Raw genomic sequence first — 56,235 nt, forward strand, 5'->3', positions numbered from 1 at the left:
GCCCGCGAGGACGAGTGCCGTGACCAGCCCGGTCGCCCAGACCTTGCGCGTGGAACGCGGGGCGGCGGGGGCGGGGGCGGCGGCCGGGGCGTCGACGAGCTCGCCGTCGACACGGAGCTTGAGCGGGGCGGCGAGGCCGCGTGCACCGTGGACGAGGTCGGGACGCACCGCGATGACGGCACCGACGGTCAGCGCGGTGATCGCCGCCTCGCCCACGCCGATCAGGACGTGGACGCCGACCATCGCGGTGAGAACCTTGCCGATGGGTACGTCGGTGGTCCCGCCGACGGCGTAGAGCAGGGTGAAGGCGACGGCGGCTGCCGGTACGGAGACCAGCGCGGCCACGAAGGCCGCCGCGGTGGTCGAGCGTCGGCCGCCGGGCAGCACACGGACGAGCCCGCGGAAGAGGGCGTACGCGACGACGACGGTGACGACGCCCATCACGGAGATGTTCACGCCGAGCGCGGTGAGGCCGCCGTCGGCGAAGAGGATGCCCTGCATCAGCAGGACGACGGCTATGCAGAGCACCCCGGTGTAGGGCCCGACCAGGATCGCCGCCAGCGCCCCGCCCAGGAGATGGCCGCTGGTGCCGGCGGCGACCGGGAAGTTCAGCATCTGCACGGCGAAGACGAACGCGGCGACGAGACCGGCGAGCGGCGCGGTGCGCTCATCCAGTTCCCGCCTGGCACCCCGGAGGGAGACGGCGACCGCACCCGCGGCGACGACTCCTGCGACGGCGGAGACGGGTGCGTTGATGAATCCGTCGGGTACATGCATGGAGTGGCTCCGCTTCGGGGCGTTTCTGCGGGCGGTCGGCAACCGCTCAATGATAGTGCCTTGTTGCGAAGCCTTCGCAAGAGCGCAGCCAACCCAACTGCTTTCTCCTCTCAACGCGCCCAAATGTGAACATATGCGACATTGGATGGGCGGAGGAGTTCACACAGAAGGAGCCGGCCCATGCCCCTCGTGATCCAGGAACACGCCCGAGCGCGGCTCATCACGGACGGACCCGACCCGCGGCTGATCCCCGTGGAGCTGCGCCACGACCCCGGCGAACCGCAGACCGTCCACCTCGGGCTGCCCGGCGGTGTCGACTGGGCCTTCGGCCGTGACCTCCTGGAGAAGGGACTGCGCTCCCCCGTCAGCCGCGGCGACATACGGGTCTGGCCCTGCGGCCGGGCCCAGCTGGTCGTGGAGCTGCACTCACCGGACGGCGTGGCCGTGTTCCAGTTCGACATCGCGCCGCTGATCCGCTTCCTGCGCCGCGTACGGGAGGAGACCCGGACCGCCACCAGGGCGGAGCCCGCCTCGGCCGCGTCCGCCACCCGCGCATGACGAGAGCCCCCGTGCCGCGTGCACGGGGGCTCTCTGTCGCTCCGGCCCCCCGTCCCCACAGGTAACCGGCGCACCGGGGCCACGTTCCGCTCGGACGCGGAACCCGGAGCAGGCGCGGCTCGGGTCGAGCCGCGGGTCAGACGCGGCTCAGCTCGCGCTCGCCGTCCGCGGGACCGCCTGCGGCGGGCTCCGTACGCAGGCCCTCACCCTCCACGTCCACGTTGGGCAGCGCACGGTCGAGCCGGCGCGGCAGCCACCAGGCACGCTTGCCGAGCAGGGCGAGCACGGCGGGCACGATGGCCATCCGGACCACGAAGGCGTCGAAGAAGACCGCGATGGCCAGCGAGAAGCCGATCATCTTGATCATCGATTCGCCGGAGCCGATGAAGCCCGCGAAGACCGCCATCATGATCACCGCGGCGGCCGTGACCACGCGGGCCCCGTGCTCGAAGCCGGTGACGATCGCCTGGCCAGGCGTCTCCCCGTGGACGTACGCCTCACGCATCCGGGTGACCAGGAAGACCTCGTAGTCCATCGCGAGACCGAAGACCACACCGACCATGAAGATCGGCATCATGCTCATGATCGGACCGGTCTGCTCGATCCCGAAGAGCGAGGCGAGCCAGCCCCACTGGAAGACCGCGACGACCGCGCCCAGGGCCGCGGCGACCGAGAGCAGGAAGCCGAGGGCCGCCTTCAGCGGCACCAGCAGCGACCGGAAGACCACCATCAGGAGCAGGAAGGCCAGGCCGACGACGAGCGCCAGGTAGGGCAGCAGCGCGGCGTTCATCTTCTCGGAGAAGTCGATGTTCATCGCCGTGGCACCGGTGACCAGCACCTCGGCACCCGTGTCGCTCCTGATGTCGGCGCCGGCGTCACGGATCGCGTGTACGACGTCCTCCGTCTCGACGGAGCTCGGCCGGTCCTCGGGGACGACCGTGATGGTCGCGGCGTCGCCGGCCTTGTTGAAGGTGGCCGGGCTGACGGCGGCGACGTGGCCGATGCCCTCGATCTCCTGGGAGACCTGCTCGACGGCCGTCTTGCCGTCCGAGCTGCTCTTGGTGTCCACGACGACCAGCAGCGGACCGTTGAACCCGGGTCCGAAACCGTCGGACAGCAGGTCGTAGGCCTGGCGCTGCGTGGTGCTCTTCGGCTGGGAGCCGTCGTCCGGCAGACCCATCTCCAGCGAGGCGGCCGGTACGGCGATGACACCGAGGCCGATCACTCCGGCCAGCAGCACCCACACCGGCTTGCGCAGCACGAACCGTGCCCAGCGGGTGCCCATGTTCGGCTTCGCCTCGGGCTTGTTCTCCTCCTGGGCGGCCTTGCGCGCCTTGCGCCCCATGACCCGCTTGCCCGCGAAGCCCAGCAGTGCGGGGACGAGGGTGAGCGCGATGAGGACGGCGATAGCGACCGTGCCGGCCGCGGCGGCGCCCATCTTCGTCAGCATCGGGATGTTGACGACGGCGAGCCCGACGAGCGCGATGACCACGGTCAGACCGGCGAAGACGACCGCGGATCCGGCCGTGCCCACGGCCCGCCCGGCCGCTTCCTCGCGTTCCCTGCCCTCGGCCAGTTCGGCACGGTAGCGGGAGACGATGAAGAGCGCGTAGTCGATGCCGACCGCGAGGCCGATCATCATGGCGAGCGTGGAGGTGGTGGTGCCCAGGTCGAGCACGTTGGCCAGGGCCGTGATCAGTGACACGCCGATTCCGACGCCGACGATCGCGGTCAGCAGCGGCAACCCCGCGGCGATCAGCGAACCGAAGGTGATGACCAGCACGACCGCGGCGACCGCGATCCCGATGATCTCGGTGGCACCGGTCTCCGGCATCGCCTGGAGCGCGTCACCGCCGATCTCCACGGTCATCCCGCTGTCCTGCGCGGACTCGCCCGCCTCCTCCAGCGCCTGCCGCGTCCCGTCGGTCAGCTCCATCGAGCTGACCTCGTAGGAGACGGAGATGTACGCCGTCGAACCGTTCTCGCTGACGGCGTCCGCCTTGTACGGGTCGGCGACGGAGGCGATCTGGTCCGAGCCGGACTCCAGCTCGTCCACGATCTTGCCGACCTCGGCCTTGTTGCCGGCGTCGGTGACCTTCTGGCCCTCGGGGGCCTTGAAGACGACCCGGGCGGTCGCGCCGTCGGCGCTGCCTCCGGGGAAACGTTCTTCCAGCAGGTCGAAGGCCCTCTGGGCCTCCGTGCCGGGAATCGAGAAGGAGCTGGAGGTGGCGGTGGACGCGGACGCGGCGCCGAATCCGGCGAGCGCCAGCAGTGCCACCCAGACGAGGGCGACATAGCGGCGGCGCCGGAAGGCGAGTCGCCCCAGCTTGTAAAGGAATGTGGCCACGGAGGAGTACTCCCGGTCAGGTCGTGGAGTGGAAAAGGGCGTGAGGAACCAGCCCGACGACGAGAGCGGCGTGTCAGGTGGGGCGTCGGGGAGAGGTGGTGCGAAACGCGGGGCGAGCGGGGACGTCAGACGCCGAGGGCGGGGAACACCACGGCTTCCACGTAGTCGACGAGGAACGCCTGGTCGACCGGTCGGTCCTCGACCAGCTCCCGAGCGGCGAAGGCGCCGATCATCATGTGCGGTACATAGGGGAGCGCCGGATTGTCCGGACGCACCTCACCCCGGTCCACGGCCCGCTGGAGCAACGCCCCGAGACCGGTCATCTCCGGCTCGATCAGCAGCTCACGCAGCGCCTGGAACAGATCGGGGTTGTCGTGGACGGCATGGCTCAGACCCCGCAACAGCGCGGAGTTCTTCTCCATCTGGCAGTCGTCGGTGCGGGTGAGCACGGCTTGGACGTCACCGCGCAGCGAACCGGTGTCGATCTCGGCAAGGTGGACCGGCTTGTTGTTCCGGAGTGCCCTGACGACCAGCTCGGGCTTGCTCCCCCACTGGCGGTAGAGGGTGGCCTTGCTGGAACGGGTGCGGGCGGCAACGGCGTCCATGGTCAGGGCTTCGTAGCCGACCTCGCCGAGCAGGTCGAGCACAGCGGCGTACAGCTCGTTCTCACGTTCTGGCGTGAGCCGGCTGCGTGCCATGTGTCGACCTCCTGTTCCCTTGCGCCTGCTGGATCGTACGTCAGTGGTCGGCCGGCCCGGCGGGCGAGCCGATGATCCACTAAGCGAACGAAACCGTTTCGTACACTTCGAAGCTACCCCCCTCCCCCAGCGAAACGAAACTGTTTCGCTTGTGTCGTGCGACACAAGTTGCCGGAGGCCCTTCGCGCGGAAAGCATTGGAGGGTGAGTGACGACGTCGCGTATCTCCGTTTCCCGCACCTCCACAAGGACTTGCTCTGCTTCGCGGCCGAGGACGACCTCTGGGTCGCTCCTCTCGCCGCGGCGGGGCAGCGGCCCGGCCGTGCCTGGCGGGTGACTGTCGACCGGACCCGGGTCAGTCATCCGCGCTTCTCGCCCGACGGCAGCCGTATCGCCTACACGACCTGGCGCACGCTCGATCCAGAGATCCACCTGGCCCCTGTCGACGGGGGCCCCGCCCGCAGACTCACGTACTGGGGCTCGACGGACACCAGGGTCTGCGGGTGGAGCCCCGACCCCGGCGACAGCTCCCAGATCCTCGCCGTGTCCTCGCACAACCAGCCGTTCTCGTACTTCTCGTGGGCCTACAGCGTCCCCACCGACGGCAGCCCCGGCGGCAAGCTGCCCTGGGGGCCGGTCTCCGACATCGCCGTCGCGGACATCGACGGGGAGCGGCGCACCCTGCTGCTCACGGGTACGCCGCCGCACGAGCCGTCGGCGTGGAAGCGCTACCGGGGCGGGGCGACCGGGCGGCTGTGGCTGCACGGCGAGCGGCTGCTGCCGGACATCGGCGGGCATCTGGACGCGCCGATGTTCGTCGGCCGGCGCATCGCCTTCCTCTCCGACCACCAGGGCGTCGGCAACCTGTACTCGTGCCTGATGGACGGCGGCGATCTGCGCCGCCACACCGACCACGACGCGTTCTACGCCCGTAACGCGTCCAGCGACGGCGGCAGGGTCGTCTACCAGTGCGCGGGCGATCTGTGGCTGGTCGACGACCTGGAGTCGCCGGACGCCGTGCCCCGGAAGCTGGAGGTACGGCTCGGCGGACCGCGCACGGGCCGGCGCACCTACCAGGTACCGGCGTCGAGCCATGTCGACTCGCTGTCCGTGGACGAGACGGGCCGGGCGAGCGCGGTCTCCGTACGCGGCAGCCTGTACTGGCTCACGCACCGCGACGGGCCCGCCCGCACGATCACCGACACCCCGGGGGTGCGGGTCCGGCTGCCGGAGATGCTCGGCAGCAGCGGCCAGGTCGCGTACGTCACCGACGCGGACGGCGACGACGCGATCGAGATCGCCTACCTTCCCCGGGCCAGCGGCGACCGCGAGCCGCGCAGGCTGGCCTCCGGCCGGCTGGGCAGGGTCCAGGAGATCACCTCGGACCCGGAGGGCGAACGACTGGCCGTCGCGTCGAACGACGGCCGGTTGCTGCTGCTGGACACCACGCGGGGCCGGGCCCCGGACCTGGCCGCCCTCCCGGATCCGGCGGACGTCTCCGCCGCCTCCGTCGCCTCCGACGCCTCCGCCCCGACGGAGGCTCCTGCTCCCGCCTCCGCCTCCGAGCCGGACGACGTGGTCACCGAGCTGATCCGCTCGCTCAACGGCCCGGTCCGAGATCTGGCGTTCTCGCCGGACGGCGCCTGGCTGACCTGGTCGCACCCGGGCATCGGCCGGTCGCTGCGGCAGATCAAGCTGGCCAGGATCACCGGCCCCGGCGCCCCGGTGATAGTGGATGTCACCAACGGCCGCTTCGAGGACGAGAACCCCGTCTTCACCGGGGACGGCCGCTACCTGGCCTTCCTGTCCTGGCGCGGCTTCGACCCGGTGTACGACGTCCACACCGGCGACCTCTCCTTCCCCCTGGGCTGCCGCCCGTACCTGGTCCCGCTCTCCTCGGCCACCCCTTCACCGTTCGCCCTGCTCCCCGACGGCCGGCCCGCGGCGGGCGGGCTGGACCCGGTGGACATCCCCGAAGGCACCGTCGAAGGGCCGACGGTCACGGTGGAGTTCGAGGGTCTGGAGAGCCGGGTGACGCCGTTCCCCGTCTCGGCGTCGAAGTACTCGGCGCTGCAACCGGTCGGCGGCGGCGGTCTCGTCTGGCTGCGCTGGCCGATCTCCGGTGCGCTGGGCGAGACGTTCGCCAACCCGGCGGACATGTCGGGCCGGCCCACGCTGGAGCACTTCAACATCGCCAAGGCCCGGAAGACCGAACTGGTCGACCACCTCGACTGGTTCGCGGTCAGCGGGGACAGGACCCGGCTGGTCGTCATGGACGACGGCGAGCTGCGCGCCGTACCGTCCAACGAGGCCGGCGACAACGACTCCACGGTCTATCTCGACCTGCGCCGCATCCTGCACGACGTGGACCCGGCGGCCGAATGGCGCCAGGCCTACGGGGAGGCGGGGCGCATCATCCGGTCCTACTTCTGGGAACCGGACATGTGCGGCATCGACTGGGACGGCGTGCTCGCCCAGTACCGGCCCCTGGTCGAACGGGTCGCCTCACCCGACGAGTTCGCGGATCTGCTGCGCGAGGTGGTGGGCGAGCTGGGCACCTCCCACGCGTACGTCTCGCCCGCCCGCCGCAACGAGGGGCCGCCGCACTACCAGCGGGCGATCGGGCTGCTGGGCGCGAACCTGGTGTGCCGGGACGGCGACTGGACGGTACGGCGGATCCTGCCCGGTGACTCCTCGGACTCCAAGGCCCGTTCACCGCTCGCCGGTACGGGCATCCGGGAGGGCGCCGTCCTCACGCATGTCGACGGCCGGCCGGTCGACCCGGTGGCGGGGCCGTACCCGCTGCTGACGGCAGCGGGCGGCACGACGGTCGAGCTGACGTTCCGCCCGGCCGGGGGCGAGGGCGGCGGCCGTTCCCGCCGCATCGCGATCGTCCCCCTGGTCGACGAACGGCCGCTGCGCTACCAGGACTGGGTGGCCAAGCGCCGCGAGGTCGTACGGGACCTGAGCGGCGGCAAGTGCGGGTATCTGCACATCCCGGACATGGGTGGCTCGGGCTGGGCCCAGTTCAACCGCGACCTGCGGCTGGAGGTGTCGCGCCCGGCCCTGATCGTGGACGTACGGGGCAACGCGGGCGGCCACATCAGCGAACTGGTCGTCGAGAAGCTCACCCGCACGATCCTCGGCTGGGACCTGACCCGCAACGCACAGGCGGTCAGCTACGCGTCCAACGCACCCCGGGGCCCGGTGGTCGCCCTGGCGGACGAGGCCACGTCCTCCGACGGCGACATGATCACGGCCGCCTTCCGGCTGCTGAAACTGGGGCCGGTGGTGGGCCAGCGCACCTGGGGCGGCGTGGTCGGCATGACCGGACGTCACAGGCTCGGTGACGGGACGGTGATCACGGTGCCGATGAACGCGGCCTGGTTCGACACGTACGGCTGGTCCGTCGAGAACCACGGCGTCGAGCCCGACGTCGAGGCGCTGCGCACCCCCCTGGACTGGGCGGAGGGCCGCCACGCGGTCCTGGACGACGCGGTCCGGGTGGCCCTGGACCTCCTGAGGGACCACCCCGCGGCCACACCCCCCACCTACGCCACAGCCCCGACCCTCCGCCGCCCCCCGCTCCCCCCGAGGTAAACCCCGGCACAAGCCCCGCACCCGCCCACACGGGCCGCACCCCTCCAAGCCCGCCCGGCGCTTGAAAGCACCCGGCGGCCCGGCCCAGCCCATCCCCTCAAGCCCGCCCGGCGCTTGAGGGCACCCCACGGCACGGGCGACACGGGCCGCACCCCACCCAGCCCGCCCGGCGCTTGAGGGCAATCCCCAGCCCGTCCGGCGATTGAGGACCAGGCCCGGGCGGACCCGAGCCCACGCAAAGGGGGGCGCACCCGGTCCCCCGGATGCGCCCCTCACAACGCAGACGCGTCAGCGATCGAACCGCTCACGCGCACGGTCCGCCGTGTCCTGCGCCCGCTCCCGCACCCCGGCCTGCTCCGAGCGCTGCGGACGCTCCGAGCCGCGACGCTCCGAACGCTCGTCCGAGGCACCGGACGAACGCTCCCGCGCCTCGTCCCGCCGCTCACCCGGCTTCTTCTGCTTGGCCTGGTCGGCGAGCTCCTGCGCCTTGTCCTTGAACTGGTCTGCGATGCCCATGCTGTTCACTCCTATGTGGGTGCGTGGGGGCGGCCCCGTAAGGGCCTCGCTCAGACTTACACACCCGAACATTCACCGCATTTCGATCATTCGTGACGCGTCCGCTCCTCCTGGTCCGCCGCGCCGCCGGCCCCCACGAGCCCCTTGCTCACGCCTTCGAGCCGCAGCCCGAACCGCTCCATCTCGCGCTGCCCGACGGCCCCGATCAGCATCGGCAGGTAACCCCGGACCGACTGCATGCCACGCAGCCACCACTGGGCGTACACATGCGCGGACCGCCGCTCGATCCCTGCCACGATCCGGTCCACCGCCGGACCCAGCGGATACGTACGGTTCGTCGGCCACGGCAGCCGCTGCCGCAACTCCCGCATGACGGCGTCCTCGTCGGCACCGCGCACCATGTCGGTGTCGGTCCAGGACAGATAGCCGACCCCGACCTTCACCCCCCGGTAGCCGACCTCCGCGCGCAGGCTGTGCGCGAAGGCCTCCACGCCCGACTTCGACGCGCAGTACGCGCTCATCATCGGCGCCGGGGTGATCGCGGCCAGCGACGCTATCTGGAGGAAGTATCCGCGGCTCTCCATGAGCACCGGCAGGAACGCCCGCCCCGTCACCGCGCCACCGATCAGGTTGACCTCGATGACCCGCCGCCAGGCGACGGGATCGGAGTCCACGAACGGCCCGCCGGAGGCGACCCCGGCGTTGGCGACGACGACGTCGACCTTCCCGAAGCGTTCCTTGACCTCGCGGGCGACCCGGGCCATGGCCTCGTGGTCGGTGACGTCCGCGTGCCAGTGGTCGCTCTCCGCGTGCAGCCGTTCCGAGACCTTCTTCAGCTCGTCGGGTTCCAGACCGACCAGCGCGAGCTTGGCCCCGCGCGCCGACAGCTTGCGGGCCAGCAGCTCACCCACACCGCGTGCCGCGCCCGTGACGACGACGACCTGTCCTTCGAGACTCCGTCTGGCGCTCATGCGACCTCCTCCTCGCTCACGGCCTGCGCCGCGCTGTCCACAGTGACGTACGCGGCCACCAGTTCCCGGAGTTTCGCGGTGACCACCTCGGGCGCCTCGACCGGCGTCATGTGGCCTATTCCGGTCAGCTCCGTGAGCCCGAGGCTCAAGGGCAGTGCCGCCTCGATGGCGCGTGCGTGCACGGCCGGCGTCAGCCGGTCCTCCGTGCCCGCGATGACGGCGGTCGGCAGCCGCAGCTCCCGCAGCCGTGCCTCCAGGTCCAGTTCCGCGAGCACACGACTCCAGGCGACGCGAGCCCTGCGGGGGCACGCGTGCACGATCCTGGCACAGGCGTCCACCCGATCCGGGGACGAACCGCGGCCCATCGTCGCGTACTTGAGTATCGCCTTCGATATCCCGTTGACCGGCCCGAGCGGTGCCGGAGCACCGAGTATCCTCCCGGTCAGCCGCGTACGGAGGGCACCGGCCCGCATCGGCAGCACCCGCGATTCGGCGGTCAGCCGCGAACTGCCCGTGCTGCACAGCAGGACGGCCGCCCCGTGCTCGCGCACGGCGGTCCGGCCGGCCGCGGCCATCAGCGTCATCCCGCCCATGGAGTGCCCACCGAGCACCGCCTTCTGTCCCGGCGCGAGGGTGGCCCTCAGCACCGCTTCGAGGTCGTCGGCCAGCGCACGCGTGCTGTATCCGTCCGGTCCCGCGGCCTCCGGGGAGAGGCCGTGTCCCCGCTGGTCGTAGACGACGACCCGGTGGTCGACCGCCAGGTCGCGTATCTGGGCGGCCCAGAAGCGGGTGCTGCAGGTCCAGCCGTGCGCCAGGACCACGGCGGGGGCGCCGTCGGGCCCGTGCAGCTCGACGTGGACGGACGAACCGTCGGCGGACAGGACGGTCAGTTCGCGTACGGGCACGGGCGGGGTGTCCGCGCGGTGCGGCAGTCGGCTCATCCGGCGATCTCCTCGGTGAGGGACTTCTCCTGCGTGCTGACGGCGGGCGCCCGGACGACCTCGTACTCCCCGAGGTCGACGGTGCGTGTGGCCCGCCGGAATGCACCCGTGGTCCCCGGCCAGACCGTGGTGTTGCGCCCCTCGTCGTCCAGGTACCAGCTGGTGCAGCCGCCGGTGTTCCACACGGTCCGCTTCATCCGTTCCTGGACGTGCCGGTTCCACGCGCCGACGGCGGAGGGCCGGGCATCGAGCGCCGCGCGTCCGCCCAGGACGTTCAGCTGGCGCATGAAGTCGGCCATGTAGTTCAGCTGTGACTCGATCATCAGGATCATGGAGGAGTTACCGAGCCCCGTGTTGGGGCCGATGATCGTCATCCAGTTGGGGAAGCCCGCCGCCGTCGCACCGCGCAGCGCCTGCATGCCGTCCTTCCAGGACTCGGCGAGCGTGATGCCCTCCGCGCCGACGACCCGGGTCGCGATCGGCATGTCCGTCACGTGGAAGCCGGTACCGAGGACGATGACGTCGGCCTCGGTCTCCGTACCGTCCGAGGCGACCAGGGTCGAGCCCCGCACCTCCGCCAGGCCGGAGGCGACGACGTCCACATTCGGCCGGGCCAGCGTCGGGTAGTAGGTGTTGGAGAGCAGGATGCGCTTGCACCCGATGCGGTACGAGGGGGTCAGCTTGGCCCGCAGCTGCGGGTCCTTGACCGCCCGGGCCATGTTGGCCCTGGCTATCCGCTCGACGAGGCCGAGCTGGTCGGGGTGCTTGGTGAAGGCCCCGACCTGCAGCTCCCGGATGCCCCAGAGCAGTCCGCGGCGTGCGGTGCCGGTGAAGGGGAGCGTGCGGTGCAGCCACTTCTCGGCGCGGCTGATGGCACGGTCCATGCGCGGCATCACCCAGGGCGGTGTCCGCTGGAAAAGCGTGAGCGAGGCCACCCGGGGCTGGATCTCCGGCACGATCTGGATGGCGGAGGCACCGGTCCCGATCACGGCGACGCGCTTGCCGGTCAGATCGTGGTCCGGGTCCCACTGCGCCGAGTGGAAGACTTTGCCGGGGAAGTCGGCGAGCCCGGGTATGTCGGGCAGCTTCGGGTCGGAGAGCGGTCCGGTCGCGGAGACGACGACGTCGGCCGTGACCGTGGTGCCGTTCGCCGACTCGATCACCCAGTACAGCCGTTCGTTGTCCCAGCGCATGAGCGTGACCTCATGGCCGAGCCGGAGGTGCGGGCGCAGCCCGAAGGTGTCGGCCACGTGCTCCAGGTAGGCGCGGATGTGCTCCTGCCCGGAGAAGGTGCGGGGCCAGTCCGGATTGGGCGCGAACGAGAAGGAGTAGAGGTGGGACGGTACGTCGCAGGCACAGCCCGGATAGCTGTTGTCGCGCCAGGTGCCACCGACGGATCCGGCCCGTTCGAGGATCAGGAAGTCGGTGATGCCTTCGCGGCGCAACCGGACCGCGGCCCCGAGGCCCCCGAATCCGGATCCGATCACCGCCACTCGTACGTGCTCGTGCTGGGCCATGCTGCCGCCTCCCCGCGGTACGTACGCGACTCTGCCAGCAATCACTGGCGTTGTTGGGAGGGTAGAACAGCTCCGTACTGATGGGTAGGGGCCTGGGCAAGGAAAGTTACCGGCGGTACAACATAGGGTGCGGGTGTGGCCGAAGGACGCGAGCACCGCGAATACCGCATGGAGGAGCTGGCCGGGGAGGCCGGCATCACCGTGCGCACCCTGCGCTTCTACCGGGAGCGCGGGCTGATCCAGCCACCGCGCCGTGAGGGCCGCATCGCCTGGTACGACGACCACCATCTGGCGCGGCTGCGCACCATCACGGGCCTGCTGGACCGCGGCCACACGCTCAACGGCATCGCCGACCTCGCCGCCACCTTCGACAGCGGCCGCGATGTCGCCGAGGTGCTGGGCCTGGGCGAGCCGACCGAGGAGACCCCGGTCCGGCTCTCTCCCGAGCAGCTCGCGGACTACTTCGGGGACCAGGCCACGGCGGAGAATCTCGCCGCCGCCCTGGAACTGGGCTATCTCGCCGTCGACGGCGACGAGATCGTGCACATCAGCCGCCGCCTGCTGGATGTGTCGGCGGAGCTGGTGCGGGAAGGGGTGCCGCTCTCCGCGGTGCTCTCCTCCGGCCGCCTGGTCCGTGAGCACGCCGACGCCCTCGCCGGACTCTTCGTGCGCGTCCTGCACGCCCACGCCGAGGACACCGATCCGGACCAACTGCGCACGCTGGCCCACGCGGTGGTGGACGCGGAGCTGTCCATGGCCATGGACCGGAAGCTACGCGCCGAGGACACGCCCCGTCCCGCGCCGTAGCCCTGGAAACGCGCACCGGGGCACGGGCCCGCCACGCGCCTCACCACACACCTGGGGAAGGGCCGGGCCCCGCCTGCCTCAGCGCTCGTACGTGACCGTCACGGGCGCGTGGTCGCTCCACCGCTCACCATGCGTGGCGGCGCGCTCCACCCACGCCTTCACGGCCCGGCCGGCCAGTCCGGGCGTCGCGATCTGGTAGTCGATGCGCCAGCCCGCGTCGTTGTCGAAGGCCCGCCCGCGGTAGGACCACCAGGAGTACGGCCCCTCCTCGTCCGGGTGCTGCGCACGGACGACGTCCACGTACGCCGCCTCGTCGAACACCCGGCTCAGCCACTCCCGCTCCTCGGGGAGGAAGCCGGAGCTCTTCCTGTTGGCCCTCCAGTTCTTGATGTCGGCCTCCCGGTGAGCGATGTTCCAGTCACCGCAGACGACGACCTCGCGCCCCTCGGCGGCCGCCCGCTTCTTCAGCCCCTGGAGATAGGGAAGGAAGGCCGCCATGAAGCGTTCCTTCTCCTCCTGCTTCTCGGTACCGACCTCGCCGGAGGGCAGGTACAGGCTGGCGACCGTCACACCCGGCAGATCCACCTCGACGTAGCGGCCGGAGGTGTCGAATTCCTCACACCCCGGAACCTCGAATCCACCGAACCCGATCTGCACACGCTCCGGCGCGTGCCGCGTGTACACGGCGACTCCCGCGCGCCCCTTGGCCGCGGCCGGGGCGTAGGTGGTGTGCCATCCGTCGAGCTCGCGCAGCTCTTCGGGGAGCTGCTGCGCTTCGGCACGGACCTCCTGGAGGCAGACCGCGTCGGCCTCGGTCTGCTCCAGCCACTCGACGAAACCCTTCTTCGCGGCGGCACGGAGCCCGTTCACATTTACTGTGGTAACAGTCAGCATCCCCGTACAGTACCGAGACACACTAGTGCATACCTGTACCATGACTCGCATGATTATCCAGCCTCGGCCTTTCGACCACCCCGATGCCGTCAAACTCAACGACGAGGTGCAGCTCGTGTACGCCGAGCGCTACGGCGAGGGGGGCGACATGACGCCGCTCGACCCCGCCATGTTCGATCCGCCGCGCGGACTGTACCTGCTCGCCTACGACGACCGGAACCAGCCGGTGGCCACCGGCGGCTGGCGCACCCAGGACCGGAACGACGAGGGCTACTCCGACGGCGACGCCGAGATCAAGCGGATGTTCGTGATACCCGCGGGCCGCGGCCTGGGCCTGGCCCGCCGCATCCTCGCCGCCCTGGAGGCCGACGCCCGGGCCGCAGGCCGCACCCGCATGGTCCTGGAGACCGGCAACAAGCAGCCCGAGGCTATCGCGCTGTACGCCTCCAGCGGCTACACGCCCTGCACGAAGTTCGGCCATTACCGGCTGTACGAGAGCAGCATCTGCATGGCCAAGCCGCTGGGACAGCCCTCGTAGGCCGGCCCCTTCCTGTACGCGGACTCGGTCTCCGGCCGGAGCTCCGGGTGATGGTCAGCGCGATGAGCGACAGCACCACCGGTCGGCCGAAGTACAGGAACCCCGCGGCACGTTCGAGGATCGCCTCCGGCTGCCGTACGTCCGCGTGGATGTAGTCGATCGCACCCTCGGGGCTGCTGATCAGCAGAGCCTCCGCGTGACGCAGGACGGCGGGGTCGTTGTCCGCGTAGACGACCCGGGCCCCGGGTGTGACGGCCTGGACGACCTGATGGGGATTCGGCGCGGTGGGGATCCCGGTACCGATGTCCAGGAACCGGTCGCCCCACGCCCACGCCGGCCAGGCGGACGCCAGGTGCATGAGACCCCGGTTCCGTGCCGCATCGGCCCACGCCGGACCCCCACTCGGTGTGCTCGCGCGCTCCGGCCCGGACGACGGTGTAGCCGGCGTCACGCGGTTCGAGCTCATCGGCCCAGTCCTTGGCGCCGAGGTCTACCATGGTCCGTTCCTCCGCTCAGGCGCTGACGCGAAGACGGCGAGGGGCGAGGTTCATCTCGTGCTTCAGCCGGTGGCCACCCCGCAGGCAGCACGCACCCGTTGGCGTTACTCCCGCCCTTGTCAGGTACGCCTGGAAGGCGCTTCCGGCGCCACTCGGCCACCCACAGCGCGTCGCGGAGGCACCGCGAGCCCGGTCCCGGCGGCCCGGCTTTCACACAGGCAGCAGCTCGAACGACAAAATCCCGGTCAGACGGTGACCGTCTGACCGGGATCTCGCTGTGCGGTGGACCTGTGGGGATTTGAACCCCAGACCCCCTCGATGCGAACGAGGTGCGCTACCAGACTGCGCCACAGGCCCTTGCAACGAGTGAAACTTTAGCACCCTCGACGGGGTGCTCGGAAATCCGTATCCCGCAGGTCAGGCAAGTCGGCCTCCCGCAGGGATCCCACGGGTCTCACTCGTTGGCCGCGCGGGGCCGGTCCTCGTCGTCGTACTGGTCGAAGAGCGGGGTCCGGCCGCGGTCGCGGGTGCGCCGGGGCTGGTCGCCGCGGCGGCGCGGCGCGGGGTCCGCCTCGGGTACGACGGGGTGCGAGGTGCCCGTGGGTTCGGCCGTGCTGGAGCGGGCCGCGCTCCAGGTCTCCGGGTCGCCGACCTCCACCCCGCCCGTGGCACGCGGGGCGACGGGGGCGGTGACATAGGTCGGCAGCGGGACCGGGACCGGCTCCCAGCTGTCGCCCTGGGCCGGACCGCGCTCGCGCTGCTGGTCGACCCACTCCGCGTGGTCCGTCTGCTCGACGAGAGCGCGGCGCCCGGCCTCCTGCGGGGAGACCGTCGGGGTGGGTGCGGGGTGACGCGCTTCGGGCTCCTCGTCGGGCTCGGCGGGAGCCGTCGCCGCGGGCTGGTGCCGTCGGGGCCGGTTCTCGCGGAGCCGCTGCGCGGCGACCTCGGCCCTGCGCCGGTCCATGGTGAAGACGAACCGGCGGCGCTCCTGGGCGCGGAGATGCACGATGTACGAGCTCAGGAGCACGGCCGGGACGGCGGGCGCCCACAGGAAGCGGAGACCGCCGACGGCCGCGACGATCGCGCCGAGCGTGAACGCCATGAACAGGACCGTGGTCGTGCGCCGGCGGCGCGCCAGAACCTTGGTGCGCTGGGCCCGCCGCTCACGCTCACTCTCCACGCCGGCGGTGCGCGGGCGCCGGACGGGTGCCGGGCGCGCCTGCTCCGCGGCCGCACGACCGGAGGCCGGACGCTCGGGAGCGTCCTGCGCCGGGTCGTTCAACCGGGCTTCGGTGTGTGCCGGGGGCGCGGAAAAGGCCCGGACGTCGACGGAATCCAATCGGTCCGTGACGGCATCCGGGTCCACGTCGCCAGGCGCCTCCCCGGCATCGCGCTCCTGCAGCTCCTTGGCGTACCGGCGCTCCATGGCCGCCCGTCCGGACAGCAGCCGGATGGCGGTGCTGAAGCGTTCCGTCGGTCGGGCTTCATTGAGCTCGTCCTGCCTGCGGAGCCACATCGGCACCAGGTAGGCGGCCCAGGCACCGACGATGACTGCGTAGATGAGGCCGCTACTGCTCACGCTCACACCGTAGAGGGGTTTGCACGGCAGCATCCGCCAATTGGCCCGGTGTGTCGCACGATCAGGCTGATATCACGGACTTTTTTTGCGAATCTTCGGAACAGCACCCGATGCGAGTGGGTTCACCAACGGTCGCAGAGCGATCAATTTCGAACACTTATTTCATTTCCCCTGGCGTGCGCGGCGCACCCGGCCGCGCCCTGCGCCAGCGCCGGTGCAGTCCGTCGGGCACTTCCTCCGCGGTCAGGGCGAAGATCAGGTGGTCCCGCCACGCGCCGTCGATGTGGAGATAGCGTGGACGCAATCCCTCCTCGCGGAATCCGAGTTTCTCCACGACCCTTCGGCTGGGGCCGTTCTCGGGCCTGATGCACACCTCGATCCGGTGCAGCCCGACGGTACGGAAACAGTGGTCGACGGCGAGCGCCACGGCTGTGGGCATGACGCCGCGGCCCGCCACACCCTGGTCGACCCAGTAGCCGACATGCCCCGAGCACATCGAGCCCCAGGTGATCCCGGCCACCGTCAACTGCCCGACGAGACGGCCCTCGTACTCGATGGCGAAGGGCAGCATGCGGCCCGCGTTCGCCTCTGCGCGCAGGTGACGGACCATCTGGCGGTAGGTCGGACGCCGGGCCACGGGGCCGCCGGGGGCGGGCGGCGGGACGGTCGCCTCCCAGGGCCGCAGCCAGTCACGGTTGCGGCGGTTGACCTCGCGCCACACGCGCTGGTCACGCAGCTTTATCGGGCGGAGGGTGATCGCGCCGTCGGTCAGGATCACCGGCCAGGTCGGGACGTTCAGCTCGGGCTCCCCGGCCGGGGGTGGTCGCCGCCGCGCAGTTGGTCGACGGCGTGCACCAGAAGCCTGCCCAGGACCGCGAGCCCGTCGCGTACGCCGCCGGTGGAGCCGGGCAGGTTAACGATGAGGGTGCCGCCCGCGATGCCGGCGAGGCCGCGGGAGAGCGCGGCCGTGGGCACCTCGTCCCGGCCCTCGGCCCGGATCGCCTCGGCGATGCCGGGGATCTCCCGGTCGATGACACGGAGGGTGGCCTCAGGGGTCCGGTCGGTGGGCGAGACACCCGTACCTCCGGTGGTGACGATCACGTCGTAGCCGGCCGCCGCACCGGCCCGCAGAGCCGCCTCCACGGGGTCGCCGTCGGGGACGACCTGCGGGCCGTCGACGGCGAACCCGAGAGCGGCGAGCCCTTCGGCGACCAGCGGTCCGCCCCGGTCGGGGTAGACACCGGCCGAGGCGCGGTTGGAAGCGGTCACGACGAGGGCCGCGTACGGGGCGGTCAGGGCCCCGCCGGGCACCGCCTCACTGTCGGGCACGGTCATGCCTCCGCCCCCTCCGGTGCGGGGCGCAGGGGGTCGCCCTCCGGTGCGGGGCGCCGGTAGTCGCCGGACTTGCCGCCCGACTTCGCCTCGACCCGGACGTCCGTGATCACGGCGCTCTTGTCGACCGCCTTGATCATGTCGATCACCGTGAGGGCGGCGACCGAGACGGCCGTCAGGGCCTCCATCTCGACCCCGGTGCGGTCCGTCGTCTTCACCGTCGCCACGATCTCCACCGCGTCGTCGGCGACGCTCAGGTCGACCTCGACGCCGGAGACGGCCAGCGGATGGCACAACGGGATGAGGTCCGGGGTGCGCTTGGCGCCCATGATCCCGGCGATGCGCGCCGTGGCGAGGGCGTCTCCCTTGGGAACCCCTTCGCCTCTGAGGAGTTCGACGACGCGCGGGGACACGAGGACCCGGCCACTCGCCCGGGCGACGCGGGCCGTGACGTCCTTCTCCGACACATCGACCATGCGGGCCGCGCCCGCCTCGTCGATGTGCGTCAGCCTGTTCTGCGTACTCAACTCACTCCGCCTAGCGGTAGGGCGCCGGTTGCCCGCCCGGCCGCACCGGAGTACGGGCCGGGCGCCCGAGGGGCTTCCCCCCGGTAAGACACAGCGCCAGATACCGTACCGCCACCGCGCCGAAGTCAGCGGAGGAGGATCACCTGGGTCTCCGCGCCGGGCTCGGCGGAGGTGACGTCCTCGGGCAGCACGATCAGCGCGTCAGCCTGGGCGAGGGCGGCGATCAGGTGGGATCCGGGTCCGCCGACCGGGGTGACGGTGCCCGCCTCCGCGTCGTACGTCCCCCGCAGGAACTGCCGCTTGCCGGCCGGCGAGGTGAGCGCCGTGTCGATGTCCAGCGTGGCCGTGGCCGTCGGGCGGTGGACGTCGTCGAGACCCATCAGTGCCCGGATGGCCGGACGGACGAACAGCTCGAAGGAGACGTACGAGGACACCGGATTGCCGGGCAGCGCCAGCAGCGGCGTGTGGTCGGGGCCGATCGCACCGAAGCCCTGCGGCTTGCCCGGCTGCATGGCGAGCTTCCGGAAGTCGATGCCGCTGCCGGGCTCGTCCTCGTCACCCACGAAGGACAGCGCCTCCTTGACCACGTCGTACGCGCCCACGCTCACGCCGCCGGTGGTGACGACGATGTCGGCGCGGATCAGCTGGTCCTCGATCGTGGCGCGCAGTGTCTCCGCGTCGTCGGCCACCGCGGGAACGCGGTACGCGATGGCTCCGGCTTCCCGGGCGGCGGCCGTCAGGGCGAAGCTGTTGGAGTCGTAGATCCTGCCGCCGGTCAGCTCCTCGCCCGGCTGCACGAGCTCGCTGCCGGTGGAGAGCACGACGACACGCGGACGGGGCCGGACCTTCACCGTCGAGCGGCCGATCGCGGCGAGCAGCCCGATCTGCGGAGGCCCGACGACCGAGCCGGCGCGCAGCGCCAGGTCCCCGGGCTGGACATCGCTCCCCCGGGCCCGGACATGGGCCCCGGCCTCGGCGGGGCGGTGGACCCGGACCTCGCCGCTCGCCCCCTCCGGGGCGTCGCTGTGGGCACGCATGGCGTCGGCCGGGCCCTCGCCCGTGCCGCCGTCGGTCCACTCGACCGGGACGACGGCCTCGGCGCCCGCGGGCAACGGGGCTCCGGTCATGATGCGGGCGGCCTCACCGGGGCCGACCGACCGGCCGTCGGCCAGCCCGCCGTCGCCCGCCGCGACATCGCCGACGACGGTGAGGACGGCGGGGAACTCCTCGCTGGCGCCCTCGATGTCGGAGATCCGGACGGCGTATCCGTCCATCGAGCTGTTGTCGAAGGGCGGCAGGGCGACCTCGACCATGACGTCCTCGGTCAGGACACAGCCCTGGGCGTCGGGCAGCTGCAGCTCGATGGGTTCGAGCGGCCTCACCGCGGCGAGGATGTCGGACAGGTGCTCGTCCACCGACCAGATCGTGCTGCTCAAGCTGTTACAACTCCTCGGTGACGTAACTGCGCAGCCAGGTCCGGAAGTCCGGGCCCAGGTCCTCACGTTCGCACGCGAGTCTGACAATGGCACGCAGATAGTCGCCGCGGTCACCGGTGTCGTAGCGGCGGCCCTTGAAGACGACACCGTGCACCGGGCCGCCGACCTTCTCGTCCTCGGCCAGCAGCTGGAGTGCGTCGGTGAGCTGGATCTCGCCGCCCCGGCCCGGCTCGGTGTGGCGCAGTATGTCGAAGATCGCCGGGTCCAGCACGTAGCGGCCGATGATGGCGAGGTTGCTGGGGGCGTCGGCGCGGTCGGGCTTCTCCACCAGGCCGGTGACCCGTACGACGTCGCCGTCGCCGGTGGGCTCGGTGGCCGCGCAGCCGTACAGGTGGATCTGCGCCGGGTCGACCTCCATGAGGGCGACGACGCTGCCGCCCTCGCGCTCCTGGATCTCGACCATGCGGGCGAGCAGCGGGTCGCGCGGGTCGATCAGGTCGTCGCCGAGGAGGACGGCGAAGGGCTGGTCGCCGACGTGCGGTGCGGCACACAGGACTGCGTGACCGAGGCCCCGCGGGTCGCCCTGGCGGACGTAGTGCATGGTGGCCAGGTCGCTGGACTCCTGGACCTTGGAGAGCCGTTCGGCGTCTCCCTTGCGGGTCAGCGCGGACTCCAGCTCGTAGTTCCGGTCGAAGTGGTCCTCCAGGGGACGCTTGTTGCGACCGGTGATCATCAGTACGTCGGAGAGGCCTGCGGTGACCGCCTCCTCGACGACATACTGGATGGCGGGCTTGTCGACGACAGGCAGCATCTCTTTGGGAGTGGCCTTCGTGGCCGGCAGAAACCGGGTGCCGAGACCTGCAGCTGGGATGACAGCTTTGCTGATCCTGGGGCGCGACTGAGTCATGCGCAGAACTGTAACCGGTGCGTATGGGCGGAAGATGAGCGTCCGGTTAACTTCGTACTCATACAACCCCATAAAAGAGGTATGCGAGCACCCGTTGAACGATGACATGTCCCGAAAGGCACTACTACGGCGCGAACTCCTCGCTTCGCGACGGCTCCTGTCCGTTGAGGACGTCGAGAACGCCGCCGCGGTTCTCGCCGCGACGGCATACGCCCTCCCGGAGGTGGCAGGAGCCCGGACCGTGGCGGCCTACGTGTCCGTGGGGCGAGAGCCCGGGACACACGCGCTCCTGGACACGCTGCGTGCCCGGGGCGTACGGGTGTTGCTGCCGGTACTCATGCCGGACAACGACCTGGACTGGGCCGAGTACGAGGGCGCGGAACATCTCGTCCCCGCCGGACGGGGGCTGCTGGAGCCGGACGGCGTACGCCTGGGGCCCCGAGCGGTCCTCGGGGCCGACGTGGTCCTGCTGCCCGGACTCGCCGTGGACCGGCGCGGGATGCGGCTGGGCCGCGGCGGGGGCAGCTACGACCGGGTGCTGGCCCGGCTGTCGGCGGCCGGGGCGGACCCCGCGCTCGTCGTCCTGCTGTACGACGACGAGGTGGTCGCGCGGGTTCCGGAGGAACCGCACGACCACCCCGTGGACGCCGTCGTCACGCCTGCCGGGGCGCGGCACTTCACTCCCCGGAACCCTGCCTAGGGTTTCTCGAGCGTCAGGGTGTCGACCGTGGACTGCTGGACCGCGTCGGGTTCGAAGGACCAGTCGAGCAGGTCACCGTCGACCCACTTGTCGGTCTGGTCGGTGTAGTGCGCGCTGAACGCGTGCCCTGAGGCGCCGGTGAGGTTGATCCAGCGGGACTTGTCCCACTCCCCCACGTTGACGACCATCCGCATCGAGGGCACCCAGATCACGTCGTAGCCGCCCGCCGCGTTCCAGCCGGTGGCGTTGACAGCGGCTTCGCCGCCGCCGAGGTGCCACGGACCGCGGTTGAGGGCCCGCTGCAGGAGGTCGGGGCCCTCGGTGCCGAGCGTCTGGTTGCGCAGGGTCAGCTGGTGCAGCCGGCCCCAGCTCCAGGTGCTGGTGTCCTTGCCGAGCTCGGCGGTCAGCTCCCAGCGGGCGTCCTTCATGGCACGGGCGAAGAGCTGGTCCCGGTTCTCGATCGCCTCCTGGCGCCCCTGGGCGGGCACCTTCCACCACTCGTTGTCCGTGTCGTCGAGGATGGACCCGACGACCTCGTACCAGCGGTCGCCGCCGTCCGGCTGCGCCGAGTCGGGGTCACGCTGGCCGCACTCCCGTACGCGCTTGGTCTGTTCGTCCACCGGTCCGGTGCTGGTGGCGGGCAGCACGCTGAGGCAGTCGCCCTGGGCGCGGAGCTCCTTGGGGAGCTTGTTGCCGAAGGCCAGCTTGAGGATGTTGCGCCAGACACCGTTGAAGTACGCGGCGGCGGCCGAGTCGGGTTCCTGGGTGTAGTCCCAGCCCTCCAGCAGCTTCTGGGCCTCGCGGACGCTCTTGTCGGAGATGCCGATCTTCAGCAGCTTCGGGACCAGCTTCGCGGCGATCGCGCTCTCGTTGTCCATCTGCATCGTCTGCATGTCATCGGTGGAGATCTTCTCGCCGCGCTTGATCTTGTCCCCGATGAGGCTGTTGATCCGCTGGCTGCGTGCGCCGTAGCCCCAGTCCTCGGTGAGGAGGTGCTTGTACGAATCGTCGATGACGGCCTGGTTGGCGGTGACGATGTAGCCGCGGTCCGGGTTGTACTCGTAGGGCAGCTCGGCGAACGGGACCGGCTTGTCCTCCCAGCCGTACTCCGACGTCCAGCCGGGGCTCGGCGTCGTGCCGTCGCCCTTGACGCGGACCGGGATCTTGCCGGGGGCCTGGTAGCCGATGTTGCCCTCGGTGTCCGCGTAGATGAGGTTCTGCGAGGGCACCTCGAAGTGCTCGGCCGCCGCCTGGAAGGACTTGAAGTCCTTGGCCCGGTTGAGCTCGAAGACCGCGTCCATCGACTTGCCGGCGTCCAGCGCGGTCCACTTCAGCGCGACCGCGTAGCCGTCGCCCCGGTCCGGGGCGGAGTTGGTGACCGGGGCCTTCTTGCCGACCTTCACCAACTCGCTGCTGCGGTCGGAGATCAGCGGCCCGTTGTTCGTCTCCCGGACGGTGATCTTCCGGCTCTTGCCGCCCGCGACCTTGATGGTCTCCTCACGGGTGACGAAGGGCTCGGTCTTGCCGTCGTACTGGTAGCCGTCGGCCGAGACCTTCTCCAGGAAGAGGTCGGTGACGTCCGCGCCGAGGTTGGTGAAGCCCCAGGCGATGTCCTGGTTGTGGCCGATGATCACACCGGGCATCCCGGAGAACGTGTAACCGGCGGTGTCGTACCGGCAGGACTCCGAGACCTCACGGCAGTGCAGCCCCATCTGGTACCAGAGCGAGGGCAGCATGGGCGCCAGGTGCGGGTCGTTGGCCAGCAGCGGGTTGCCGGTGGTCGTGTGCTCCCCGGAGACGACCCAGGAGTTCGATCCGATGCCGTTGCCGTTGGGGCCGAGCAGGGCCGGGATCTCGTCCAGGGTGTCGGAGAGCGCGGAGAGCTGGGTGTTCAGGCCCTCGGTCGCACCCTCGGGGGTCTGCGCACCGATGTCGTCCGACGGCTCGGCGTCCGGCTCGAACGTGCCGGTGGCCGGGGAGACCGCGCCCCGGTCGACGATCGGGTCGTTCCTGTCGAACGGGTAGGCCGGGTAGAGGTCCTTGATCTGCGTCTTGCTGAGCCTGCTGGTCAGCAGCGAGCGGTCGATCTCGTCCTGCATGTTCCCGCGCAGGTCCCAGGCCATCGCCTTCAGCCACGCGACCGAGTCGACCGGGGTCCACTCGGTGGGCTTGTAGTCGTTGGTCAGGCCGAGGGCCGCGTACTCGACGGAGATGTCCTTGCCGTCCTTGCCCTCCAGATACGCGTTCACCCCCTCCGCGTACGACTGGAGGTTCTTCTTGGTGTCCTCGTCGAGCTCGGTGTCGTACTCCTCCTGCGCGACCTCGCGCCAGCCCAGTGTGCGCAGGAAGGAGTCGGTCTCCACCTGGCCGGAGCCGAACATCTCGGAGAGCCGGCCCGACGTCATGTGACGGCGGACGTCCATCTCCCAGAAGCGGTCCTGCGCCTGGACGAAGCCCTGGGCACGGAAGAGGTCGCTGTCGGAGTCCGCGTAGATCTGCGGGATCCCGTGACTGTCGCGTTTGACGTCGACGTCGCCGGTAAGACCCTTGAGCTCGATCGAACCGGTGGTCTGCGGGTACGAGGCCCGGACCGTGGATACGGACCAGAACGCGCCGTAACCGACACCCGCGACAAGCGCCAGCACCAGGACGATCACGAACAGGCGGGCGCGTCGCCCCTTCTTCCTGCCGGGCTTCTTCGCATCGGAAGAACCGGAAGGGGCGGTTGTGTTGGCGGGCATCGCTGTCCTTCGAGGGGCAGGGTGGTCCTGGGAGTGCAGGAGCAACCATAGGCGCCCCGCCGAAGCCACTCGGACGCGGTATGGGGATGCATCCATTTGCGTAGTCCTCGCACGGACACTCGAACGCGTCAAGGAAACGTTAAAGATTAGGTAAGGTAACGAAGTACTGGCCGCCGGAGGTCGATCCGGAAGGCGTACGCAGGGAAGGAACGGACCCTGACTGTCCACGCGCTCAACGAACTTCTGCTCGTCTGCTCGCTCGTCCTGCTGGTCGCCGTCGCGGCCGTACGCATCTCGTCCCGCAGCGGGCTCCCCAGCCTGCTCCTGTACCTCGGCATCGGTATCGCCATGGGGCAGGACGGCATCTTCGACGTCAAGTTCGACAATGCCGAGCTGACCCAGGTGATCGGCTACGCCGCCCTGGTCGTCATCCTGGCCGAGGGCGGGCTGGGCACGAAGTGGAAGGAAGTCAGACCCGCACTGCCGGCGGCGGCCGTGCTGTCGATTGTCGGCGTGGGCATCAGCGTGGGCATCACCGCGAGCGCGGCGCACTATCTCGTCGGCCTCGAATGGCGACAGGCCCTGATCATCGGCGCCGTCGTCTCCTCCACCGACGCGGCGGCCGTCTTCTCGGTGCTGCGCAAGGTCCCGCTCCCCTCCCGGATCACCGGCGTCCTGGAGGCCGAGTCCGGCTTCAACGACGCCCCCGTGGTCATCCTGGTGGTGGCCTTCTCCGCCGTCGGCCCCGTGGAGCACTGGTACGTACTGGTCGGGGAGATAGCCCTGGAGCTCGCCATCGGCGCGGCCATCGGCCTCGCGGTGGGCTGGCTCGGCTCCCTCGGACTGCGTCATGTGGCGCTGCCCGCGTCCGGCCTCTACCCGATCGCCGTGATGGCCATCGCCGTGTCCGCGTACGCGGCGGGCGCCATGGCCCACGGAAGCGGGTTCCTGGCCGTCTATCTGGCCGCGATGGTCCTCGGCAACTCCAAGCTGCCGCACTGGCCGGCCACCCGCGGCTTCGCGGACGGTCTCGGCTGGCTGGCGCAGATCGGCATGTTCGTCCTGCTCGGCCTGCTGGTCACCCCGCACGACCTCATCGACGACTTCTGGCCCGCCGTGGTCGTGGGGCTGGTGCTGACCGCGGTCGCACGGCCGCTGTCGGTCTTCATCAGCCTGGCGCCGTTCGGACTGCCACAGCGCGAGAAGGCCCTCATGTCCTGGGCGGGCCTGCGCGGCGCGGTCCCCATCATCCTGGCGACGATTCCCATGGTGTCCGGGATCGAGGGCAGCACCCGGGTCTTCAACATCGTCTTCGTGCTCGTCGTCGTCTACACGCTGATCCAGGGGCCCACCCTGCCCTGGCTCGCGAGGGCCCTGAAGATCTCGGAGGACCCGTCCGAGACGGCGGACCTGGGCATCGAGTCGGCGCCCCTGGAGCGGCTGCGCGGGCATCTGCTGTCCGTCGCCATCCCCGGGAAGTCGAAGATGCACGGCGTGGAGGTCGCCGAGCTGCGGCTGCCCGCAGGGGCAGCCGTCACCCTCGTCGTCCGGGACGGGAAGAGCTTCGTGCCCGCCCCGTCCACCGTGCTCCGGCGCGGGGACGAGCTCCTGGTGGTCGCGACCGACCCGGTACGCGACGCGACGGAGGCACGGCTGCGGGCGGTCGGCGAGGGCGGCAAGCTGGCCGGCTGGCTGGGGACGGGCGGGCGTCAGCAGAACGGCTCACCCGATGTGCCGCACGTGATGAAGCTGGCCAAGAAGCTCGGCAGAGGCGGCGAGGGGCGGCCGGGTGGTGGTAGGCCGAGGGGCCCGTCGGGCGGTACGTCCGGGGGCGCTTCGGGCGGTACGTCGGGCGGTACTTCGGGTGGCACGAAGGCGCACCACTGATCAGAGGTGGTGACGGGGGCCTCTGGCGCAATCAGAGGCACATCGAACCCAGGGCCTGTAGGATGAAGGACTGCTACACATGATCCACACGTATTGATCTTTATCGACCAACTCTGCCTGATGCAGAGCTGGCGCGACCGTATGGCGGTCGTGGCGTCCATTCGCCTCTGGAGCGAGCGCCCGGCATCTACCGCAGTTCCGCGCGAAGAGGACAGCTCTCGGCAGCTCCCGCCCGAGCCCGCACCCCTGTGCGGCGCCCCGCGCGGAGCCCGGCCACCAGGCGGCAGAAAGGCAAGGACCGTGGCGTCCACGGTCTCCGACCGCCCCGGTTACGGGCAGTTGCTGCGCACTCCTGGTGCGTGGACCTTCCTCCTTCCGGGCTTCGCGGCCCGGCAGCCCTTCGCGATGCTGACCATCGGCATCGTGCTCCTGGTTCAGCACACCACCGGCTCGTACGGCAGCGCGGGCGCCGTGGCGGCCGTGTCCGGGGTCTCGATGGCCCTGTTCGCGCCCCAGAGCGGCAAGCTCGCCGACCGCTTCGGCCAGCGTTCCGTCCTCGTGCCCGGAGTCCTGGTGCACGCCGCCTCCGTCGGTGTGCTCACGGCGCTCGCCCTGGCGGACGCGCCCCTGTGGGCACTGTTCCTGGCGGCGGTGCCGACCGGTGCCTCCATCCCGCAGATCGGGCCGATGGTCCGGGCCCGCTGGGCGGCCACGCTTGGCGCCGCCCCGGGGCGTCCGGCCTCCCCGCTGATGTCCACGGCCGCCGCCTTCGAGTCCGTCACGGACGAATTCACCTTCGTCGTCGGACCCGTGCTCGCGACGGCGCTGTGCACCGGCGTGCACCCGGCGGCGGGGCTGATCGCCGAGGCCGCGCTGACGCTCGTCGGGGGCCTCCTGTTCGCCGCCCGGCGCGCCACCCAGCCCGCCGTCCGGAGCGCCGCGACCGCCGCGGAGCCGCACCGCTCGGCACTCTCCGTACCGGGCGTGCGCGTGCTCGCGATCACCTTCCTGGGAATCGGCGCCGTCTTCGGCGGAATGCAGGTCTCCCTGACCGCGTTCTCCGAGGAGATCGGCCGCCCCGGCGTGAACGGTCTGCTGTACGGGGTGTTCGCTGCCGGCAACATGCTGGCCGGTATCGCCTGCGGGGCCATCGCCTGGAAGAGCAGCCCGCGCCGTCGCCTGATCGTCGGATACGTGGCCCTGACCCTGACCGCGTCAGGTCTCTGGGCTGTGCACTCCGTGCCGCTGCTGGCCGGTCTGGGCCTGCTGGTCGGGCTCTGCATCGCCCCGGCCCTGATCAGCGGCTACACGCTGGTCGAGGCCCTGGTGCCGGCGTCCGCGCGGACCGAGGCCTTCACCTGGCTGACCGGCGCGGTGGCCCTGGGCCAGGCGGCCGCCGTCACGGTGGCCGGACAGCTCGCGGACGCCCATGGTGCGAGCACCGGTTTCGTGGTGCCGCTGATCGGCACGGCGCTGGCCCTGGTGACCCTGCTGGCCCTGCGCTCGCGGCTGACACCGGCGTCCCGGGGGCGGACGGTGGCGCGTGGGATCGGTCACCGCGAGCCGGTCACGGTGGACTGATCGCTCGGAATACGTCAGTATGGACCGTCGTTAGCACTCATTGAGTGAGAGTGCCAGGAGGATCAAGTGCCGACCTATCAGTACCAGTGCACCGAGTGTGGCGAGGGCCTCGAGGCGGTGCAGAAGTTCACCGATGATGCCCTGACCGTGTGCCCGAACTGCGAAGGACGCCTCAAGAAGGTGTTCTCGGCGGTCGGCATCGTCTTCAAGGGTTCCGGTTTCTACCGGAACGACAGCCGCGGCTCCTCGTCGAGCAGCACGCCGGCCACGTCGTCCGCGAAGGCGTCCGGTTCCGCTTCCAGCACGTCGTCCTCGTCGGGATCGGACTCGAAGCCGACCGCTTCGACGTCGTCCTCGTCCTCGGCGTCCTCCGCTTCGTCGAGTTCCTCGTCGAGCGGTACGTCTGCCGCCTGAGGCCGCGCGCACACCTTCATACGCTTCACCGGGACCCCACTGATCCACTCAGCGGGGTCCCGGTCGTGCGTGCCCGGTTAGTGTGACCGCATGGTGAACGCAGAAACGGGTACAGCGGATATCGGCGTGATCGGCGGATCGGGTCTCTACTCCTTCCTGGAGGACGTGACCGAGGTCCAGGTGGACACCCCGTACGGAGCGCCGAGCGACTCCCTCTTCCTGGGAGAGATCGCGGGCCGCCGGGTGGCCTTCCTCCCGCGCCACGGCCGCGGCCACCACCTTCCGCCGCACCGCATCAACTACCGCGCCAACCTCTGGGCCCTGCGCTCCGTCGGCGTACGTCAGGTGCTCGGCCCGTGCGCCGTCGGCGGCCTGCGCCCGGAGTACGGGCCGGGCACCCTGCTCGTACCGGATCAACTGGTGGACCGCACCAAGGCCCGTACGCAGACCTACTACGACGGTGTGACCCGGACGGACGGCACCGAGCCGAACGTGGTGCACCTCGGCTTCGCCGATCCCTACTGCCCCCAGGGGCGCAAGGCGGCCCTCGCCGCGGCCCGCGGGCGCGACTGGGACCCGGTGGACGGCGGAACGCTGGTCGTGGTCGAGGGGCCTCGCTTCTCGACCCGTGCCGAATCGCGCTGGCACGCGGCGATGGGCTGGTCGGTGGTCGGGATGACGGGGCACCCCGAAGCGGTCCTGGCCCGTGAACTGGAGCTCTGCTACACGACGCTGACACTCGTGACGGACCTCGACGCGGGCGCCGAGGCCGGCGAGGGCGTCAACCACAGCGATGTGCTGAAGGTGTTCTCCGCCAATGTGGACCGGCTGCGGTCGGTGCTGTTCGACGCGGTGGCCGCACTGCCGGCGAACGCGGACCGTGACTGCGTCTGCATGCACGCCCTGGACGGCATCCACACGGGGGTGGAACTGCCTTGACGGGCCCACACCGTCCAGCACCTCGGTGTCACGGTAGCCCGGCATGCCGGTAGCTCCGTAGCCCGGCCTCTTGTACCGGGGCTGCTTCTCGTACGGGTGACCGAGTTGTCCACAACGCGCGCCCTGTCCACAGGGCTGTGCGGGCTTCGCGCGGAGAGTGGATCGTGAGGGGGAGTTCGGCGGGAGGTCCCGCGGGACTCCCCCTCACGCGATTCGTCGCGTGTTCCCCGTGGACTTCCCTCACGACAGGTGGTGTTGGTCATGTTCCCGTCGGTGCCCGATACGCGTCCCGCGCCTCCCCCGCCTTGCGGGGTCCCGCTCTTCGGTCCCCTGCGCGTGCGCGGCGGTGGTGGACGACGACTGCGGCGGGCGTTGCGGGGGCGGCGCCGCGCCATGGCTGCGGGCTTCGCCCTCGCTTCCGCGGTGCTCGCCGCTTCGGGCCTGGCCGATGCCGGCTCGGGCACACCTGGGCCCGACGACGGGAGGGGGGCCGCCGTCACGGGCGTCGGCGCGCCGCCGGGCCCGGAGCGGCGGCCGGTGCGGTTGCTGTCCGCGCCGGTTCGGATCGCGGACGCGGCGACGGTCCGGCTGTTGCGGCCGGGGGACCGTGTCGACGTGATCGCCGCGCACGACGGGGAGGCCGGTGCCCGGGTGGTGGCGAAGGACGTACGGGTGACGGAGGTACCGCGTGACGCGACGGGCGCGGGTGGGGCCTTCCCGGGGCCGGACGGCGGTGCCGGGCCGGAAGCCGGCGCCCTGGTGGTGCTGTCCGTGGAGCGGGAGACCGCTGCGGCCCTCGCGGGAGCCGGCGCCTCGGGACGGCTCGCGGTGGCGGTGTCCCACGCCGACCAGAACTGAAAGATCGTCAACTCACTTGTCGGACGCACCTGATGGGACAGTGTGTCCTTCCACCGCTTCAGGTCGCGGAGCCGTTCATTCCCCTTACGGCCCGACCGGGGGAAGGCTCTGGTGCGAGGTGAACGCGATCGTCGAAGGAATCATCAATCCGCTCGTCGGTGCCTTCGGGACCCAGGACCTGGAGCGGTACCGCTCCTGCCTGCGAGGCCCCCGCGGTATGGACCCGGGGACCGGAGGGGCGGAGAGGATCGAGATCCTCCGGGGATCGGTCCTCAGCGCGGCCCTCGGCTTCCTGATCACTGCCGCCGTCGGCTACTTCCTGATCGTGATGCCCATGGTGAAGCACCTCGCCAGGCGCGCTGCGGCTCAGGCGGCGAAGGAAGGCGTCAAGGAGGCGCTGGAGGTGAGCGAGCTGGAGGTGCTGAAGGAGATCCGGGACGAGCCGGTGGCCCGGCGTCGCCCGTCCTCAGCGGCCGGGCGCGGGACCGGCGGGAATCAGATGTGGTGGGGCGGCTTCTCGTCGAGGAAGCGCGCCAGATCGGCCGCACTGCCGCCGGACGGAGCCCGCTCGCCCCACCCCTGGTCCGTGTCGTCCGCGGACTGCCGGTCCAGCGGATCGTCGAAGATCAGAGCCAACGGCTCATGCCTGGGCTCCTGCGGCTGCTGCTCCTGCGGCTGCGGCGGCTTCGATTCTCGCGGTCCGGGGGTGGGGGCGGTACTCATACCTCCAGGGTACGGCCGCGTTCACCGGTCCTTCGGATCGACCAGCCACAGTCCCAGCACGACGAGGAACGACAGGCACAGGAAGCCGGCGCCCCACCAGGCCGTACCGGTGTCGCCCTCCATCCACACGTTGACGACCTCGGTGAGCGCCCACAGCTGACCGATGACCACGCTGAGGGCCAGGACCAGCCGGGCCGTCAGTTTCGCGGAGCGCTCGGGCTCCTGCTCCGAGCCCGCCCCGGGCCCCGGACCGGTGTGCCGTACCCGTGGGTCGGCGTACCCGCTGGTGGGCCGGATCTGGGGATAGCGCTCGTGGACCGGGCGGTTCAGCTCGGCGCGCGCGCTGCCCGGGTGGTAGTCGGGATACGCGGATCCGGCGGGGTCGGCGGGCCGCGGCGGCTCGACCGGGTCCAGGGGCTCAGTCATGACGGCCTCCCGGTCGCCGTGGCGTCGCCGGGTCCGCGGGGCGGCTCACCCGCCGCCGAGGACGCCGTTACAGCCGGACGAGCCGGTGAGGACGGCCCCTCCGCACCCCCTCCGGTGCCGGGGCAGCCGATCCGGGCGGCGAGATCCGGGCGGTCCTCGCCGAGCTGACGGCACAGCCCCGCCTCGACGCTCTCCCCGGAGCGGGTGGTGCCGACGGCCCAGACGCTGCCGTCGTCCAACTCGGTCAGCACCACCTTGGGCAGCCCGCGGGGTGGTGGCCCGGCGGTGACCTCACCGGTGCGGGCGTCGAAGACCCCTTCGTGGCAGGGGCAGTAGAGCTCGCCCTCCGTGCCGCGCTCCTTGCGCCAGAGCACCGCGCAGGCCAGGTGGGTGCAGACCGCGGAATAGCCGACGAGGGTGCCGTCGTCCAGCCGCACGGCGACGGCCCGGTCCTCGTCCCCGGGATAGCGGAAGGCGAGGGATTCGCCGGGCAGCAGCTGCGCGGCGATCTGTTTCGGGGCGGGGGCCTTGCCGTCCTCCGACTCACCGTGACGGTGGAGGATCCCGCCCGCCACCGCCAGGCCACCCACGGCGAGGCCGCCGGAGACGGTGGCGACGATCCGGAGGTAGTCCCGGCGGGTGGTGAGCGAGTCGGCCGCGATCCTGTCGTGCAGTGCCTCGCGGGGGTCGCCGCCGGAGTCGGGGTCGTGGCCCGGCTGCGACTGTTCGGTGACGCTCATCGGCGGACGTCCTTCCCGTTGACCTCGACGACGGGAAGTCCGCCGGGTACCGGCCATTGGACCCGCTCCGCGGGCACGACCATGGCGACTCCGGTGCGGACCTCGCTCTCGCCGAAGACGAAGGTGTCGGCGACCTGCACCCCGGGACGCTCCGCCTGGAGCTCCTCGACGGTGCCGTAGAAGAGGGCGCCGGTCGGGCAGACGGTGGCGCACATGGGGGCCAGCCCATACGCGGTGCGGTCGTAGCAGAGGTTGCACTTCATCTGCAGCTTCGCCTGGAGGTCGATCTTCGGGACGCCGAACGGGCAGGCGTTGACGCAGTTGGCGCAGCCGATGCACCGGGTGGTGTCCGCCTGCTGGACGACGCCGTCGGCGGTGACCAGGATCGCGTCCGCCGGGCAGACCTCGGCGCAGGGGGCCACCGGGTCCTCGCAGTGCATGCAGACCGTGGGAAGGGAGGCGACGGAGGAACCCTCGTCGGTGTAGTCGAGGTGGATCATGGACTTGCCACGGTGCGAGTCGCATTCCCGGCAGGCGGAGACACAGGCCTGGCAGCCGATGCAGCGCCCCGGGTCGATGAAGATCGTTCGACCCATCATGCGGGCATCAGCCCCTCTCCGAGGTGCCGCGGCCCTGGGGGGCTGTGGGCGGCAACGGGTCGGTACGGGAGACCTGGGTCTCGGGGTAGGCGACGTGGCCGGGCGCGACCGGGGGCGCGGGGACCTCGTCGATCTCGGCCGCGTGCTCGATGCGGCACGCGCAGACCTTGTACTCGGGGATCTTGGATCGTGGGTCGAGGGCGTCGATGGTGAGCGCGTTCGCCGCGGTGGGGACGGGCCAGTGGTACGGGATGAACACCGTGTCCGGCCGGATCGCCTCGGTCACCAGGGCGGGGAAGACCTCGCTGCCGCGCCGGGTCACGACCCGGACGGGTTCGCCGTTGCGGAATCCGTGGGAGGGATGGACCTCCGCCCAGGGACGAGGAGTCTGCTCGACGAGGGCGCCCAGCCTGCGGGTCTGGTTGCCGGAGAGGAAGTGCGCGACGGTGCGTCCGGTGGTCAGGATCATCGGGTGTTCGTCGTCGTACGGGTCCGCCGGGGGATGCCACTCGACGACCTGCATGTGGATCTTGCCGTCGGCGTGGTAGGTCGTGCCGTCCTCGAACAGCCGGGGGGTTCCCGGGTGGTCGGTGGAGGGGCAGGGCCAGGAGATCCCGCCGGTCTCCTCGAGCCGTTCGTAGGTGATGCCGGAGTAGTCGATGATCGTGCCCGCGGAGGCCCTGCGCAGCTCGTCGAAGACCTCACGGGAACCGCTGAAGGCGAATTTGTCCCCGGCGCCGAGACGCCGGGCGATCTCGCACATCACCCAGGTGTCGGTCCGCACACCCGCCGGCGGTTCCTGGGCCTTGTTGTGCTTGACGACCCTCGCCTCGGCGTTGGCCATCACTCCCTCGTCCTCGGCCCAGATGGTGACGGGGAAGACCACGTGCGCGTTGGCCGCGGTCTCGGAGAGGAAGAAGTCGAACTGGGCGTGGAACTCGGCGGTGTCGTACCCGTCCTTGACCACGGCGTAGTTGGGGAGGGAGACGAAGGGGTTGTTGCAGATGCCGATCAGGCCGCGGATCTCCCGGCGCTGCATCTGCCAGACCATCTCCATCATCGACGTACCCGCGGCCGGGAGTTCGGACTCCTCGATGCCCCAGATCTCGCAGATCTGCCGGCGGTGCTCCTCGTTGAGGATCGAGCGGCCACCGGGGAGGAGGTCCGACTTCTGGCCGTGTTCACGGCCCCCCTGACCGTTTCCCTGACCGGTGAGGGTGCCGTAGCCGGCGCCGGGCTTGCCGATGTGGCCGGTGGCGGTACAGAGGTTGATCACGCTGAGGCAGTTCTCCACGCCCTGCGTGTGGTGCTCGATGCCCCGGGCGTGGAAGGCCATGGCCTTGGGCGCGCGGGCGAACGCGCGGGCGACCTGGACGACCTGTTCCGCGGGGATCCCGCAGATCTCGGCGGCGCGGGAAGGGGGGTACAGCGCGGCATTGGCCTTGACCTCCTCCCACCCGTCGGCGTGGGCGGCGAGGTAGTTCTCGTCGGTGAGGCCCTCCTCGATCACCACGCTCAGCACGGAGTTGAAGAAGGCCGAGTCGGTGCCCGACTTGAGCGCGACATGGATGTCGGCGGTGCGGGCGACCGCCGTCTCGCGCGGGTCGACCACGATCAAGGTGGCGCCACGGTCCCGGGCCCCCCAGACGTACTGGGTCAGCACGGGGAAGCACTCGCCGACGTTGGCTCCGGCGAGCAGCAGGCAGTCGGTGAGCAGGATGTCGGAGAACGGGTTGCCGGCCCGGTCGATGTTGAAGGCGAGCTTGTTGGCGCCCGCCGCGCTGACCATGCAGAGCCGGCCGTTGTAGTCGACGTGCCTGGTCCTGAGCGCCACCCGGGCGAACTTTCCGACCAGATACGTCTTCTCGGAGAAGAGACTGGCCCCGCCCAGCACACCGACGGCGTCCCTCCCGTGGGCCTCCTGGATGCGCTTGATCTCGGAGACGGTGAAGTCGAGTGCCTCGTCCCAGGAGACCTCACGCAGTTCCTCGTCCCGGGAGCGGCGCATGAGGGGGGCGGTGAGGCGGTCTGGGTGGTTGACCTGCTGGTAGGCGTTGATGCCCTTGGGGCAGAGCCGCATGCGGTTGATGTCGTGGTTGCGGGGCTCCACGCCGAAGACCTTGCCCCCGCGGTCCACGCGGAGGTACATCCCGCACTGGACCCCGCAGAAGCAGCAGTGGGTGGGGACGAGCGTCTCGCCGTTCTGGTCGGCGTGCCATTTGTCGGCCGGGATGCCGCCCGCGTCCCGGAAGCCCTGGGAGCCCGGCGGGGCGAGGGAGGGGTCGAGGGGGAGGACGGTACGGCCGTCGGCTGCGCGTGGGTCCGCGGTCACTGGAAGCCCTTCTTCACCTGGGAGAGATAAGCGCTGCCGCGCAGCACCCGCTTGCAGCGCGGGCAGTATTCGGCCCACTCGTCGAAGCCGAGCTCGAGGTCACGCATGGTGCCGCGGAGGTTCTCGACGTACGCCCCGGTGTCGATGGGCTCCTCACAGCGCCGGCAGGCGAAGACCTCGTCGCCCTGGCGCGACGTGTACTTGAAGAGCTGCATGCCGACCGCTGCCGGGCGCTGGACGATGTGGAAGAACTTCCCGAACGGGATGTAGATGAGGGTGAAGACCACCGACACCATGTGGAGGATCGCCAGGAACTCGTAACCGCCGCCGTGCAGGAAGATCGAGGAGAAGGTGAGCAGCAGGCCGGTCACCGAGATGATGATCAGGGCGAGCAGCGGGACCAGGTCGTAGGCGAACCGCTGTCCGGTCATGGCGCCGCGGTCCTTCATCCGGCGCCACAGGAAGTAGGCGGCGCCCGGGATGACCAGCACGGCGGCGAGATCCAGGCCGTGGAACATCACCCAGCCGACGAAGTTCAGCGAGTCGAATCCGAGGATCTTGACGCCCCAGATACGCATCTCGTAGCCGGGCCCCGAGCCGTTGCCGGAGGTGAAGGTGAACCAGCCCCAGGTCAGCGGGAAGGTGATCAGGGACGCGAGGATGCAGCCCCAGAAGATCAGTTGATGGGCGGCCCAGCGGGCGTGCGACCGGGCGCCGAGGAACTTCTGGAAGCCCAGGTACGTCGCGATCATCTTCGGCAGGGCTGTGGGTGCCTTGCGGAAGTTCTCGGCCGAGAACAGGCTGCGCCGGCCTTGCGTGAAGAGGCGCCGGGCACCGGGAGCGGAGATCCAGACCGTGTAGCGGTAGGCGACGCCGAATGCGAGGAAGACGGTGGCCACGGCGTACGGGAGGAGAGCCGAGTCGAAGTTGCGCAGCAGGCGGCTGCCGAACACGATCGCCAGGATCAGCAGGCCGGAGACGAGGACACCGGCCAGCGTCGCCCGTCCGGTGACGGAGCGCGGGACGGCAGCGGCGGCCCGCGCCGCGAGCACGGGTCCCGGACCTCGTTTCCGGCCGTCGGCCTCGCCGGGAGGGTCGGCGGGGGCGCCGGGATCGGGCTGCTCGGCGGTCGGCGCTTCTGGTGGCTCGGTCACCGGGCCACCGTAGGTCCGCACGGTGCGTTTGGTCCCGTTATAGGCATCGGAGGGGTGAGCGCGTCGCTCAGGTGGCCCGCAACCCGCAGGTCCGGCGGCGGTACGTTCGCGGGGCACGGCGTCGCCTCACATCCGGCATCGCCACACACCCCAGAAGGAGTTCGCCATGGCCGAGGACATGCCCGCTTCGGGGCCACTGGACGCGCTGACCGATGTGGCGGGGATCCGGGTCGGGCACGCCCGGGTGCCCGGCGAGGGCGCGCTGAGCGGGACCACCGTCGTCCTCGCGCCGATGGGCGGTGCCGTCGCCGCCGTCGACGTCCGCGGCGGTGGGCCCGGCACGAGGGAGACGGACGCACTCGACCCGCGCAATCTGGTGCAGCGGGTCGACGCCGTGGTCCTCACCGGCGGCAGTGCGTACGGCTTGGACGCCGCGTCCGGTGTGATGGCCTGGCTGGAGGAGCAGGGGCGTGGGGTCCGGGTCGGCCCCGATCCCTCCCAGGTGGTGCCGGTCGTTCCGGCCGCATGCCTGTTCGACCTGGGCCGGGGCGGTGACTGGCGGGCCCGCCCCGACGCCTCGACCGGCCGGTCCGCCGTGGAGGCCGCCGCCGCGTCGGCGGAGGGGGCGCCCGTCGCCGAGGGAACGGTGGGGGCGGGCACGGGTGCGGTGGCCGGACAGATCAAGGGCGGTGTCGGCACGGCGAGCGTGCGGCTGCCCTCCGGGACCACGGTCGCGGCGCTGGCCGTGGTGAACGCGGCGGGCTCCGTGATCGATCCGCGCACCGGGGTGCTGTACGGGGAGTACGGCGCCGGGGAACCACCCGTACAGCCCGCTCGCGAGATCCACGAGGCCGCAGGCCGGCGGCTGGCCGGGATCCGGGAGGCCAAGGGGGGCAGGCCCTTCAACACCACGATCGCCGTCGTCGCCACGGACGCCGCCCTCACCCGCGCCCAGGCGCAGAAGCTCGCGGGCACGGCGCACGACGGACTGGCGCGCGCCGTGCGGCCGGTCCATCTGCTGTCCGACGGGGACACCGTGTTCACCCTGGCGACCGGCCGGCGGCCGTTGTCCTCGGAGCCCGTGGCCGAGCTGAACGACATCCTGTCCGCGGGTGCGGACGCGCTGGCCAGCGCCGTCGTGAAGGCCGTCCGGGCCGCACGGGGAGTCGACGGCCCGGGGGGCGCGTTCCCGTCGTACGACGATCTCTACGGCGCGTCCTGACCGCCCGGGAACTTTCTGCGTGCGTCGTACGTTTTTTGCTAACCCCGGTCACGATGTCAGACCCAGGGACTACGTTATGCACGCATCGAGTAACACGCGGCGACGGCCTGGAGACAGCACCTTGAGCGATCCGTACGAGACAACCGAGCAGCACCTCGAGCGACTCCTGCGATGCGCCCTCAACTCCTTCGATCTGTCCGACACCACGGTCGACCGTCTCGGGACGGCCCTGGCGCACAGCAGTGCCCTGCATTCGTCCCATCACAGTGCCGTTCTGCACCGTGAGACCTACCGGCACACGTATCTGCTCGCCGACGGCACCGCGCTCACCCTGTGGGAGCTGGTGCACGGCGGCGGCCGGGACCTCTCGGTCCCCCGCCGGCACGAGCTGTACGACGACGAGGGGGAGGCCCAGATCGCCGCCGCACGGCTCGCGGGCACCTTCTGGGACACCCCGGCCTTCGGCGACGAGAACCTGCGGGGTGACCTGGACGTCCTCACGCTGCTGATGTCCGCCCCTCCGGCGCCCCTCCCCCGTGTGTACGCCCCGGACAATTCGGCGGACCATGCCCGCCGGGTCCTTCGGCGCGCGGAGAACAGCGACCGGCCGGGCGCCGACACAGCGGGACTGCTCCGGGCCGCCTTCGCCCACCACATCACGCAGATCTTCGGCCGCCAGTGCCGCGTCGAAGGCCGCGACGCCGGATTCACGCTCTACGAGCACGCCTTCCTGCTGCTGGACGGCAGCGAGACGAGCCTGTGGGAGGTCGAGCACACGGCGACGCCCGACGGCCGTCACATGTGCGAGGTGTACGGGGACGAGGACACCGCACGCCGTGCCATGGAGAACCGCACCAGGATCTGCTGACCCGTAAGGGCACGGCGCGTGGAACGCGATCGCCCGTCCGCCCCGGGAACGGGACGGACGGGCGAGGGCCGGCGGGCCGGGGTCGCGGGCCGCAGTGACCGCGTGGTGCGGATCAGTGCGAAAGGGCGGGCTCCTTGGTGGCCTCGGCGTCCGGCACCGGGGCCTTGTCGTCGCCGCCCTCCAGGTGCAGTTGCGGCTTGGCCGGCAGGGCGAACATCACGAGGAAGATCACCGTGAGCACTCCGGCCACCCACCACAGGGACTGCTGGAACGCGTTCACGAAGGCCGGTCCCATCTCCCGCGGTGCCAGGTCCTCGCCGATGGATCCGAAGAAGACGACGGACACGAGACCGAGCCCCAGCGCCGTACCCATCTGCTGCACGGTGTTGATCAGCCCGGACGCCGATCCCGAGTGCTCCTTCGGCACCCCGGAGAGCACCGCGTCGGTCAGCGGGGCCACGATCAGTCCCATACCCGCGCCCATGATCACCAGTGGCACGATCATCTGCCAGGGGGTGATGGCCAGGCCGTACCGCTCGGCCTCGGCGATGTAGACCAGCAGCCCGGCGATCATCAGCAGCGCGCCCGACTGGAGAACCTTGCGGCCGAAGCGGGGCACCAGCTTCTGTACGGAGATGCCGGCGGCCACCGAGACGGAGATCGAGAACGGGATCCCGGTGGTGCCCGCCCGCAGCGCGCTCCAGCCGAGCCCCATCTGCATGTAGAGCGTCCACACCAGGAAGAAGACGCCGAGGACCAGACCGAAGGTCATCTGTACGGCGATGCCCGCGGCGAAGCTCTTCACCCGGAACAGCGACAGCTCGATGAGCGGGGAGCCGTCCTTGCTCGCCTTCTGCCGTTCGTACGCGATGAGCGCCGCGAAGACCAGGAGGCTGGAGGCCATCGAGACGTACCCCCACACCGGCCAGCCCAGCTCGCGTCCCCGGGTCAGCGGGTAGAGCAGCATGAGCAGGCCCAGCGTCACCATGAACACACCGGCCAGGTCGAGACGCAGCGCCTTCGGTGCCTTGGACTCGCTGATGAACTTGCGTCCCAGGATCAGTCCGGCGATACCGACCGGCAGGTTGATCAGGAAGATCGGCCGCCACTCCAGGCCGAAGAGATTCCACTCGGTGAGCAGCGCGCCGAGCAGCGGTCCGGAGACCGCGCCGAGCCCGACGATCGCACCGAAGAGGCCGAAGACCTTGCCGCGTTCGTGTGCCGGGAAGGTGGCGTGCACGATCGACAGGACCTGGGGCACCATCAGTGCGGCCATGCCGCCCTGCAGGATGCGTGAGGCGACCAGCATCTCCGGGTTCCCGGCGAAGCCGCAGAGGGCGGAGGCGATCGTGAAGCCGCCGATCCCGATGAGGAAGATCCGCTTGCGGCCGTAGATGTCACCGAGCCGTCCGCCCGTGATCAGGCCGGCTGCGAAGGCCAGGGCGTACCCGGCGGTGATCCACTGGATCTCGGAGAACGAGGCACCGGTGTCCCGGGTGATGCTCGGGATGGCGATATTGACGATCGTGACATCGACCAGGTCCATGAAGGCCGCGGTCATCACGATCGCGAGCGCGAACCAGCGGCGCCGGTCCGCACGGTCCTGCGGGGCGTCCGGCCCCGTGGGCGCCGTGTGGGCGGCTGCCGTGGACGGCAGAGATTCGGAAGAAGTCATAGGAAGAAGTTAGGAGTCCATTAGGTCAGATCGTGTCCTGATGCACCGGCATCCTGGACCCATGACGGACACTCCGGCACGACTGCTGAATCTGCTGTCGCTCCTCCAGACCCCGCGCGAGTGGCCGGGCAGCGAGCTGGCCGAGCGGCTCGACGTCAGCCCCCGCACGATCCGCCGAGACATCGACCGGCTTCGCGACCTCGGATACCCGGTCGAGGCGTCCCGCGGCTCCATCGGCGGCTACCGCCTGGTGGCGGGCAGCGCCATGCCGCCCCTCCTGCTGGACGACGAGGAGGCGGTGGCCATCGCGGTGGGACTGAGGGCCGGGGCCGGGCATGCCATCGAGGGGGTCGACGAGGCTTCGGTGCGGGCGCTGGCCAAGCTGGAACAGGTGCTTCCGTCACGGCTGCGGCAGCGGGTCTCCTCGTTGCAGAGGGCGACGGTGCCGCTGACCCGCGGCGACGGCTCGACCATCGACCCCCGGACCCTCACGGTGATCGCCTCGGCGGCCACCGGGCGGGAGCGGCTGCGCTTCGGCTACCGCGCGGGGGACGGCACCGCGTCGAAGCGCCAGGTCGAGCCGTACCGGCTGGTGAGCACGGGCAGCCGCTGGTATCTCGTCGCGTACGACATGGACCGCGAGGACTGGCGCACCTTCCGGGTGGACCGGGTGAACGAGCCGTTCGCCACCGGGGCCCGCTTCACCCCGCGCGAGCTGCCCACCGAGAACGGGGACGCGGCTGAGTTCATCGCCCGGTCGATGACCAGGATGCAGCCGGAGCTCCGGATCGATGTGAGCTTCCGGGCACCGGCGGACTTCGTGACGGCACGGCTGCCCGCGATCCTCGGCGCGGTGGAGCCGACCGGCGCGGGCAGTTGCCGGCTGCGCACGGTCACCTCGGACTCGCTGGAGTGGGTGGCACTGCGGCTGGCTCTGGTGGACTGCGAGTTCGAGGCGCACGGGCCGCCGCGGCTGGTGGAGTATCTGAGCGGACTGGGCGCCCGTCTGACCCGCGCCTCGTCGGCCGGATCCGGGTGAGCGGAAATGAATGAGCCCCGGCGCCGGGGGGGGTGGGCGCCGGGACTCAGCTCAGGGGACCGGTACGGGACCGGTCGTCGGGCCGGTGCGAACCGGCTTGATGGGGAGATTACGGGTTATTGGCTCACGCCGCAGCGTCAAAGCCCGTGTCGTGAGCCATTCGCTTCAATTCGAGCAATGCGTGCTTCTCGATCTGGCGGATCCGCTCCCGCGTCAGACCGTGCTGCTTGCCCACCTCGGTGAGGGTCCGCTCACGGCCGTCCTCGATCCCGTACCGCATGCGGATGATGGAGGCGGTCCTGTTGTCGAGCTTGCCGATCAGGTCTTCGAGCTCCTCGCTGCGCAGCAGCGTCATCACGGACTGCTCGGGGGACACCGCGGAGGTGTCCTCCAGCAGATCGCCGAACTGGGTGTCCCCGCTGTCGTCGACGGACATGTTGAGACTGACCGGGTCACGGGCCCAGTCCAGGACGTTGCCGACCCGCTCGGCGTTGGAGTCCAGCTCGGCCGCGATCTCCGCGTGCTCCGGGTCGCGCCCGTGTTCGCGGTTGAACTCGCGCTGGACCCGTCGGATCCGGCCGAGCTCCTCCACGAGGTGGACGGGGAGCCGGATGGTGCGCGACTGATCGGCTATCGAGCGGGTGATGGCCTGGCGGATCCACCACGTGGCGTACGTGGAGAACTTGAAGCCCTTGGCGTAGTCGAACTTCTCGACCGCACGCACCAGGCCGGCGTTGCCCTCCTGGATCAGGTCGAGCAGCGGCAGGCCGGCCCTCGGGTAGCGCCGGGCCACGGCGACGACGAGCCGGAGATTGGAACGGATGAATACGTCCTTGGCGCGCTCGCCGTCGGCAACCAGCGCCTCCAGCTCCTTGCGCTTCGCTCCGCCGGCCTCGCTCTCCACCTGGCCGTCGAGGATCTGCCGGGCGAATACGCCGGCCTCGATCGTCTGTGAGAGCTCGACCTCCTTGGCGGCGTCGAGCAGCGGTGTGCGGGCGATCTCGTCCAGGTACATGCCGACCAGGTCGCGATCGGCGATCTCCCCGCCCACGGCGCGAACACTGCTTGCCCGGTCGGTCCCGCCAGAACTGGCGGACGAACGACGAGCGACGGCACGGGTTGCCATGCGAGCTCCCTTGCTGAGTAGGTCGCGACACCCTTCCGGGTGCCCTGCATCCGATGGAAACAACGACTGGAATCCGGACAGAATTCCCACGGCGACCATTCGCCTTCGAGATCATGCAGTACCCTGTCCGCCCCGACAGGAGGACAGATGGCCCAGATACCCACAGAAGTGCAGGTCAGACCCGGCACGGAAGCTGATCTTGAGGCTCTGACCGCCATCTACAACCACTACGTCCGTGAGACCGCACTCACATTCGACACATCGGCCTTCACACCGGCCGAACGTCTGCCGTGGTTGCGCTCACACCCCGAGGACGGCCCGTACCGGCTGCTGGTTGCCTCGGACGTCAGTACGTCGGACAACGCGCCCGTGGTACTCGGTTATGCCACCAGCAGCCCGTACCGGCCGAAGGCGGCGTACAGCACCTCGGTCGAGGTGAGCGCATACTGCGCGCCGGGCGCCACGGGCCGGGGCATCGGCACCCTGCTCTACAAAGCCCTCTTCGAGGCCCTGTCGGGCGAGGACGTCCACCGCGCGTACGCGGCGATCGCCCAGCCCAACGAACCGTCCGTCCGGATGCACGACGCCTTCGGCTTCCACCACGTCGGGACGTACACGGAGGTGGGGCGGAAGTTCGGCCGGTTCTGGGACGTGTCCTGGTACGAGAAGCCGATGCTCAGCCGAACTGGACCGAGCGCTTCGCCAGACCCATCCAGAAGCCGTCGATGACACTGCGTCCCTGATCGAGTTCATCCTCCGAAGCACCGAGCGTCACGAACAGCGGGGCGAAGTGCTCGGTGCGGGGGTGGGCCAGCTTGCCCGCGGGCGACTTGCGTTCGAAGTCCAGCAGCGCGTCGATGTCCTGCGCCTGCAGCGCCCGGTGCCCCCAGTCGTCGAACTCCGCCGACCAGCCGGGGGTGCCGGGCTGCCGCAGCGCCGCCAGGTTGTGCGTGAAGAAGCCGCTTCCGACGATCAGCACACCCTCGTCGCGCAGCGGAGCGAGTTTGCGCCCGATGTCCATCAGCTTCCGCGGGTCCAGCGTCGGCAGCGAGATCTGGAGTACGGGGATGTCCGCGTCCGGGAACATCTCGACGAGCGGCACGTACGCCCCGTGGTCGAGGCCGCGGTCGGGGACGTCCTGCACCGGCGTACCCGCGGCGCGCAGGAGCTTGCGCACGTCCTCCGCGAGCTTCGGGGCGCCCGGGGCCGCGTACCGCACCTGGTAGTAGTGCTCCGGGAAACCCCAGAAGTCGTAGACGAGCGGCAGGGTCTCGGTGGCACCGAGGGCGAGCGGAGCCTCCTCCCAGTGGGCGGAGACCATCAGGATCGCCTTGGGGAGCGGGAGTCCGGCGGACCAGGCCGCCAGCTCACCGGGCCAGACCGGGTCGTCGGCGAGCGGCGGCGCGCCGTGGGAGAGGTAGAGGGCCGGCATCCGCTCCGTAGTGACAGTCATGACACTCCCATTCCTCCGCCGATCAAGGTATGTGTTCTCTACAGGCACCGGGGAACAGGCACCTGAGCCGAGCACCGGGGATTCGACAGATCATTTCTTTGAATCTTCAAGTTCCTACTACCGGAGACCTTAGCTCTATCTAGTTCAACTTTCAAGAAAAGGTCGTACAGTGAAGTACATGACCACGACATCCACCGGCGGGCCTCGTTGGCTCACCGACGAAGAACAGAGCGTGTGGCGCACCTATCTCCACGCCACCACGCTCATGGAGGACCACCTCGACCGCCAGTTGCAGCGCGACGCCGGCATGCCGCACGTCTACTACGGGTTGCTCGTCCAGCTCTCCCAGGCGCCAAGACGCCGGATGCGGATGACCGAGCTGGCCATGGCCGCCAAGATCACCCGCTCCCGGCTCTCCCACGCCGTCGCCCGGCTGGAGAAGAACGGCTGGGTCCGCCGCGAGGAGTGCCCCTCCGACAAACGCGGTCAGAACGCGGTCCTCACGGACGAGGGTTTCGAGATGCTCGCCCGATCCGCTCCGGGGCACGTGAACGCGGTGCGCCACGCGATGTTCGCCCGGCTCACCCCCGAACAGGTGGTCAGCCTCGGCGAGATCATGCAGGTCATCGCCGCCGGACTCCAGCCGGAGGGCACGGACGCGGATCTGCCCTGGCTCCGCTGAGCGGAGCCAGGGCAGATCCTGGGGTGTACCAGGGGCGTCAGAGGGTGTCAGGCGGTGCCAGGTGCTGCACCTCCCGCCACACCTCTCATGCCCGTCACACCCCTCGCGCGCACCACGGCCGTCACGGCCGTCATGACTCAGTGTGCGATGACCGGGATCTTGAACTCGTCCTCGACACCGTCCGCACGCTCCCCGGAACCATCGGCCGAACCGGCCGTTCCGGCGCCCGGACGCCCGGTGTTGATCAGCACCGTCGCGATGGCCGAGGCGGCGACGAGAATGCCCACCGCGCACCAGATGGCGCTGGCGAAACCGCTGACCATGGCCTGCATCTGCAGCAGCTTCGGGTCGGTGGCACCCGCGGCGTGGTCCGCGATGTACGCGGTGGTGGCACCGGCGGCGATCGTGTTGAGCAGCGCCGTACCGATGGCTCCGCCGACCTGCTGCGAGGTGTTCACCATCGCCGAGGCCACACCCGCGTCACGCGGCTCGATGCCGTGCGTGGCCAGCGACATGGCCGGCATGAACGCCGTGCCCATGCCCAGGCCGAGCAGCAGCTGGCCCGGCAGGATGACGCCCGCGTACGAGGTGTCGAGATCCAGCTGGGTCAGCAGCAGCATGCCGATCGCGGCCACGAGGAATCCGGGGCCCATCAGCAGGCGCGGCGGGACCCGTGTCATGAGCCGGGTGCCGATCTGGGTGGAGCCGATGATCATGCCCGCGATCATCGGGAGGAACGCGAAACCGGTCTTGACCGGCGAGTATCCCTTCGCGACCTGCAGGTAGTACGTCAGGAAGAGGAAGAGCCCGAACATCGCGATGATGGCGAGGCCCAGGGAGAGGTACACCCCTCCGCGATTGCGCTCGGTCAGGACACGCAGCGGCAGCAGCGGAGACTTGACGCGCGACTCGGTCACGACGAAGGCAAGGAGCAGCACGGCGGCCGCGATGAACATGCCGATGGTCAGCGAGTCGGACCAGCCGGCCGACTCGGCGCGCGTGAAGCCGTACACCAGCGCGACCAGACCGAGGGTGGACAGGACGACGCCGGGGATGTCGAGCGGCGAGCGGTTACGGCCCCCGGCCGGCTCACGGATGACGAAGTAGGCACCGGCGGCGGCGACGATCGCGAACGGGATGTTCACGAAGAACGTCCAGCGCCAGTTCAGGTACTCGGTGAGGAAGCCGCCCAGGATCAGGCCGACCGCGCCACCGCCACCGGCGATGGCTCCGTAGATGCCGAAGGCCTTGGCGCGCTCCTTGGCGTCGGTGAACATCACCGCGAGCAGCGACAGGGCCGCAGGCGCGAGCAGTGCGCCGAAGGCACCCTGCAGGGCGCGGGAGCCGAACATCATCGCCTCGCCCTGGGCGGCGCCACCGATCGCGGAGGCCGCGGCGAAGCCGATCAGGCCGACCACGAACGTGCGCTTACGCCCCCAGAGGTCCGCGATGCGTCCGCCGAAGAGCAGGAGCCCGCCGAACGCGAGCGCGTACGCGGTGATGACCCACTGCTTGTTGCCCTCCGAAATACCCAGGTCGGTCTGGGCGGAGGGCAGCGCGATGTTCACGATGGTCGCGTCGAGCACGACCATCAGCTGGGCGAGAGCGATGAACGCCAGTGCTTTCCAGCGACTGGGATCAGGAAGCCGGACGTCGGCTGTTTTTGACATGGGAGTAGCCACCTAAGGATGCGCGTGGACGCGAAGAGTCGTGGGACCGGCGAGGCGGCCCGCGGACGGATCGGCGGGCACCACCGGAAGAGGGTGCGCCGGACTGGCGGTCGGACCTGCTGGTCAGGCCCCGACCTGCTTCATGTGGGTTCTGTCGGCCGCTCGGGCCCGTGGTCTATTGGGTCTCTGGTGCTGCGCGGGCGTCAGTTCCCGCGGCGCAGGTCCTCCATGGTCGCCGCCGATCCGGGCAGTTCGGAGCGGGCCGGTGCTTCCAGGCCGTCCAGGAAGAGCTGCAGATGGCGGTGGGTGAACCGGTCGATGCTCGGGCAGGCGATGCCGGGCAGCGGCCGGGTGAGCTGGGAGAGGGCGACGAGTACGTCACCGACGGCGATGTCGGTGCGCAGCCGCCCCGCGGACATGGCGCGCTCCACGAGCCCTTCGACGACGTCTTCGAGGCGACGGCGCTCGGCGAGCAGTTCGGGATGACTCTTGTCGAAGCCGCCGGACAGCATCGGGCACAGGGCGCCGATCCGTTCGTCTGCCGCCGCGTGCACGAAGCGGCTGAGCGCGGCGAACGGGTCGGACTCCGCCGCCACGGCCTCCTGCGCGCGCTCCGTGGTGCGCGAGGTGACCGAGAGGACGACTTCGTGGACGAGCGCGGCACGGTCGGGGAAGTTCCGGTAGAGCGTGGCGTTGCCGACTCCGGCACGGCGTGCGACCTCGTCGAGGGGCACGTCCGGCCCGAACTCGACGAACATCTCACGAGCGGCCGTCACGATCCGCTCCCGATTGCGCAGGGCGTCGGCCCGCGGACGGGGCGTACGGCGCTGCGCGGCGCAGGAGGCGGTTTCGACGACGGTCTCCACGACTGCGGCCCTTCCTTCGACGTGTGGGCGACCCCTGGATCAACCGGGGACCACTTCCCCGTTTCGCGGGGACACATGGTCAAACGGGGAAAGGATCCCCGGATATTTCCCGTCACTCTGTGACCTGAGTCACAGGGTGTGGCGGGGCAGAACCCTCCACCGGCCCACCCAGCGAGCGGACCCCCACGGCCCGGCACAGGCTGATCGCCAGAGCGCAGTCAGGGCCGGCCGGCTGCCGTGGACCCGAAGGCGACGCCCTATGCAGCAGCCCCGCCACCGGATACGCGGATACCGTCGCCCCCTCGCCCTCGCCGGGGCTACGGCCCTGGTCATCGCCACCATGGCCTCGGCCAGCTCCACCCTCCACGTCGCCGGCCGCGCCTCCGCCGGACCGGTGGCCGCACCTCGGGGGACCGGCCTCGGCCCGTGCCGGATCCCCGCGACCATGGGCGTACAGATGTCGGAGGGCATGCCGACCCCGCCGGGGTACGCGCGCTCCACCGGGCAGATCAACGCCCTCAATCTGATGATCGACTTCCCGGACGCGCAGGCGACGGAACCGGCGGCGGACCGGCTCGCGGAATTCTTCCCGCAGACCTCGGACTGGTTCCGCACCAGCTCCTACGGCCGGCTCACCTACGTACCGGACGCACCCGTGAACGACTGGCTGCGGATGCCGCTGCCGTTCGCGGAGTACGGCATGGAGCGTGGCTCACCGTACGAACCGGGCTACCGCAAACTTGTCAAGGACCTCGTGGCCGTCGCCGATCCGAAGGTCGACTTCTCGGCGTACGACCTGGTCAACGTCCTGGTCACCCCGAACGCGGGCCCTTCCGCGCTGGACACCGTCCTGTCGGTGACCTTCTCCGGCAACGACGACGCACCGTTCGCCGACGGGATACCGCTCGCCAACACGTCCTTCGTCTACAGCCGTCAGGACGACGGCTCGGGATCGTACGCGGAGACCGGTTACCGGGTCCTGCCGCACGAGAACGGCCATGTCTTCGGACTGCCCGACCTCTACACGACGGAGGGCGGCGGCTCCGTGGGGCACTGGGACATCATGTCCGAGGACTGGGGGGCCAACAACGACCTCCTGGCCTGGCACAAGTGGAAGCTCGGCTGGCTCGACAACAGCCAGGTCCGCTGCGCCGCCATGCCCAGCACCACCGAACACGTCCTCGAGCCACTGGCCACGGAGGGCGGCACGAAGCTGGCCTTCGTGCCGCTCAGCGCCCAGTCCGGCTACGCCGTGGAGGTACGGACCCCCGCGGGCAACGACGAAGCGGTGTGCAGGCCCGGCGTCCTCATCTACAAGGTGAGCTCCGACGTGGACACCGGCCAGGGCCCGGTGTCCGTCGCGGACAGCACCGAGGACAGCGGCGGCTGCACCCGGCGGCCCAACGTCCACGCCGAACTCTCCGACGCCCCGTTCGAGCCCGGCGAGACCTTCACCGACCGGCCGCACGGAATACGCATATCCGTGCTCTCGAAGGAGCCCGACGGGAACTACCGGGTGCGCATCACCCGGCCCTGACGGCGCGCTCAGCCCTCACGCCTCAGCGCCCGCTCCTGGACCGGCCCGCGCAGCTCCCGCTTGAGGATCTTCCCCGTCGCGTTGCGGGGCAGCGGCTCGTGAGTCACCAGCACATGGGCCGGCACCTTGAACGCGGCGAGAACCCGCCCCACCTGCGCCCGCAGCTCCTCGACGGAGACCACGGCACCGGCACGCAGCCGGACCACCGCCGCGACCTCCTCACCGAGCACCGGGTGGGGGACACCGAGCACTGCCGCGTCCTCCACGTCCGGGTGGTCGTGCAACGCGGCCTCGACCTCCACGCAGTACACGTTCTCGCCTCCCCGGATCACCATGTCCTTGATCCGGTCGACGACGGTGACCCGCCCGTCCCGCACGACGGCGAGATCGCCCGTCCGGAACCAGCCTCCGCTGAACGCCTCGTCCGTCGCCGCCTCGTCGCGCCAGTAGCCGCGGATCAGCGACTGGCCGCGGAGCCACAGCTCACCGACCTCACCGTCGGGAAGCTCCTCCCCCGCCGCACCGGCGACCCGCACCTCGGTGACGGGCGTCGGGGTGCCGACGCTCTCCGGGTGCGCGCGGTAGGCGGCACCGAAGTTGGCCAGCACCCCGCCGCTGGTCTCGGTCAGGCCGTAGCCGTTGCGCGGCTCGATGCGCTCGCCGTGCCGGGCGGTGAGCCGGGCGACCAGATCCGGCGGAGCCGCCGCGCCACCTGTGTTAAGCATCCGCAGACTCTCCAGACCGTCTCCCGAGCGGTCCGCCGCGGCGAGCAACTGGAGCGCTGTGGCCGGGACACCCGCGTAGTGCGTGATCCGGTGCGCACGGATCAGCCGCAGCGCCTCGTCGGCATCCCACTTGTGCATCAGAACGAGGGTCCCGCCCGCCGCCATCGCGGCGTAAAGACTGGTGAACGCCGCGACATGGAAGAAGGGGAACGTCATCAGGGTGACGGGCGCCGGCCCCTGCCCCGGGATGACCCCGCGGCCCAGTGCGGACGCCGCCGCCTGGTAGCGCGGGTTGAGGGCCGCACCCGCCTGGGCTAGGTGTGTGGCGACGGCCCCCTTGGGGCGCCCGGTGGTGCCGGAGGTGTAAAGGATCGTGGCGTCGTCCTCGGGCCGGATCTCCACATCGGGCGGCGCGGACAGCGGGTCGGGCTCGGGCAGGTCCGCGTACCGCTCGGCCCTGCCCGGGAGTCCGACCCCTCCGACTTCTGCCCCTGTGACTCCGACCCACCCGATTCCGGTCCCTTCGGCTCCGGCCCCCTCGTCGTGGAAGACGACGAACCGTGCCCCGGCCTTCTCCCCCCAGTCCGCCACCTTCGGCAGCTGTTCCCCGTCGACCAGCAGCACCGACGGCTCGCAGTCGGCGAGGGCGTGGTCGAACTCCCGCTCGGTCCACCAGGTGTTGAGCGGAACGGCGACGAGTCCGGCCATCTGCACCGCCCAGAAGGCGATCTGCCACTCCGGGTGATTGCGCATCGCGATCACCGCCCGATCACCGGAGCGCAGCCCGTACGGCCCGGTGAGCCGCCGAGCCAACGCGGACGCCGCAGCGAAGAACTCCGCGTAGGTGCAGGTTCGGTCACCGGCGATCAGGAACGGCTGCTCTCCGAAGGCCCAGGTGGTCTCCACGAACTCGTGGAGCGTACGGGGCCCGTTGGCGTAGACGAGCGGACCGTGCTCGGCGCGCACGACGGCGAACGGAGCACCCGGGGCGGTCAGCGTCGCCTCGCTACGGGCACGGGGTGCGGCCGCCTTGTCGTCGGAACCCGGGGTTGGGGCGGGTGTGGGGTCGGTGTGCGGCACGAACGACCTCTCCAGGCGCTGACTCGGCAACCCGGCGACGCTATGCCCGCGCCCCGGCCCCGTCAAGAATCGTCAGCCGGTCCCGTCAGGAACCGTCAGCCGGCCCGATCATGCCTTGCTCCTGGCACCCGGGACTTCCTTCATCGCGTCGACTATCGCTCGCTCCGTGATGGCCGTGTGCCCGATCACCGTGCCTGCCTTGATCCCCTCCGCGTCACGCATCTGTACCGTGCGCTCGCCCAGATAGCTGAAGGTCTCCGCGTCGAAGATCCACTCGGTGCGGTCGCCGGAGGTCTCGTCGGTCCGGGCGATGGCGATGCCGTGCCGGCCCACCGCGTCGGTCGTGTCGTCCACGACCACGACGCCCGGAATCTTCGCAGCGGCCCGATACAGCGCCGAGGCCAGCTCCGCCGGCATCACCTGCTCCATCACCAGGTCGCCGATCGTGGTGAAGGCCTGCTGGTCGGGAGTGTTGCCCTGCCCCTCCGTCTCCTTGTAGATCTTCTTCAGCAGCTCGTCCGGATCGGTGGTCAGTGTCTTCAGATAGTCGTAACTGGGCGCGCCTATGCTCGGCCTCGCCGGATCCTCGCGGTCATCGTCGAGAGTCAGTCCGTCCTCGGACGTGGTGTCGTTGCCCGGCTCGATCAGCCAGCCCTTGCTGCCGTCCGGCGACATCCACACCTGGCGGGGGTGCAGCTTCTGCACATAGGTCCTGCTCTCCCCCGTGTCGACGTTCTCCGACGTCTGCAGCCAGGAGACCTGGCTTTCGATGTAGAGGAACTGGCCCGGCCGTGGCTCGGGCAGCTTCTCCCGCTCCGCCGCGCCGGAGATCCGGTCGACCGTGCTGCTCAGGCCGTCCGTCGTTCCCTGGGCCACCTGCACGATCGACGCGGGAACGGCTCCTTCCGGCGGGCCGGCGGCTTCACCGTCCCCCCGCCCCGTGAACTGCACGGCCCCGGCCACCCCGGCCAGCACGGCGACAGCGACGGCCGCACCGACCAGCGCGAGCCGACGGCCGCCGCGGCGCGGCGGCTCGGGGGGCAGGGCCGGGAACAGGAGCACGGGCCGCGGCTGCGCTTCCGCCGCCTTCTGGGACCGTGCCTGCTGGATCTCGTTCATCAGGTGCTCCTCGAGCGTGGTCAGGCGGCCGTGGGGCAGCACCGGATCGCCCGGCGGAGGCAGCAGCCCCGCCAGCTCCGCATGGTCGAGCGGCTCTCGGCGCCGCCGCCAAGGGGTGCGATTCATCGGCTTCTCTCCTCGTTCGACCGGACCGCATCGATGCGGCCACCCTGTACTTGTCCGCCCGCCCTGACCGGTTCCGTCTTTTCCCGTCGGCGCCTCAGCTCCCCGTCCGTCAGCTTGCGCAGCCGGGATCTGGCCCGCGAGAGCCTGGACCGCACGGTGCCGACCGGAACCCCGAGCGCCTCGGCCGCCTCCGCGTACCCGAGACCGGACCACACGCACAGCGCGAACACCTCTCGCTCGCCCTTGCGCAACTGCGCCAACGCGGTCTTCGCCGCCTCCAGCTCCTCGGAGTCGGTGATCCGGCCGACCAGCTCGTCCGCGAAGTCGGGCAGCACGTCCCGTAACGGCAGCCTGGCCAACGCCCGCTCATGCCGCCGGACCGCCCGGCCGGTGTTGCGCAGCACGTTGACCGCGATCCCCATCAGCCACGGCCGTGGGCTGTCCCCTTCGTCCCGCAGCTTCTCGCGCAGCCGCCAGGCCTCCAGGAAGGTCAACGACACGACGTCCTCCGCCGCGGCCCAGTCCCCCGTCGTCCGCACCGCGTGCCGGTAGACGAGCTGGGCGTGGTCGCGGAACAACTCCCGGAAGGCCTCCGGGTCCCCTGCGCGGATGCGGGCATGCATCGAGTAGTTCACTTCCTGACTTGTCCGCCCACGCCGAACAGTTCCTGTGATCCACATCACAAGTCAAGTGACCCCGTGCACCCGCCCACGATCCACCCCGAGCCGCACCCCTATCTCCCAGGCCCTCGGCAACGGCGATCCGGTACGCTGTCGTGTGCACTGGCCTTCGTAGCTCAGGGGATAGAGCACCGCTCTCCTAAAGCGGGTGTCGCAGGTTCGAATCCTGCCGGGGGCACAGCACAAAGGGCCAGTTCGGAGGCTTGATCCTCTCGAACTGGCCCTTTCGCGTACGCCCGGCCGCCGGACGGATGCCCCGTTCACCGGTCCCGGGAGGGCTCCGTGGGGGGTGTCCCGTCGGTCAGGGACGGGCGGCGGCGCCGGGGGGCGCAGCGGCGCGGAAGTAGCCGACGGCGAGTGCGATGGCCGTGCCGTGGGACACCCACCGGTTGGCCTCGGCGAAAACCCTTGCGGATCCCGGACATCGCGTCCCGCATCGCTGTCGCGGTGGGGCCGTCGCCGGTGGGGGTGCGGGTGTCCGCGTTGCCCGTGATCGCCTCCGTCACCTGCGTTTCGCGCGCCTCTGGCTCCGTTCACCCGGTCGGATGTGGTTGTCCGTGCGACCGCGCATCCAGAACATGACGGGGCGTGAAGGAATGAGTGACGCAATGTGTGACGCAATGTGTGACGCAATGCCTGACGGGACGTTCGGTCAGGGCGGGAAGCGGATCATGGCCGCAGCCCCGGCGATGATCGTCATGGCGCCGAGGGACCGGACCGGTGACCGGCATGTCGGTCCGTACGGCGTGAGGCCGGACACGAGCGCGAAGGAGCGGTCCACGAAATGGTCGGTGCGCGCCCCATCGAGCCCACAGCCGGGGAGGACCACGCCCCCCGTCAGGTCTGGTACACCTCGTACGGCTCCAACATGTGCCTGACCCGGCTCGCCCGCTACATCGAGGGCGGCCGGCTTTCCGGGACCGACACCGTCTATCCGGGGTGCCGGGACCGTCGCCTGCCCCGTCGGTCCGTCCCCGTGGACCTCGGGGGCGCCCTTCACTTCGCCACGACCTCCCCGGTCTGGGGCGGCGGGCGGGCCTTCTACGACCCGGAACACCGTGGGCGGGTCCACGCCCGTGCCCACCTGGTGTCGGCGTCGCAGTTCGCGGACATCGCCGCGCAGGAGATGTACCGGGAACCGGGCGAGGACCTGGACCTGAGCGGGGTTCTCGCCTCGGGTGTCGTCAGGCTGGGGCCCGGAAGGTACGAGACCCTGGTGTGCGCGGGGCAGTTGGACGGATGGCCCGTACTCACCTTCACCGCGCCGTGGGGCGTCGGCGAAGTGGCCCCGGTGGCGCCCGCCCCCGCTTACCTCCGCGCACTCGCCTCCGGCCTGCTGGAGACCGGGGCGTGGGATGCGGGCACCGTGGCCACCTACCTCGCCTCCTCGCACGGGGCCGCCCCCCGCTGGTCCGAACAGACGGTCCGCGACCTGATCACATAGGGGTCACTCACATCCCCGAGTGGTGCGGGTGTCGGTGCCGGCTGTACCGCCGGTCGTCGCTCGGCACCGGGTCCACGGATCCCGCCGACCCGGGCGCGCCCCGGCGGCTCCGTCGCCGTGGCGGACGCCCGGGCCGGTGCGCCCAGGCCGAGAGGGGCAGGGCGGCCGCTATCGCGTTACGGTCCTTGCGGCCGGCCTGCGGGACGATGATCTTCAGGCCCTGCCCGCTGTCCGCCGTCCGCCGTCCGCCGTCCGGGCAGAACGCGCCGAAGGACGAGTTGAGCTCGCGTTCCCTGGTCTCCGAGCTGACGAGACCGGCGCGCGGGATCGTCATCAGGTGCTCCTCGGGACGGGCGAACGCCGGATTCGCCCGGAAGACGGAGAGGCTACGGTCCGTCATGGACGGATACATGGGGGCCGGTGTCGGGATCACCGCCATCCCGCCGCCGCTCATGATCGCCGAGGCTGCCGCGAAGGCCGCCGCGCGGCGTACGGAGACCGAGGTCAGGTTCACCCCGGCCGTCCCCTCGACCTGCCCCCCGGGTCCGGGCATGGGATCGATGGCGGCCGGCAGCAATCAGCGGCGTTTCCCGTTCACGGGCGTGCCCCTGCGGGGTTGCATCCGTGCCGGGCGGGGACGCATCCCCCCGGTGGTACGTCGGCAGTCGGGCCCCCGGGCGCCGTCACGGGGTCCCGGAGCCCGGGAATCAGTCGCGGACCGGCCTTCCTCGCGAGGCCCGGCCGGCGTGAGCTGCGGGGACACCCTGCCACACGCGTTCCCCGCCGTCGCCGACGGACATCCCCGAACTCAGCTCATTGTATATACCGTTCACCGGTATATAGTGCCGCGCATGACTGAACGCCCCATGCAGGAGCCGACGTTGCTCCTCATCACCGCCCTCGCAGACGCCCCGCGGCACGGATACGCCCTCATCCAGGAGGTGGCCGCCATCTCCGGCGGCCGGGTCCGCCTCCGGGCCGGCACGCTGTACGGGGCGCTGGACCGCCTGCGGGGACAGGGGATCGTCAAGGTCGAGCGGGAAGAGGTCGTCGACAGCAGGCTGCGCCGTACGTACGCGCTCACCGACGCCGGGTACGAGGTGCTCGGCGCCGAGGCGGACCGGCTGCGGACGACCGCGACGGAGGCCGAGCGCCGCATCGGGCTCGGACGCCCCGGCCGGGTGGCGCGCCCCGCGCAGGGCGGGGCCGGCGCATGACGAACCGTGGGAGCGGGACAGCCGGGGCCGGTCTGCCCGGACGGCACGGGGTCGTACGCCTGTACCCGGCCGCGTACCGGCGGCAGCACGGCGCGGAGGTCTCGGCGACCCTGGCGGACGTCGCCGACGGCGAGGGCAGGATCGGTGTGCTGCGTGAGACTGCGGCCGTCGCGGGGCACGCGCTGCGGATGCGTACCGGCCTGGGCTCGGCCCGGCCCGCGGGGCGGGTGCTGGCCGGGCTGATCCCGTACGTCGTCGCCGTGGCGGCCTCCCTCTCGGCCGCCCTGCTGGCGGTGTGGCCGCTCGAACCGCAGGCCTGGGACGGCGAGCGGACCTACGCGCCGCTCGCGTACGCACCGTGGCCCGTGGTGCTCGGGTGCCTGCTGGCGGGCCGTTGGGCGGGGGCCCGGATCGGCGCGGCCGCGGCGATGGCCGGTGCCGCGCTGTCCCTACCGCTCGTCCACTGGTCCGGTGGCACGGCGGGGGTGGCGCAGAACCTGCCGACGGTGCTCGCCCTCACCGTGGCCGCGTCGATGGTGCTGGCCGCACCGCCGGACCTCCCTCCTGCCTCGCCGCGCGCTCGCCGCAACACCCTGCTGACCGCACTGGCGCTCGGAGTGCCGCTGCTGGTGGCCTCGGTCACCGTCTTCGAGACCGTCGCCGGGCCGGGGATCGTGGAGTCCGCCCGCCCGGACCCGATGCGCGTGTTCCTGGAGTTCGCCCCGCTCGTGCTGGCCTTCCCGACCGCCTTCGGACTGGCCCCTTCGCGGTACGGCGGGGTCGCCGCGACGGTGCTGGTCGCGGCCTCGGTCGCTCTGATGTACGAGTACGGACTGCTGGCCTCCGTCCCGTACGGCGCGGGGACGCTGCTGGGGAGGATCGGGTTCCTGACGGGCCTGGCCGCCCTGGTCATCCGGCTCGCCCCGCGTCTGCGTCTCGGCCGGGAGCGCCGCCTGGCGGCGTGACGGGAGAACAGAACCGGGCGTCGTCCGGGGGAACGGTGCCCGGCGTCGTCACGGGGAACAGCGCCGGGATCGCGTCGAACGGATCCGGACGGTACGGAAACGGCCGGAGCGTCGCTTGAGAACACACGTCGCAGCCTGTTGTGCTGGGTCCGACAAGCGATCAAGTGAGATTCGAGCGCGGCGAGGGATGCTCGCCCGGTAGCTACTTTCGACCAGGAGGTCCCATGACCACCGCAGAGATTCCCGCGAAGGCCAAGGAAGTACGGCTGGCCGCCCGCCCGGACGGTGCACTCACCCTCGCCGCCTTCGAGGTAGTCGAGGCGGAGGTGCGCGAGCCCGCCGACGGCGAGGTCGTCGTACGTACCGACTACCTCCAGCTCACCGCAGTGATGCAGGACCTGATGAAGCCCGAGCCGAATCTGCCGATGCCCGGCTATCAGATCGGCGAGACCCTCTGGGGTGGCGGGGTCGGCACCGTGGTCGCCTCCAAGAGCCCGGACCTGGCGGTCGGTGACGTCGTCCAGAACATGGGCGGCTTCCGCGCGTACTCCGTCGGCCCGGCGGGGGAGAACTGGAAGCTCGACCCCACGGCTTTCCCGAGCCCGCTCTACCACCTGACCCAGGGCGTCACCGCCTACCACGGCATCGTGGACATCGCCGAGGTCAAGGACGGCGACACCGTCTTCGTCTCCGGCGCCGCGGGCGGTGTCGGTTCGCTGGCCGGCCAGATCGCCAAGCTCCAGGGTGCCAAGCGCGTCATCGGTGCCGCGGGCAGCAAGGCGAAGGTCGACTACCTCGTCAACACCCTCGGCTACGACGCCGCCTTCGACTACCACGACGGCCCGGTCGTGGACCGGCTCCGCGAGCTGGCCCCGGACGGGATCGACGTCTTCTTCGACACCGTGGGCGGCGAGCAGTTCGAGGCGGCCGTCCAGGCTGCCGCGGCGAACGCCCGCTTCGCGCTCTGTGGTGCGCTCGCCGGCCAGGTGGGCGAGTCGATCGGCGCGTTCCCGCGGCTCGACGTGATGACGGCGATCGTCAAGCAGATCTCGATCCGCCCCTTCTCGACGTACCACACGCCGGAGCAGATCTGGGCGTGGAACTCGGCGTTCGCCGGGTGGACGGCCGAGGGGCGCTTCGTGCTCCCGCAGACGGTCGTCGAGGGTGGCCACGAGGCGGCTCCGCAGGCGCTCATCGACCTGCTCG

General features: G+C 70.7%; 50 protein-coding genes, 2 tRNA genes and 2 pseudogenes (2 of these 54 cut by a window edge). 22 read left to right on the forward strand and 32 right to left on the reverse strand.

What is annotated here, in order from left to right; all coding sequences use genetic code 11:
• Window positions 1-777, reverse strand: the 5' portion of a protein-coding gene (locus ACFWVP_RS14015) for an energy-coupling factor ABC transporter permease (RefSeq protein WP_384496441.1). The gene continues 273 nt to the left of window position 1, outside the view; only the first 777 of its 1,050 coding nucleotides appear in the window; its start codon is at window positions 775-777; the stop codon falls past the left edge of the window.
• Window positions 778-957: 180 nt separating this feature from the next.
• Here ACFWVP_RS14015 and ACFWVP_RS14020 point away from each other — a divergent pair, with 180 nt between their 5' ends.
• Window positions 958-1,335, forward strand: coding sequence for an SsgA family sporulation/cell division regulator (locus ACFWVP_RS14020; RefSeq protein ID WP_384496443.1), 378 nt, complete (start codon window positions 958-960; stop codon window positions 1,333-1,335).
• Window positions 1,336-1,471: 136 nt separating this feature from the next.
• Here the strand turns inward: ACFWVP_RS14020 and ACFWVP_RS14025 are convergent, their stop codons facing one another.
• Window positions 1,472-3,682, reverse strand: a complete 2,211-nt coding sequence (locus ACFWVP_RS14025) for an MMPL family transporter (RefSeq protein ID WP_384496445.1) — start codon at window positions 3,680-3,682, stop codon at window positions 1,472-1,474.
• Window positions 3,683-3,807: 125 nt separating this feature from the next.
• Window positions 3,808-4,380, reverse strand: coding sequence for a TetR/AcrR family transcriptional regulator (locus tag ACFWVP_RS14030; RefSeq protein WP_384496446.1), 573 nt, complete (start codon window positions 4,378-4,380; stop codon window positions 3,808-3,810).
• 203 nt (window positions 4,381-4,583) lie between these two features.
• On the opposite strand from ACFWVP_RS14030, the gene ACFWVP_RS14035 reads away from it, so the two are divergent.
• Window positions 4,584-7,979, forward strand: coding sequence for a S41 family peptidase (locus tag ACFWVP_RS14035; protein WP_384496448.1), 3,396 nt, complete (start codon window positions 4,584-4,586; stop codon window positions 7,977-7,979).
• Window positions 7,980-8,267: 288 nt separating this feature from the next.
• Here ACFWVP_RS14035 and ACFWVP_RS14040 read toward each other — a convergent pair whose 3' ends face one another.
• From ACFWVP_RS14040 to ACFWVP_RS14055, 4 genes are all read right to left on the reverse strand, one after another.
• Entirely contained in the window at window positions 8,268-8,495 is a 228-nt protein-coding gene (locus ACFWVP_RS14040; RefSeq protein WP_384496450.1) for a hypothetical protein, read from the reverse strand.
• 86 nt (window positions 8,496-8,581) lie between these two features.
• Window positions 8,582-9,466, reverse strand: a complete 885-nt coding sequence (locus tag ACFWVP_RS14045) for an SDR family oxidoreductase (RefSeq protein WP_384496451.1) — start codon at window positions 9,464-9,466, stop codon at window positions 8,582-8,584.
• Window positions 9,463-10,407, reverse strand: coding sequence for an alpha/beta fold hydrolase (locus tag ACFWVP_RS14050; protein ID WP_384496453.1), 945 nt, complete (start codon window positions 10,405-10,407; stop codon window positions 9,463-9,465). Before ACFWVP_RS14050 ends, ACFWVP_RS14045 begins: the two co-directional genes overlap by 4 nt.
• The gene (locus tag ACFWVP_RS14055) at window positions 10,404-11,924 is read right to left on the reverse strand and encodes a flavin-containing monooxygenase (RefSeq protein ID WP_384496455.1); all 1,521 of its coding nucleotides are present in this window, start codon (window positions 11,922-11,924) and stop codon (window positions 10,404-10,406) included. Before ACFWVP_RS14055 ends, ACFWVP_RS14050 begins: the two co-directional genes overlap by 4 nt.
• A gap of 168 nt (window positions 11,925-12,092) precedes the next feature.
• On the opposite strand from ACFWVP_RS14055, the gene ACFWVP_RS14060 reads away from it, so the two are divergent.
• Window positions 12,093-12,731 carry a MerR family transcriptional regulator gene (locus tag ACFWVP_RS14060; protein WP_384496543.1) on the forward strand — a complete coding sequence of 213 codons (639 nt, stop codon included), beginning with the start codon at window positions 12,093-12,095 and terminating at the stop codon, window positions 12,729-12,731.
• A gap of 78 nt (window positions 12,732-12,809) precedes the next feature.
• Here ACFWVP_RS14060 and ACFWVP_RS14065 read toward each other — a convergent pair whose 3' ends face one another.
• Window positions 12,810-13,625, reverse strand: a complete 816-nt coding sequence (locus tag ACFWVP_RS14065; RefSeq protein ID WP_384496457.1) for an exodeoxyribonuclease III — start codon at window positions 13,623-13,625, stop codon at window positions 12,810-12,812.
• A gap of 49 nt (window positions 13,626-13,674) precedes the next feature.
• On the opposite strand from ACFWVP_RS14065, the gene ACFWVP_RS14070 reads away from it, so the two are divergent.
• A complete protein-coding gene (locus ACFWVP_RS14070) occupies window positions 13,675-14,163 on the forward strand; it encodes a GNAT family N-acetyltransferase (RefSeq protein WP_384496459.1) in 489 nt (162 codons plus the stop codon).
• A 5-nt stretch (window positions 14,164-14,168) separates the two neighbouring features.
• Here ACFWVP_RS14070 and ACFWVP_RS14075 read toward each other — a convergent pair.
• From ACFWVP_RS14075 to galU, 8 genes and pseudogenes are all read right to left on the reverse strand, one after another.
• Window positions 14,169-14,554, reverse strand: a pseudogene (locus tag ACFWVP_RS14075) (SAM-dependent methyltransferase); the annotation flags it as partial.
• Window positions 14,555-14,943: 389 nt separating this feature from the next.
• Window positions 14,944-15,017 (reverse strand) — tRNA-Ala (locus ACFWVP_RS14080).
• Between the two features lie 97 nt (window positions 15,018-15,114).
• Window positions 15,115-16,272 (reverse strand): gephyrin-like molybdotransferase receptor GlpR, encoded by a 1,158-nt coding sequence (gene glpR, locus ACFWVP_RS14085; protein WP_384496460.1) that lies wholly within the window; start codon window positions 16,270-16,272, stop codon window positions 15,115-15,117.
• A gap of 124 nt (window positions 16,273-16,396) precedes the next feature.
• Entirely contained in the window at window positions 16,397-17,017 is a 621-nt protein-coding gene (locus tag ACFWVP_RS14090; RefSeq protein WP_384496462.1) for a GNAT family N-acetyltransferase, read from the reverse strand.
• 17 nt (window positions 17,018-17,034) lie between these two features.
• Entirely contained in the window at window positions 17,035-17,574 is a 540-nt protein-coding gene (locus ACFWVP_RS14095) for a molybdenum cofactor biosynthesis protein B (protein ID WP_384496464.1), read from the reverse strand.
• Window positions 17,571-18,098 (reverse strand): cyclic pyranopterin monophosphate synthase MoaC, encoded by a 528-nt coding sequence (gene moaC, locus ACFWVP_RS14100; RefSeq protein ID WP_384496466.1) that lies wholly within the window; start codon window positions 18,096-18,098, stop codon window positions 17,571-17,573. Before moaC ends, ACFWVP_RS14095 begins: the two co-directional genes overlap by 4 nt.
• 125 nt (window positions 18,099-18,223) lie before the next feature.
• Window positions 18,224-19,534, reverse strand: coding sequence for a gephyrin-like molybdotransferase Glp (gene glp, locus ACFWVP_RS14105; protein ID WP_384496467.1), 1,311 nt, complete (start codon window positions 19,532-19,534; stop codon window positions 18,224-18,226).
• Between the two features lie 4 nt (window positions 19,535-19,538).
• The gene (gene galU, locus ACFWVP_RS14110; protein WP_384496469.1) at window positions 19,539-20,441 is read right to left on the reverse strand and encodes a UTP--glucose-1-phosphate uridylyltransferase GalU; all 903 of its coding nucleotides are present in this window, start codon (window positions 20,439-20,441) and stop codon (window positions 19,539-19,541) included.
• 106 nt (window positions 20,442-20,547) lie between these two features.
• Here galU and ACFWVP_RS14115 point away from each other — a divergent pair, with 106 nt between their 5' ends.
• Complete coding sequence (locus tag ACFWVP_RS14115) at window positions 20,548-21,141, forward strand: 5-formyltetrahydrofolate cyclo-ligase (RefSeq protein WP_384496471.1); 594 nt, start codon at window positions 20,548-20,550, stop codon at window positions 21,139-21,141.
• Here ACFWVP_RS14115 and ACFWVP_RS14120 read toward each other — a convergent pair.
• Window positions 21,138-23,882 carry a penicillin acylase family protein gene (locus ACFWVP_RS14120; protein WP_384496472.1) on the reverse strand — a complete coding sequence of 915 codons (2,745 nt, stop codon included), beginning with the start codon at window positions 23,880-23,882 and terminating at the stop codon, window positions 21,138-21,140. The genes ACFWVP_RS14115 and ACFWVP_RS14120 overlap by 4 nt on opposite strands.
• A gap of 216 nt (window positions 23,883-24,098) precedes the next feature.
• On the opposite strand from ACFWVP_RS14120, the gene ACFWVP_RS14125 reads away from it, so the two are divergent.
• The 6 genes and pseudogenes from ACFWVP_RS14125 to ACFWVP_RS14150 all read left to right on the forward strand — a co-directional run.
• Window positions 24,099-25,769 (forward strand): potassium/proton antiporter, encoded by a 1,671-nt coding sequence (locus ACFWVP_RS14125; protein WP_384496544.1) that lies wholly within the window; start codon window positions 24,099-24,101, stop codon window positions 25,767-25,769.
• Between the two features lie 300 nt (window positions 25,770-26,069).
• Complete coding sequence (locus tag ACFWVP_RS14130; RefSeq protein ID WP_384496474.1) at window positions 26,070-27,350, forward strand: MFS transporter; 1,281 nt, start codon at window positions 26,070-26,072, stop codon at window positions 27,348-27,350.
• 66 nt (window positions 27,351-27,416) lie between these two features.
• Window positions 27,417-27,764, forward strand: coding sequence for an FmdB family zinc ribbon protein (locus ACFWVP_RS14135; protein WP_384496476.1), 348 nt, complete (start codon window positions 27,417-27,419; stop codon window positions 27,762-27,764).
• Window positions 27,765-27,854: 90 nt separating this feature from the next.
• A complete protein-coding gene (locus ACFWVP_RS14140) occupies window positions 27,855-28,703 on the forward strand; it encodes an S-methyl-5'-thioadenosine phosphorylase (protein ID WP_384496477.1) in 849 nt (282 codons plus the stop codon).
• A gap of 261 nt (window positions 28,704-28,964) precedes the next feature.
• Window positions 28,965-29,561, forward strand: a complete 597-nt coding sequence (locus ACFWVP_RS14145; RefSeq protein ID WP_384496479.1) for an RcpC/CpaB family pilus assembly protein — start codon at window positions 28,965-28,967, stop codon at window positions 29,559-29,561.
• A 118-nt stretch (window positions 29,562-29,679) separates the two neighbouring features.
• Window positions 29,680-30,054 (forward strand): annotated as a pseudogene (locus ACFWVP_RS14150) (MscL family protein); the annotation flags it as partial.
• Between the two features lie 2 nt (window positions 30,055-30,056).
• On the opposite strand, the gene ACFWVP_RS14155 reads toward ACFWVP_RS14150, so the two are convergent.
• From ACFWVP_RS14155 to ACFWVP_RS14180, 6 genes are read right to left on the reverse strand one after another with little or no spacing between them, the layout of a single operon-like run.
• Window positions 30,057-30,284, reverse strand: coding sequence for a hypothetical protein (locus ACFWVP_RS14155; protein WP_384496480.1), 228 nt, complete (start codon window positions 30,282-30,284; stop codon window positions 30,057-30,059).
• 21 nt (window positions 30,285-30,305) lie between these two features.
• Entirely contained in the window at window positions 30,306-30,710 is a 405-nt protein-coding gene (locus ACFWVP_RS14160) for a hypothetical protein (RefSeq protein ID WP_384496482.1), read from the reverse strand.
• Entirely contained in the window at window positions 30,707-31,450 is a 744-nt protein-coding gene (locus ACFWVP_RS14165; RefSeq protein ID WP_384496484.1) for a ubiquinol-cytochrome c reductase iron-sulfur subunit, read from the reverse strand. The genes ACFWVP_RS14160 and ACFWVP_RS14165 overlap by 4 nt, the downstream gene beginning before the upstream one ends.
• Window positions 31,447-32,049 carry a 4Fe-4S dicluster domain-containing protein gene (locus ACFWVP_RS14170; RefSeq protein WP_384496486.1) on the reverse strand — a complete coding sequence of 201 codons (603 nt, stop codon included), beginning with the start codon at window positions 32,047-32,049 and terminating at the stop codon, window positions 31,447-31,449. Before ACFWVP_RS14170 ends, ACFWVP_RS14165 begins: the two co-directional genes overlap by 4 nt.
• A gap of 7 nt (window positions 32,050-32,056) precedes the next feature.
• A complete protein-coding gene (locus ACFWVP_RS14175; protein ID WP_384496487.1) occupies window positions 32,057-34,381 on the reverse strand; it encodes a molybdopterin oxidoreductase family protein in 2,325 nt (774 codons plus the stop codon).
• Window positions 34,378-35,535 carry an MFS transporter gene (locus ACFWVP_RS14180; protein ID WP_384496489.1) on the reverse strand — a complete coding sequence of 386 codons (1,158 nt, stop codon included), beginning with the start codon at window positions 35,533-35,535 and terminating at the stop codon, window positions 34,378-34,380. The genes ACFWVP_RS14175 and ACFWVP_RS14180 overlap by 4 nt, the downstream gene beginning before the upstream one ends.
• A 166-nt stretch (window positions 35,536-35,701) precedes the next feature.
• Between ACFWVP_RS14180 and ACFWVP_RS14185 the strand changes: the two genes are divergently transcribed.
• Together ACFWVP_RS14185 and ACFWVP_RS14190 are read left to right on the forward strand one after the other, a co-directional pair.
• Window positions 35,702-36,757 (forward strand): P1 family peptidase, encoded by a 1,056-nt coding sequence (locus ACFWVP_RS14185; RefSeq protein WP_384496490.1) that lies wholly within the window; start codon window positions 35,702-35,704, stop codon window positions 36,755-36,757.
• 121 nt (window positions 36,758-36,878) lie between these two features.
• Entirely contained in the window at window positions 36,879-37,625 is a 747-nt protein-coding gene (locus tag ACFWVP_RS14190; protein WP_384496492.1) for a DUF6227 family protein, read from the forward strand.
• A gap of 112 nt (window positions 37,626-37,737) precedes the next feature.
• Here the strand turns inward: ACFWVP_RS14190 and ACFWVP_RS14195 are convergent, their stop codons facing one another.
• Window positions 37,738-39,300: an MFS transporter gene (locus ACFWVP_RS14195; protein WP_384496494.1), complete on the reverse strand. Its 1,563-nt coding sequence runs from the start codon at window positions 39,298-39,300 to the stop codon at window positions 37,738-37,740.
• A 61-nt stretch (window positions 39,301-39,361) separates the two neighbouring features.
• Here ACFWVP_RS14195 and ACFWVP_RS14200 point away from each other — a divergent pair, with 61 nt between their 5' ends.
• Entirely contained in the window at window positions 39,362-40,339 is a 978-nt protein-coding gene (locus ACFWVP_RS14200) for a helix-turn-helix transcriptional regulator (protein ID WP_384496496.1), read from the forward strand.
• Between the two features lie 124 nt (window positions 40,340-40,463).
• Here ACFWVP_RS14200 and ACFWVP_RS14205 read toward each other — a convergent pair whose 3' ends face one another.
• Window positions 40,464-41,465 carry an RNA polymerase sigma factor RpoD/SigA gene (locus ACFWVP_RS14205; RefSeq protein WP_384496498.1) on the reverse strand — a complete coding sequence of 334 codons (1,002 nt, stop codon included), beginning with the start codon at window positions 41,463-41,465 and terminating at the stop codon, window positions 40,464-40,466.
• Window positions 41,466-41,612: 147 nt separating this feature from the next.
• On the opposite strand from ACFWVP_RS14205, the gene ACFWVP_RS14210 reads away from it, so the two are divergent.
• Window positions 41,613-42,194, forward strand: coding sequence for a GNAT family N-acetyltransferase (locus ACFWVP_RS14210; RefSeq protein WP_384496499.1), 582 nt, complete (start codon window positions 41,613-41,615; stop codon window positions 42,192-42,194).
• Here the strand turns inward: ACFWVP_RS14210 and ACFWVP_RS14215 are convergent.
• Entirely contained in the window at window positions 42,142-42,918 is a 777-nt protein-coding gene (locus ACFWVP_RS14215; protein ID WP_384496501.1) for a dioxygenase, read from the reverse strand. The genes ACFWVP_RS14210 and ACFWVP_RS14215 overlap by 53 nt on opposite strands.
• A 169-nt stretch (window positions 42,919-43,087) precedes the next feature.
• On the opposite strand from ACFWVP_RS14215, the gene ACFWVP_RS14220 reads away from it, so the two are divergent.
• On the forward strand, window positions 43,088-43,600 hold the full coding sequence (locus tag ACFWVP_RS14220; RefSeq protein ID WP_384496503.1) for a MarR family winged helix-turn-helix transcriptional regulator: 513 nt from the start codon (window positions 43,088-43,090) through the stop codon (window positions 43,598-43,600).
• A gap of 137 nt (window positions 43,601-43,737) precedes the next feature.
• Here ACFWVP_RS14220 and ACFWVP_RS14225 read toward each other — a convergent pair whose 3' ends face one another.
• Together ACFWVP_RS14225 and ACFWVP_RS14230 are read right to left on the reverse strand one after the other, a co-directional pair.
• Window positions 43,738-45,270 carry an MFS transporter gene (locus ACFWVP_RS14225; protein WP_384496505.1) on the reverse strand — a complete coding sequence of 511 codons (1,533 nt, stop codon included), beginning with the start codon at window positions 45,268-45,270 and terminating at the stop codon, window positions 43,738-43,740.
• Window positions 45,271-45,473: 203 nt separating this feature from the next.
• Window positions 45,474-46,136 (reverse strand): TetR/AcrR family transcriptional regulator, encoded by a 663-nt coding sequence (locus ACFWVP_RS14230; RefSeq protein ID WP_384496507.1) that lies wholly within the window; start codon window positions 46,134-46,136, stop codon window positions 45,474-45,476.
• 259 nt (window positions 46,137-46,395) lie between these two features.
• Here ACFWVP_RS14230 and ACFWVP_RS14235 point away from each other — a divergent pair, with 259 nt between their 5' ends.
• Entirely contained in the window at window positions 46,396-47,673 is a 1,278-nt protein-coding gene (locus ACFWVP_RS14235; RefSeq protein WP_384496509.1) for a M6 family metalloprotease domain-containing protein, read from the forward strand.
• 8 nt (window positions 47,674-47,681) lie between these two features.
• Here ACFWVP_RS14235 and ACFWVP_RS14240 read toward each other — a convergent pair whose 3' ends face one another.
• The 3 genes from ACFWVP_RS14240 to ACFWVP_RS14250 form a co-directional block, all read right to left on the reverse strand.
• A complete protein-coding gene (locus ACFWVP_RS14240) occupies window positions 47,682-49,478 on the reverse strand; it encodes a class I adenylate-forming enzyme family protein (protein ID WP_384496546.1) in 1,797 nt (598 codons plus the stop codon).
• Window positions 49,479-49,586: 108 nt separating this feature from the next.
• Entirely contained in the window at window positions 49,587-50,723 is a 1,137-nt protein-coding gene (locus ACFWVP_RS14245; RefSeq protein WP_384496511.1) for a CU044_5270 family protein, read from the reverse strand.
• Window positions 50,720-51,346: an RNA polymerase sigma factor gene (locus ACFWVP_RS14250; protein ID WP_384496513.1), complete on the reverse strand. Its 627-nt coding sequence runs from the start codon at window positions 51,344-51,346 to the stop codon at window positions 50,720-50,722. Before ACFWVP_RS14250 ends, ACFWVP_RS14245 begins: the two co-directional genes overlap by 4 nt.
• A 162-nt stretch (window positions 51,347-51,508) precedes the next feature.
• Between ACFWVP_RS14250 and ACFWVP_RS14255 the strand changes: the two genes are divergently transcribed.
• Both ACFWVP_RS14255 and ACFWVP_RS14260 read left to right on the forward strand, forming a co-directional pair.
• Window positions 51,509-51,581 (forward strand) — tRNA-Arg (locus ACFWVP_RS14255).
• A 606-nt stretch (window positions 51,582-52,187) separates the two neighbouring features.
• A complete protein-coding gene (locus ACFWVP_RS14260; RefSeq protein WP_384496514.1) occupies window positions 52,188-52,847 on the forward strand; it encodes a histone deacetylase in 660 nt (219 codons plus the stop codon).
• Window positions 52,848-52,854: 7 nt separating this feature from the next.
• On the opposite strand, the gene ACFWVP_RS14265 is transcribed toward ACFWVP_RS14260, so the two are convergent.
• Window positions 52,855-53,400, reverse strand: coding sequence for a hypothetical protein (locus tag ACFWVP_RS14265; protein WP_384496515.1), 546 nt, complete (start codon window positions 53,398-53,400; stop codon window positions 52,855-52,857).
• A 298-nt stretch (window positions 53,401-53,698) separates the two neighbouring features.
• On the opposite strand from ACFWVP_RS14265, the gene ACFWVP_RS14270 reads away from it, so the two are divergent.
• The 3 genes from ACFWVP_RS14270 to ACFWVP_RS14280 all read left to right on the forward strand — a co-directional run.
• Window positions 53,699-54,064, forward strand: coding sequence for a PadR family transcriptional regulator (locus ACFWVP_RS14270; RefSeq protein WP_384496517.1), 366 nt, complete (start codon window positions 53,699-53,701; stop codon window positions 54,062-54,064).
• Window positions 54,061-55,029, forward strand: a complete 969-nt coding sequence (locus tag ACFWVP_RS14275) for a hypothetical protein (protein WP_384496519.1) — start codon at window positions 54,061-54,063, stop codon at window positions 55,027-55,029. Before ACFWVP_RS14270 ends, ACFWVP_RS14275 begins: the two co-directional genes overlap by 4 nt.
• A 224-nt stretch (window positions 55,030-55,253) precedes the next feature.
• On the forward strand, window positions 55,254-56,235 hold the 5' portion of the coding sequence (locus ACFWVP_RS14280) for a zinc-binding dehydrogenase (RefSeq protein WP_384496521.1). It continues 38 nt past the right edge of the window; only the first 982 of its 1,020 coding nucleotides appear in the window; it begins with the start codon at window positions 55,254-55,256; its stop codon lies off the right edge, out of view.

The sequence above is a fragment of the Streptomyces sp. NPDC058637 genome (genome assembly GCF_042717325.1).
Taxonomy (GTDB): Bacteria; Actinomycetota; Actinomycetes; order Streptomycetales; family Streptomycetaceae; genus Streptomyces.

Bases quoted from the DNA above. Each gene is read 5' to 3' on its own strand.
- ACFWVP_RS14215 (WP_384496501.1), bottom strand. From the start codon at position 42,918: ATGACTGTCACTACGGAGCGGATGCCGGCCCTCTACCTCTCCCACGGC.
- ACFWVP_RS14165 (WP_384496484.1), bottom strand. From the start codon at position 31,450: ATGAGCGTCACCGAACAGTCGCAGCCGGGCCACGACCCCGACTCCGGC.
- ACFWVP_RS14050 (WP_384496453.1), bottom strand. From the start codon at position 10,407: ATGAGCCGACTGCCGCACCGCGCGGACACCCCGCCCGTGCCCGTACGC.
- ACFWVP_RS14120 (WP_384496472.1), bottom strand. From the start codon at position 23,882: ATGCCCGCCAACACAACCGCCCCTTCCGGTTCTTCCGATGCGAAGAAG.
- ACFWVP_RS14210 (WP_384496499.1), top strand. From the start codon at position 41,613: ATGGCCCAGATACCCACAGAAGTGCAGGTCAGACCCGGCACGGAAGCT.
- ACFWVP_RS14235 (WP_384496509.1), top strand. From the start codon at position 46,396: ATGCAGCAGCCCCGCCACCGGATACGCGGATACCGTCGCCCCCTCGCC.
- ACFWVP_RS14200 (WP_384496496.1), top strand. From the start codon at position 39,362: ATGACGGACACTCCGGCACGACTGCTGAATCTGCTGTCGCTCCTCCAG.
- ACFWVP_RS14160 (WP_384496482.1), bottom strand. From the start codon at position 30,710: ATGACTGAGCCCCTGGACCCGGTCGAGCCGCCGCGGCCCGCCGACCCC.
- ACFWVP_RS14055 (WP_384496455.1), bottom strand. From the start codon at position 11,924: ATGGCCCAGCACGAGCACGTACGAGTGGCGGTGATCGGATCCGGATTC.
- glpR (WP_384496460.1), bottom strand. From the start codon at position 16,272: ATGCTGCCGTGCAAACCCCTCTACGGTGTGAGCGTGAGCAGTAGCGGC.
- ACFWVP_RS14070 (WP_384496459.1), top strand. From the start codon at position 13,675: ATGATTATCCAGCCTCGGCCTTTCGACCACCCCGATGCCGTCAAACTC.
- ACFWVP_RS14155 (WP_384496480.1), bottom strand. From the start codon at position 30,284: ATGAGTACCGCCCCCACCCCCGGACCGCGAGAATCGAAGCCGCCGCAG.
- ACFWVP_RS14170 (WP_384496486.1), bottom strand. From the start codon at position 32,049: ATGATGGGTCGAACGATCTTCATCGACCCGGGGCGCTGCATCGGCTGC.
- galU (WP_384496469.1), bottom strand. From the start codon at position 20,441: ATGACTCAGTCGCGCCCCAGGATCAGCAAAGCTGTCATCCCAGCTGCA.
- ACFWVP_RS14045 (WP_384496451.1), bottom strand. From the start codon at position 9,466: ATGAGCGCCAGACGGAGTCTCGAAGGACAGGTCGTCGTCGTCACGGGC.
- ACFWVP_RS14065 (WP_384496457.1), bottom strand. From the start codon at position 13,625: ATGCTGACTGTTACCACAGTAAATGTGAACGGGCTCCGTGCCGCCGCG.
- ACFWVP_RS14250 (WP_384496513.1), bottom strand. From the start codon at position 51,346: ATGCATGCCCGCATCCGCGCAGGGGACCCGGAGGCCTTCCGGGAGTTG.
- ACFWVP_RS14275 (WP_384496519.1), top strand. From the start codon at position 54,061: ATGACGAACCGTGGGAGCGGGACAGCCGGGGCCGGTCTGCCCGGACGG.
- ACFWVP_RS14145 (WP_384496479.1), top strand. From the start codon at position 28,965: ATGTTCCCGTCGGTGCCCGATACGCGTCCCGCGCCTCCCCCGCCTTGC.
- ACFWVP_RS14095 (WP_384496464.1), bottom strand. From the start codon at position 17,574: ATGACCGTGCCCGACAGTGAGGCGGTGCCCGGCGGGGCCCTGACCGCC.
- ACFWVP_RS14260 (WP_384496514.1), top strand. From the start codon at position 52,188: ATGGTCGGTGCGCGCCCCATCGAGCCCACAGCCGGGGAGGACCACGCC.
- ACFWVP_RS14060 (WP_384496543.1), top strand. From the start codon at position 12,093: ATGGAGGAGCTGGCCGGGGAGGCCGGCATCACCGTGCGCACCCTGCGC.
- ACFWVP_RS14115 (WP_384496471.1), top strand. From the start codon at position 20,548: ATGTCCCGAAAGGCACTACTACGGCGCGAACTCCTCGCTTCGCGACGG.
- ACFWVP_RS14040 (WP_384496450.1), bottom strand. From the start codon at position 8,495: ATGGGCATCGCAGACCAGTTCAAGGACAAGGCGCAGGAGCTCGCCGAC.
- ACFWVP_RS14225 (WP_384496505.1), bottom strand. From the start codon at position 45,270: ATGTCAAAAACAGCCGACGTCCGGCTTCCTGATCCCAGTCGCTGGAAA.
- ACFWVP_RS14030 (WP_384496446.1), bottom strand. From the start codon at position 4,380: ATGGCACGCAGCCGGCTCACGCCAGAACGTGAGAACGAGCTGTACGCC.
- ACFWVP_RS14140 (WP_384496477.1), top strand. From the start codon at position 27,855: ATGGTGAACGCAGAAACGGGTACAGCGGATATCGGCGTGATCGGCGGA.
- ACFWVP_RS14205 (WP_384496498.1), bottom strand. From the start codon at position 41,465: ATGGCAACCCGTGCCGTCGCTCGTCGTTCGTCCGCCAGTTCTGGCGGG.
- ACFWVP_RS14185 (WP_384496490.1), top strand. From the start codon at position 35,702: ATGGCCGAGGACATGCCCGCTTCGGGGCCACTGGACGCGCTGACCGAT.
- ACFWVP_RS14270 (WP_384496517.1), top strand. From the start codon at position 53,699: ATGACTGAACGCCCCATGCAGGAGCCGACGTTGCTCCTCATCACCGCC.
- ACFWVP_RS14195 (WP_384496494.1), bottom strand. From the start codon at position 39,300: ATGACTTCTTCCGAATCTCTGCCGTCCACGGCAGCCGCCCACACGGCG.
- ACFWVP_RS14265 (WP_384496515.1), bottom strand. From the start codon at position 53,400: ATGCCCGGACCCGGGGGGCAGGTCGAGGGGACGGCCGGGGTGAACCTG.
- ACFWVP_RS14020 (WP_384496443.1), top strand. From the start codon at position 958: ATGCCCCTCGTGATCCAGGAACACGCCCGAGCGCGGCTCATCACGGAC.
- ACFWVP_RS14245 (WP_384496511.1), bottom strand. From the start codon at position 50,723: ATGAATCGCACCCCTTGGCGGCGGCGCCGAGAGCCGCTCGACCATGCG.